Here is a 54,545-nt window from a genome sequence, read left to right as displayed (position 1 = left end):
AACGCCCCGATCAACCGCTTGAGCTCCACCACCTGCGCCGACAACGCCCGGCTGGCGTCCTCGGTCTGGCAGGCGCCCTCGGTGGTGTCCTGTGCCGCGCGGTTGATCGCCACGATGTTCTGGTCGATGTCGTGGGCCACGGAGGTCTGCTGCTCGACGGCGGCGGCGATCTGCTGGTTTTGCTCGACGATACCGCCCACCGCGCCGAGGATATTGCCCAGGGCCTGTTGCACCTGGCGTGCCTCGTCCACGGTGCCGGCGGCCATCTGGTGGCTGCTGCCCATCACCCGCACCGCCGCGCCCACGCCATCCTGCAGGCGCTGGATCATCTGCGCGATCTCTTCGGTGGAGTCCTGTGTACGCCTGGCCAGGGTCCGCACTTCGTCGGCGACCACCGCGAAGCCCCTGCCCTGCTCGCCGGCCCGGGCTGCCTCGATGGCGGCGTTGAGGGCCAGCAGGTTGGTCTGCTCGGCGATGCTGCGGATCACTTCCAGCACCCGACCGATGGCCTGGCTGTCGCCCGCCAGCTGGTTCACAGCCGCCACGCTCTGGTCGATCTCGCCGGCCAGGCGGGCAATGCTACCCTGCTGGCTTGCCACCAGGTCGCGGCCCGAAGCGCTCTCGTGGTTGACCCGCTGCGCGCCTTCGGCGGCCAGGGCGGCGCTGCGGGCGACCTCCTGCGCGGTGGCGCTCATCTGGTTCATGGCCGTGGCCACCTGCTCGATCTGCTCGCGCTGGCCGCTGACCGCCTGGTTGCTGCGGCTCGACACCGACAGCACCTGCCCGGCCTGTTCCTCGACCGTGGTCACGGTCTTGCCGACCTGCTCGATCAGCCCGCGAATGCGCCGTACCGTCTCGTTGAAGCCACGCCCCAGCTCGCCCAGTTCGTCCTGGCTGTTGGCCTTGAAGCTGATGGTCATGTCGCCGGCGGCGACCTTGTCCATGGCGTTGCCCAGGTTGCCCAGGGTTTCCCGGGTGGAGACGTAAAAGCCGCCGTAGAGGTAGAGGATTAGCACGAACACCATGGCCAGGGCCGCGACCAACGCGGTCGTACGCAGGTGGTGCTCGCCCAGGCGCTCTTCCAGCTGGCCATGCAGGTGGGCGAGGACAGCGTCGTTGAAGCGGTAGGTCTGCGCCATCAGGTCGCTGGTCTGCTGGTAGAAGCCGCTCCAGGGCGCATCCAGGGTCTCGGCCACGACCACCTGGTCCTCGAACAGGGTCGCGGCCTGCTTGACCGTGGCCTGGCTGGCCTGGGCATCGCTGGCCAGCGCGGCCTTGAGCCCGGCATCGCTGGCCAGAACGTCGTCGAGACGGATGGCATAGTCGGCGGACAGCCGCTCCAGGCGCTGCAGCAGGTCTTCGAAGCGCGCGCTGCCCGAGGAATCCATGAAGCCGCGACCGAGGGCCACCGCGCCCATCGCCCGGCCTTCGCCCAGGGCCTGGGTGACCTGCGCCGTGGCGTTGCCGATCAGTTCGCTCAGTTGGCGCACCGAAGCCTGGCTGTCCTGGTTCAAGCCCGACTGGCTGGCGACCAGCTTGCCCAGCACCTGAGCCTGGGCCAGCAGCTTGTCGAACAGTGCCGCCTTGTTCTGCAGCGAGCTTTCGTCACGGGCGCGGGCAAAGGCCTCGGCCAGCTCGGCACGCTTGGCTTCGAGCGCCGGATCGCTGCCCTTGAGACCCTCGAGGCGGGCCTGGACCTTGTCCTGCAGGGCACCGATACGGCTTTCCACATCGCCGGCCTGGCCCGATTGGCCCAGCACGGCGTTGATTTGCAGCAGATTGCCCAGCGACTCCAGGTCGCCACGCAAGGCCAGGCTCTCGGACAGCGGCGCCAGCCCCTGGAGTTCACCACGGGTGGCCTGTAGCTGGTTGTAGGCATCGCGGACCAGGTAAAAGCTGGTGACCAGCATGGGCAGGAAGAACAGGACGCTGATCAGGCTGAACTTCATGCCGAAGCTAAGCCGGTTCATCAGTGCGATGGCCGGATAGAGCAGACGCTTCACAGGTCACCTCCTTGAATTCTTGTTGTTCTGCGGGGTAGCACAAAGCCATCTAGGGCCAGTGGCTTTGTATAGCGCAGATTGGAATCAAGGTTTGTAACTTATGGTTAAGCAACCAACGCGTTGATAAGCGGCTCAGACCAGCACGGTCCACAGGGCGAAGCAGGCATACCACAACACGGCGCAGCGCAGCAGCAGCTCCCACAGGCTGTCCAGGCGTTCCAGGCCACGCTGGCGGTCTTCTTCCTCGGGAATGTCGTCGGCCACCCGACCGACCTTGGCCACCAGGTGCCCGGCGCTGACGTGCCAGTCGAGCAGCTCGTGCAACATCACCCGGGTCACCGCGACGAAATTGCCGACCAGGGCGAAACTCACCGTCATCACCCGCACCGGCAGCCAGTCCATGGCATGGCGCAATTGCCCGGCCAGGGTCTGCAGCGCCGGCTGGCGGCTATGGTCCATGGTCAGCGCCAGCAGGCGGTAGGCCAACGCCGCGCTCGGGCCCAGCAGGAAGTACCAGAAGATCACCGCGAAGAAGCTCTGGTAGGCCTGCCACAGCAAGTGGCCTTGGACCTGCTTGATCAGGCGTTGGGGATCGTCGGCGGCCAGCCCCAGGTCGCGTTCGGCCACGTGCAGCGCGGCCTGGTCGTCACCGCGGCGCCAGGCGTCGCGAAACGGCCCGAGCGCCGCCTTCACATCGCCGCGACCCAGGCTGTAGACCAGCACCAGCAGGTGCACCGGCAACGCCAGCAGGCCGTAGGCCACAGGTTCCAGCACATGCAGCAGCAGCACGAGCAGCGCCACCGGCGCCAGGACCAGGATGCCCAGCGTCCACCAGGGATGGACCTTGCCGCTGCGCTCCAGGCGCACCAGTTCGCCCAGGTAGAAGCCGTCGCGTTGCAACCGCTGGCGCAGGGCCGAGAACTTCTCGACCCACAGCGCCAGCACCAACACCAGAAAACTCATGCCTTGTCCTCGTTGCATTGCAGCGCGGCCCGGTAGCGCGGCCAGTCGAAGGCCGGCCCCGGATCGGTCTTGCGCTGCGGGGCGATATCGCTGTGGCCACAGATGCGCTGGGCGTCGATCACCGGCCAGGCCGCACGGATCTCGCGGGTCAGCCGCTCCAGGGTGGCGTACTGGGCATCGGTATAGGGCAGTTCATCGGTGCCCTCCAGCTCGATGCCGATGGAAAAATCGTTGCAGCCCTCGCGCTCGCCGAAGCGCGACACGCCGGCATGCCAAGCACGGTCGAGCAACGAGACGAACTGGGTCACCGCGCCATCGCGCTCGACGAACAGGTGCGCCGAGACAGTCAGGTGGTTGATGGTGGCGAAATAAGGGTGCTCGTTCGGGTCAAGGCAGTTCTGGAAGAACTGCTGGACTTTGCCGGTACCGAAGCAGGCGGGTGGCAGGCTGATGTTGTGGATGACCAGCAGCGCGATGGCCTCACCCTCGGGGCGGGCGTTGAAGTTCGGCGAGGGGCAGTGGCTGACGCCGGTGAACCAGCCGGTCGCACGGTCCAATTGCATGGTGCAGATCCTGAAATGACGCCCGAGACAGGTACCCAGTATGCCGTGACCAACCGGCGCTTGCATGTAAATGATTGTGTAGGGAAAGTCAGCGTTACTGCGCCTGCTGCCCGCGCAACTGCTCCAGCACCGCCTCCAGCGCCCGCTCGAACAGCAGGCCGCCGTCCAGCAAGCGCACCTCGCCACGACGCAAGGCCAGGGCCAGGCCCATGCGATTCCATTCACGCACTTTCATGCCGGTGCGGTTGGTGAAGACCAGGCGATCATTGCTGTCGATGCGCGCCACCAGCTTACAACGCAGCGGCTCGTCGTCGTCCATCACTTCGACCCAGGTACCGACCTGCAAGCGTTGCACCTGGCGCAATGCCGGCTCTTGATCGTCGAAAGGCAGGCCAGGGGCAAGGGCGGACTCGTCGCTGACCGCCAGCACGATATCGTCCTCAATCCACACCTCGTCTAGCGCGGCATCCGGCTCCTGCGTGCCACCGCAGGCACGCAGGTGCAGTTTCTCCAGTTGCAGGAAGAAATCACGGGTGGCGGCGGAGTCCAGCGCTATCCCCGCCAGGCCGTCGCGCAGGGCCTTGAGCAGGCCCGGCACCTGCTCCAGCAGGCGCTGCGGTTCACGGTACGGGGCAATACTGACCAGCAGGTCGTCCACCGTCGCCAAGGCGTCGGCCCAGGCCGCCGAGCCCTCGCCCTGCTTCAGCCAGGCCAGCAGCAGCACCTGGCTCCAGGACTGCACCAGCATCTGCACCACCACCTGCGGCAGCACCCGGCCGTGCAGGCGGTCGTTCAACTCCCGCTGCACCCGCTGGCGGGCCTGCAGGGTGCGGGCACGGCCCTCCTCGGCGTCACGGGTGCGCTGCTCGAGCAGTTCGTTGCGTCGGCGCTCGTCCTGGCTGAAGGCCAGAAACTCATCGAGCAGCTCGTTGAACACCGCGCAGTCGTCGGAGAAATCATTGAGCAGGCGCTGGACAATACGCTCGACCCGCAGGTGCAGGCTGTCGCGCAGTCCCTCGGCATCGCTTTCCCAGCCGATGGCCACGGCGGCTATCTCGTTGAGCAGGCGGCGCGCCGGGTGGCCGGCACGGCTGAACATGCCCTTGTCGATCAGCGCGACCTTGAGCACCGGGATATGCAGGCGGGCGATCAGCGCCCGGAGGCTGGCCGGCAGGTTGTCGTCGCCCTGGATGTAGGCGAACAGCAGGTCGACCAGGTTGATCGTGTCCTCGTCGTCGGTGGCTATGCGTCGCCGCGTGCCGCTGCGCACGCTGACCCGCAGCAGCAGCTGCTCGAGTTGCTGACCGAGGTTGAAGTCATCCGGCTCGCCGGGGGCCGGCACATAGTGCTGCAGGTGGGTGAGCAGGCGCAGCAGGTCGCCGGTACTGGTCGGCTGCGCGGATCCGGCCGCCTGCAGCCGCGGCGCGACACGCCCACGCACCGGCGCCAGCAACGCCTGCACCGAGGCGAAGAACGCCTGGCCGGCCGAGTCGGACAAGCCGCCCTGCGCCGGGCTGGTCGGGACGCGCCGGGCGATGCTGCGGCGGTCCTCGGCGCGGCGCCGCGGGGCGGGCATCAGCTCCGGCAGCACGCCGGCGCTGGCGAGCAACTGGCTCGCCTCGCCGTAGAGCAGGTCGAGGTCGCGCAGCACGTAGCGCTCGAACAGTTTGAGCAGCACCATCTTGACGCTGGCACCGACTCCCAGGTTGCGCCCGGCATCCAGGAAGTAGCCACACAGGTTGCCGGGCCCCAGGGGATTGCTTGCGCTGGCCACCGGCAGCTCCAGCAGCGTGGTGAAGCGCAGATTCAGTTGCTCAAGCAGAAAGCCGTCGCGCGAGAGCACCCGGTCGACCATGGCCTGCACGGCCACCGAGCGCTCCAGTGACGGCTTGTCCTGCGTCTGCGCCCTGACCAGGGACTCGAGCCCGTCGCCCTGGCCGATGCGGGCGAAGGCCTCGTAGAACGTGTCGAGGAAGCCCCGCTCGATGCTCTTGCGCTTGAGGCGCAAGTCGCGCATGGCTTCGAAATACAGGTTCTGGTCGAGGCGGCCGCTGGCCTTGTCGGCCATTTCAAACAGGGTGTCATCGGCATTGTCGAACAACGCCTGCAAGCCCTGGCGCAATTGCAGGGCGGCCTTGTCGCGCACCTGCAGGAGCAGCACGGGAAGGCATGGCGAGGGCGCGCGCGCACCCCGGTCGATGGCGGCCGCCAGGGGCACCACCTTGCCTTCATCATGCATCCCGAACTCCTTGCTGGATGTTGCGTTGTTCGACTGAAAGGGGATCGTCAAAGCTATGACGCCAAATACTGGTCGCCATTATCGGTGAAAACACCGACAGCTGCCAGCACCCCATTCGTGCGCCTCAACTGACAGTGCGTTCGCAGGAATGCTCAAACCGCCTGACCAAAGGTCATCTGCCCGGCAGCTGTACACGCCGCCCCCCTGCCCTATAATCGCGGCACCTAGCTTGTGGAGCCGACCATGCCGAACCTACGCCTCGCCGACCTGACCGCCGAAATCGAAGCCAACGTGCGCCGCGCGCTGCTCGAGGACATCGGCAGCGGCGACATCACCGCCCAGCTGATCCCGGCCGAGCGCCTGGCCAAGGCGACCATCATCACCCGCGAGGACTGCGTGATCGCCGGCACCGCCTGGGTCGATACGGTGTTCCGCCAGCTCGACCCACGGGTGGCGGTGCACTGGCAGCTGGCCGACGGCGAGCGGGCCACGGCCAACCAGGTGCTGTTCCACCTCGAAGGCCCGGCGCGCTCGCTGCTCAGCGGCGAGCGCACGGCGCTGAACTTCCTGCAGATGCTTTCGGGCGTGGCCACCCGCGCGCGCTTCCTGGCCGACCTGGTGGAAGGCACCCAGGTGCGCCTGCTCGACACCCGCAAGACCCTGCCCGGCCTGCGCCTGGCGCAGAAGTACGCGGTCACCTGCGGCGGCTGCCACAACCACCGCATCGGCCTGTACGACGCCTTCCTGATCAAGGAAAACCATATCGCCGCCAGCGGTGGCGTGGCCGAAGCCGTGGCTGCGGCGCATCGCATCGCCCCGGGCAAACCGGTGGAAATCGAGGTGGAAAGCCTGGACGAACTGCGTCAGGCGCTGGCGGCGGGGGCCGATATCGTCATGCTCGACGAACTGACCCTGGATGAGATGCGCGAAGCGGTAAGCATCACCGCCGGCAAGGCCAAGCTGGAGGCCAGCGGCGGCGTCAACGAGACCACCCTGCGGGTGATTGCCGAGACGGGGGTGGACTACATCTCGATCGGCGCGATGACCAAGGACGTGAAGGCGGTGGACCTGTCGATGCGCCTGAGCCTGTGAGCTGAAACGCGAGTACAAAAAAACCGGCCAGATGGCCGGTTTTTTTATCGCGGGCCTGGCCCGCAAAGGCTGGATCAGTGCGCGGCGTTGGCCAGGCCGTCCAGGTAACGCTCGACGTCCAGGGCCGCCATGCAGCCGGCACCGGCCGAGGTGATGGCCTGGCGGTAGACGTGGTCGGCCACGTCGCCAGCGGCGAACACGCCCTCGACATTGGTGGCGGTGGCGTTGCCTTCACGGCCACCGTGGACCACCAGGTAGCCGTCCTTCAGGGTCAGCTGGCCTTCGAACAGCGAGGTGTTCGGGGTGTGGCCGATGGCGATGAACACGCCGTCGACCTTGATTTCGTCGAAGCTGCCGTCGTTGTTCTTCAGGCGCGCACCGGTCACGCCCATGTTGTCACCCAGCACTTCATCCAGGGTGGCATTGAGCTTGAGCTCGATCTTGCCTTCGGCGACACGGGCGTGCAGCTTGTCGATCAGGATCTTCTCAGCGCGGAAGGTGTCGCGGCGGTGCACCAGGGTCACCTTGCTGGCGATGTTGGCCAGGTAAAGAGCTTCTTCCACGGCGGTGTTGCCGCCACCGACCACGGCGACCGGCTTGTTGCGGTAGAAGAAACCGTCGCAGGTGGCGCAGGCCGACACACCCTTGCCCATGAAGGTTTCTTCCGACGGCAGGCCGAGGTAGCGGGCGCTGGCGCCGGTGGCGACGATCAGCGCGTCGCAGGTGTAGGTGCCGCTGTCACCGCGCAGGGTAAACGGCTTGTTGGCCAGGTCGACGGCGTTGATGTGATCGAAGACGATCTCGGTCTCGAAGCGCTCGGCGTGCTCCTGCATGCGTTGCATCAGGGCCGGGCCGGTCAGGCCGTGGGGGTCGCCCGGCCAGTTGTCGACTTCGGTGGTGGTGGTCAGCTGGCCGCCGGCCTGCATGCCGGTGATCAGCAGCGGCTTGAGGTTGGCACGGGCGGCGTACACCGCGGCGCTGTAACCGGCAGGGCCGGAACCGAGAATGATGACGCGCGAATGACGTACTTCAGACATGTCGAACTCCTGTCGAGCGGGCCGCACGGGGCATCTAGGTGCCGGTTGCGCCAGCTGGAATTAAAAGGGACCCACGCAGCACTTGGGGAAGGCTACAACGCGTTGGTCCAAAACCGAAAAAGTTGAGCGCACTGTAGCGAGGCCGCAGAGATTAAGGAAATATCCTTCGACAATCCACCTTATAGACAGTCTCTATCCGGCAGCCATTGTCCCAGTGCTTTGTTACACACCGTTTCCCAGAGGCGCGGTGCCTTTCGTCCGCGCGCCAAACTCGGTAAGGTCAGCGCGTTTTCCTCAAGCGGAGCATTCCGATGCAAGCCCCCGTCCTGTCCGGCCCCCAGTACCTGCGCGAAGGCCTGAAACTGGTCCTGAGCCCGAGCCTGCGCCTGTTCGTGCTGCTGCCCCTGGCGGTCAACCTGCTGCTGTTCGGCGGCCTGATCTATTTCGCCGGCCATCAGTTCAGCCTGTGGGTCGATGCGCTGATGCCCACCCTGCCCGACTGGCTGGGCTTTCTCACCTACATCCTGTGGCCGCTGTTCGTTGCCCTGGTGCTGTTGATGGTGTTCTTCACCTTCACCCTGCTGGCCAACGTCATCGCCGCGCCGTTCAACGGCTTCCTGGCGGAAAAGGTCGAGGTGGTGGTGCGCGGCCAGGACAACTTCCCGCCCTTCAGCTGGGCCGAGCTGGTGGCCATGGTGCCACGCACCCTCAGCCGTGAGATGCGCAAGCTGGGCTACTTCCTGCCTCGGGCCATCGGCCTGTTCATCCTCTCGTTCATCCCGGTGGTGAACGTGATCGCCGCGCCACTGTGGCTGGTGTTCGGGATCTGGATGATGGCGATCCAGTACATCGACTACCCGGCGGACAACAACAAGATGAGCTGGCAGGACATGCTCGCCTGGCTGCGGCAGAAGCGCTGGCAATCGATGGGGTTTGGCGGGATCACTTATCTTGCGCTGATGATTCCGGGGGTCAACGTGCTGATGATGCCGGCGGCGGTGGCCGGAGCGACGCTGTTCTGGGTGCGTGAGCGTACCTGAATGAAGCCATCGCGGGACAAGCCCGCTCCCACGCGCAATGCGTGGGAGCGGGCTTGTCCCGCGATGGCTTAAGTCCGGTCAGTGGCTCAACTGGCTGGAAAACTGCCCCACCGCATCCACCACCTTCTTCGCCCCTTCCTGGATCTCGACGATCACCCCGCCGGTATCGGCGGCCAGGGCCAGGCCCTGCTCGGCCTGGCGCTTGCTGGTGTCGATGATGTCCACCGCGGCCTGGGCCAGCTGTTCGTTCTGCTGCACCACCTTGGCGATCTCCTCGGTGGCGCTGCTGGTGCGCGAGGCCAACTGACGCACTTCATCAGCGACCACGGCGAAGCCGCGCCCCTGCTCGCCGGCGCGGGCGGCTTCGATGGCGGCGTTGAGCGCCAGCAGGTTGGTCTGACCGGCGATGTCGCTGATGGTCTTGATGATCGCGCCGATCACCTTTGACTGCTTGTCCAACGCCTGGATGCCATCGGCGGCGTTTTGCATCGAACCTTCCAGGCCGCGCATCACCTCGACGGTCTGGGTCACCACGTCGGTGGCCTTGCGTGCGCTGTCGTCGGTCTCCAGCGAGGTGGTGTAGGCAATGTCGGCGGCCTGGGCCACGGCCAGTTCCTGGTTGACCTGGTCGGTGATCACGGTGGCGAACTTGACCACTTTGTAGAGCACGTCGTGGGCGTCGATGATCGGGTTGTACGTAGCCTCCAACCAGACCACCCGGCCATGGGAATCAATACGCTTGAAGCGCTCGGCGACGAACTCGCCGCGGCGCAGGCGGTTCCAGAACTCCTGGTAGCCAGGCGAGTTGGCTTCTTCCGGCTCGCAGAACATACGGTGCGGCTTGCCGCGCACCTGCTCCAGGCTGTAGCCCATGGTCTGCAGGAAGCGGTCGTTGGCAGTCAGTACCTGGCCTTCGAGGTTGAACTCGATTACCGCGGTGGAGCGCATCAGCGCCTTGATCAGGCTCTCGTGCTCGCGGGAGGTCTCGATGGTGCGGGTCAGGTCGCTGGAGTGCAGGGAGAAGTACTTGATGCGCCCTTCGCTGTTCTTGACCGGCTGCAGGATCGAACGCAGCCACGCCTCGTCACCGTTGCCGCGCAGCAGACGGAAGGCACCGTTGAGGTGCTCGCCACGGGTGATGGCCTGCTTCATGCGCTGGTAGAAATCGAGCTTCTTCACATGCGCGGGCACGATCTCCTCGATGTTGCGCCCGATCAGTTGCTCGGCGCGATAGCCCATCTCGGCCTCAAAGTTGCCGTTGACCGACTCGATGCGCCCCTGGGGATCGAGCTGGAGCACCAGCATTTCGCTGTCGAGGCTGTTCTTGACCTGCTCGATGGACATCAGCTCTTCGCGCAGTTGCTGGATTTCTTTCTTCAATTTGCTGTTGAACATGGCCGCTCTCCCGGAGCGAATTCATAGAGTCGAATGCCTCTGCATCGGCTGCGTGGCGAGGGTTCTTGAGTGCCTTGCAAGGAAATATTCAAACGGATGCAAGTGCCGGAAATCAGGCGTCACGTACCCGTCACAAAGGCGTCACATGCCCGAAACGGGGGCGGCCCAGACTTTTTCCCATGAGCACACCGTCCCTGCGTATTACCCTGGTCAGCGAAACCTTCCCACCCGAGATCAATGGCGTGGCCAACACCCTTGGACGCCTCAGCGAAGGGCTGCGCCAGCGCGGCCACCAGGTGGAACTGATCCGCCCGCGCCAGGCCACCGACAACGGGGCCGGCAACGACGAGACCCTGCTGTTGTGCCGAGGTTGGCCATTGCCGGGCTACCCAGGCCTGCAATGGGGCGAGGTGTCGATGCACAAGCTGTGGCGTCGCTGGCGCAGGCAGCGCCCGGATGTGCTGTACATCGCCACCGAAGGCCCGCTGGGCCTGAGCGCCCTGCGCGCCGCCCGACGCCTGGGCGTGGCGGTGGTCAGCGGCTTTCACACCAACTTCCCGCAATATTCGGGGCAGTATGGCCTGGGCCTGCTGTCGCGGATGCTCACCCACTACCTGCGCTGGTTCCATCGGCGCACCGCCATCACCCTGGTGCCCAGCGTCAGCCAGCGCCTGGAGCTGGAGCGCCGCGGCTTCGAACGGCTCGGTCTGATGGCCCGCGGGGTCGATGCCAGCCTGTTCACACCGGCACGCCGCAGCCAGGCCCTGCGCGAGCAGTGGGGGCTGGGTGTGGACGATATTGCCGTGCTACACGTCGGGCGCCTGGCCGCGGAGAAGAACCTGGCCCTGCTGCGTCCTTGCATGGAGGCCCTGGGCAAGGCCTATCCGCAGCGGCGCCTGCGCCTGGTGATCGTCGGTGATGGCCCGCTGCGTGGACAACTCGAACAGCAACTGCCCGATGCCGTGTTCTGTGGCGCGCAGCGCGGCGAGGTACTGGCCGAGCACTACGCCAGCGGCGACCTTTTCCTGTTCCCAAGCCTGACCGAAACCTTCGGCAACGTCGTGCTCGAAGCGCTCGCCTCGGGGCTGGCCGTGGTCGCCTACGACGAAGCCGCCGCCGCCCAGCATATCCGCCACGGCCACAGTGGCGCCTTGGCCATGCCGGGGGACCAGGCAGCGTTCATCGACGCCGCCTGCTGGTTGCTGGAGGAAGGCGAAACCCTGCGCCGGGTGCGCTTGAACGCCCGCCAGCACGCCAGCCGCCAGGGCTGGCCGGCGATCGTCGAGCAGTTCGAGGGCTACCTGTACGGCGCCTGCCGCCAGCCGCAGGCCGCCCGCGAACAGACCCCGCCACTGGTGATCAAGCCAGGGTCGTCAGCGCCTCACGGCTGAACGGCAGCACATCGTCTTCACGCCCTTCCCGCACTTTGCGCGCCCATTCGGCATCCACCAGCAAAGCGCGTCCCACGGCCACCAGGTCGAACTCCTGGTTGTGCAAGCGGCGCAGCAACCCTTCGAGGCTGGCGGGCTTGGCCACCTTGTCGGTGGCGACCATGAACTGCAGGAACTCGCCATCCAGGCCGACACTGCCCACGGTGATGGTCGGCTTGCCGGTGAGCTGGCGGGTCCAGCCGGCGAGGTTCAGTTCGCTGCCCTCGAACTCCGGCTCCCAGAAGCGCCGGGTGGAGCAGTGGAAGATATCCACGCCCGCCTCGGACAGGGGCTTGAGGAACGCCGCCAGGGCCTCGGGGGTATCCACCAGGCGCGCGCTGTAGTCCTGCTGCTTCCATTGCGAGAAACGCAGGATGATCGGGAAGTCCGGGCCGACGGCCGCGCGCACGGCCTGGATCAGTTCGATGGCGAAGCGCGAGCGCCCGGCCAGGTCACCGCCATATTCGTCATCGCGACGGTTGCTGGCTTCCCAGAAGAACTGGTCGATCAGGTAGCCGTGGGCGCCGTGGATCTCCACGCCGTCCATGCCGATGGCCTGGGCATCGCGCGCCGCCTGGGCGAAGGCGGCGATCACCTCGCGGATATCCTCCCGGCTCATGCCGTGGACCTGCACCTGGCCGTCCTTTTCCTTGCCGCTCGGGCCATAGCCCGGGACCGCGGCGTCCGGCTCGGTGCCCAGGCGCCGCACACTGCCCACATGCCACAGCTGCGGCACGATGCGCCCGCCCTCGGCGTGCACGGCCTCGACCACGCGCTTCCAGCCGGCCAGGGCATCCTCACCGTGAAAACGGGGTACGTTGGGGTAGCCGTTGGCGGCCTTGTGCGCGACCGTGGTGCCCTCGGTGATGATCAGGCCGACACCGGCGGCGGCGCGGCGGCGGTAGTACTCGATCACGCCGTCGTGGGGCACGCCGCCGGGGCAGAAGGTACGGGTCATCGGCGCCATGACCACGCGGGTCGGCAGGTCGAGGGAGCCGAGGGTGAAGGGCTGGAACAGAGGGTTGCTGGACATGCGGCGCTCCCGAGGGATGAAATGGATGCGCCCGAGCTTAGGGGCCGCCAAGTGCGTGTCACAGCATCATTGATTGCAGTGATCGGCAGGTATCGCTGTGGGCGGACCGATTTGCAACAGGAAATTTATTTTGCAAAAGGGCTTGAATTCGTCCGTCGGTTGCCTGACTTTAGAGTCAAGAGGCGCAGAAAACCCAACGCCCTCAGTGGCCTAGGCACGCCTCTCGCGAGCAAGCTGAATAAGGATTGAATCATGCAAATCCAGGTCAACAGCAGCAACCACATCGAAGGCAACATCCGTCTCGACCAATGGGTCCGCAGTACCCTGCAAAGCAGCCTCGAACGTTACGAGGACGACCTCACCCGCATTGAAGTCCACCTGCGTGACGAAAACGGCGCCAAGCCCGGTCCCCACGACAAACGCTGCCAGATGGAGGCTCGCCCGAAAGGCCACCAGCCGATCTCCGTGACCCACACCGCCACTTCGCTGGAACATGCCGTCGATGGCGCCGCCAGCAAGCTGAACCACGCGCTGGAACACTTCTACGGCAAACTGCGCAGCAAGCGCGGCGCCCTGGAACTGAGCGATCCAGACGCCTGACCGACAAGGGTTCAGACAAGCACGCCCGGCCTTGCGCCGGGCGTTTTCATTGTTGGCCGATCAGCGGGCCTGAACCAACCCCGGCCGCCTCCGGTCAACCCCTGCAGTCATTCACTGCAGACCCCGACCATGAACAACCCTTTCGATCAGATCAGCGCCGCCTTCGCCCCCGAGTACCGGGTCAACCTGAGCATCGAGCGCCTGGACGGCAGCATCATGCTGACCCTGTCCGACGACAGCGGCGTGGTCGCCAGGCGCCTGATCAGCCAGGCCCAGCGCAACGACCCAGTGCGCCTGCAACGGGTCATCGACAGCATCCGCCTGGGCCTGGCCATCGAGCTGGGGCAGAACCCACTGGAAGTGCTGGCGGCCCTGACCCGCACCTGGCACGGCGAGCAGCGCTTTCCTGCCGCCGGCAGTGCCAACTAAGCGCTACTTGCCCTCGTCCACTTCCTTGCCGCTGGCATCCAGCGCCTTGGTCGACGGGTAACGGTACGAGGCGTAGCGCACCACCAGGATGGCGAATGCCAGCAGCAGGATGCCCCCGCACACGTACAGCAGCCCGACATCCGGCGCCTTGTGGTGCGAGACATCGCCGATCAGCAGGCGGGTCAATGCAGTGATCGCCACATAGAGCAGGAAGCGGATCGGCATGTGGTTGGTCTTGAAGTAGATCCCCACCATCGCCCCCAGCTCCAGGTAGATGAACAGCAGCAGGATGTCATCGACGCTGACCCCGCCCTTGCCCAGCATGTCCATGAAGGTCGCCACCGCCGCATAGGCGGTGATCGCGCCGATGCCGAACAGCGCCAGGTAGTGGAAGGCTTCCACGCACAGGTTGCCCAGCGAGTCGGCGGAGCCGTGCAGGCCTTTGCGCAGTCTTTCTGCCCATTTGATGTTCACGATGTTCGATTCCTAGATACGGCTGAAGGTCTTGTGCCATGCAGTTAAAGGGCCACGGCCCCTGTCTTGGAAGGCGGCCGATTGCCGCAGGGCACCTGTGGGCTACGCTGATTTTCAGTTTGCCGGGCCATCATTGCGGTTGCAGGATGATGGTCGAGCGATGTACTGTATAAAAATACAGTTATCCGCAATCCAACCAGCAAAAAGGCACAGAGGTGATGAATGGCCGTCGAAGTGGTGTACCGCAGCAGCCGCGACCCGGAGCGCTTGTTCATGGATAAGGCCGAAGCAGACCGTCACGACAAGATGCTCGAACTGGCCGAGCGCCTGGCCGAGGTGCTGCAAAAGGCCGTGCCGTCGCTGAGCGAACAGCAGGTAGAGGAAGCCGGTATCTACATGGCCAAGAACCGCGACGTGTTCGCCCGGGCGTTCAAGAGCCAGCCGGATGCGCTGGCGGAGCTGCTCGAAGGTGGCGAGGCCGAATGACCGCATCGCGGGGCAAGCCCCGCGCCCAGGCCCTCAGCCATACAGCAAGCGCTCCGCCAACATTTGCGCCACCCGCGCCGGCGACCGTTTCTCTGCCTGGGCATGGGCGAACACCTCGGTCAGCCGCGTGGGAATTCGCGCCAGGTGCGCGGTGATGCTACCCACGGTTTCCCCCCGGTGGGTCAACGCCACATAGATCAACCCGCCCGCATTGATCACGTAGTCCGGCGCGTACAGGATCCCCCGGCTCTCCAACTGGTCGGCCACCTGCAACGTGGTCAGCTGGTTGTTCGCCGACCCCGCCACCGCCGCACAGCGCAGTTGCATCACGCTCTGCCCGTTGAGCACCGGCCCCACGCCACAGGGGGCGAAGATGTCGCACGGGGTGCTGATCAAGGCCTCATGGGCCACCGGATGGGCACTGAACTGCTCCACCGCCAGGCGCACTTTGCCCGGGTCCAGGTCGCTGACCAGCAACTCGGCGCCCGCCGCATGCAGTTGCTCGGCCAGGGCGTAGCCCACATTGCCCAGGCCCTGTACCGCCACCCGCAGCCCCTCCAGGTTGTCGCTGCCCAGCCGGGCCATGGAGGTGGCGCGAATGCCGGCGAACACACCCATGGCCGCATGGGGCGACGGGTCGCCCGAGGCCGTGGTGCTGGTCACGTAGGGAGTGGACTGGGCAATACAGTCCATGTCGAGGGTCGAGGTGCCGCTGTCCACCGCCGTGATGAAACGCCCCTGGAGGCTGTCGACGAAGCGGCCGAAGGCCTCGAACAGCGCCGCGCGGTTTTCCACGTGCGGATTACGCACGATCACCGCCTTGCCACCGCCCATCGGCAGCCCGGCCAGGGCCGCCTTGTAGCTCATGCCCTGGGCCAGGCGGATGGCGTCGGCCATGGCGCTCTCGTCGTCGGCATAGGGCAGGTAGCGGCAGCCGCCCATGGCCGGCCCCAGTTGTTCGCTGTGAATCACCACCACGGCCTTCAGGCCCGTGGGCGGGTCGATGAACAGGTGCAGTGACTGGGCGCGGGTGCTTTGCATGAGCTCGAACATAGACGGGCTCCCCAAAGAGGTGCTCCTACCAGTATAAACAGGTCGAGGCCGGACACCGCACGGACGGACCACTGGACGAAAAGCCGCGCCAGGGCTACAAGTTAAGCGTGATGGAGAGGTCCCATGAACCCACGCCAAGCCTGCCTGGCCTGCCTGGAACGCGAGCCGGTCGCCCTGCTGGAAGCTGCCCTGTGGATTGCCGCCGAGCATGACGCCAGTGTCGAGCCCGCAGCCGGCCTGGCCCGACTGCACGAACTGCAACGCGACGTCAGCACCAGCCTGCCGATGCTGCCGCTCAACGAGCTGGCCCAGCCCTTGCTACGCCAGCTCAACGCCCTGGGCTTCCAGCAGGACGAATACCACCCGTTGCGACCGCAGGCGGCCCTGATGGACAAGGTGCTGCAGCGCCGCCGCGGCCAGCCGTTGCTGTTGGCCATCCTCGCCCTGGAACTGGCCCGCCGCCTGTCGATCCCGCTGGAGGGCGTCAACTTCCCCGGCCATTTCCTGCTGCGCGTACCCGGCGCCGATCACCTGCTCGACCCCTGTGGTGGCCGGCGCCTCTACCCCAACGACTGCCGCGAACTGCTCGCCCGCCAGTACGGCCCGCAGTTGCCGCTGACCGCCGAGCACCTGCGCGGCGCTTCGCCGAGGCAGATGCTCCAGCGCCTGTCGCGTAACCTGCGCCAGCTGCATACCAGCAACGACAACAACCTGGCCGCCCTGATCGATGCCGAACGGGTCATGCAACTGGGCCCGGTGCAGGTCAGCGATTACCTGGCCCGCGCCACGCTGTACCAGCACCTGGACTGCCCCCAGGCCGAACGCTTCGACCTGGAGCACGCCCTGTTGCTCACTGACGACCCGCTGCAACGCCTGAAACTCAGCGAGCGCCTCGGCCAGCTGCCCAGCGCCAAGCGCTCAATCCATTAAGACCTCGCCCGCGACCTTCGGCTCACGCGGCCGCGGCGCCCGCACCCGGCTGATCAACAACGCTCCCAGCACGGCCGGGACGGCACAGAAGAAGAAGATCTGCTCCACTGGCATGTGCAACGTCAGCAGCAGGCTGCCCAGCAGCGGCCCGAGGATCGAGCCGAAGCGCCCGACGCCCAGGGCCCAGCCGGTGCCGGTGGCGCGCACCTGGGCCGGGTAGAAGTTGCTGACGAAGGCATTGAGCGTCAGCTGGCCACCGATGATGCAGAAGCCGGCGGCGAACACACTGGGCACCAGCCAGCGCGGGTCATCATGGTTCAGGCCGACCAGCACGCTGAACAGCGCTGCCCCCAGCAGCACGGCGGCCAGCAGATAGGCCTTGTTGGCCATGCGGTCGGCGCACCAGGCCAGGCATACGGCACCGAAGGTGCCGGCGAACAGGAACAGCGAGGTGACCAGGTTGGCCTGGTTCAGCGCCAGCCCGCTTTCCTGCAGCAGCGACGGCAGCCAGCTGATCATGAAGTACAGCAGGATCAGGCTGACGAAGAAGGTGCTCCACAGCAGCAGGGTCGGGCGGGCGAAACCGTCGCGGAACAGCGCCACCATGGTGAGCTTGCTGTCCGCCGGCTCGTCGCTGGCGATCCGCGCCACTGGTATCTGCCAACCGGGCAACAACCGGGCAGTCACCCGCTGCAACCGCGCATAGGGCGGGGCGTCGCGCAGCAGGCGCGGCAGCGACTCGGGCAGGAACAGCATCAGAAACGGAAACAGCAGCAAGGGCGCCACGCCGCCGGCGAGGAACACTGCCTGCCAACCGTGATGATCGATGAAGCCCGCGGCGACGAAGCCGCCCGCCGCGCCGCCCAGGGAGAATCCGCAGGCCGCCAGGGTGACCATCAGGGTACGCAGCCGAGGCGGCGCATAGTCGGCCATCAGCGCCATGGCGCTGGGCATGGCGCCGCCCATGCCGATGCCGCAGAGAAAGCGCGCCAGCATCAGGCTGTCGAGGGAAGAGGCGAACACCATCAGCACCGTCAGGCTGGCGTACAGCAGCACGCAGCACAGCAGCACCCGGCGCACGCCGAAGCGGTCGGCCAGTGGCGTCACCGCCAGCGAGCCGACCGTCAGGCCCAGCAGGTTGGCGCTGAACACCGGCCCGAAGGCGGCCTTCTCCAGCCCCCAGTCCTGGGCCAGCGCGGGGATCACATAGCCCAGCACCTGGGCGTCATAACCATCGGTGACCAACAGCAGGATCAACAGCAGCAGCAGGCGCCACTGGTAGGGTGACACCGGGCGCGCGTCGAGCGCCGCGCGAAAGCTGGCTATCTGGTTGTGCATCGCAAGGTCCCTGTCTTTTGTTGTTATGAGTGCAGGTGCGGGCGGTGGCGATCAGTCGGGCGTGTCGGGCTGCCTCGCCGGGTGGGCCTGGTGGAAGGCCGGGTGCTGCTCGGCCAGGGCGGCCACCCGGCGAATGCGCGGGTAGCCGCCGAGGTCGATGTTGAAGCGCTCGGCCGCGTACAGCTGCGGGATCAGGTAGACGTCGGCCACGCCCGGCGTCGCCCCGAAGCAGAAGCCGTCATCGCCGATCAGTTGCTCCACCGCCGCCAGCCCCTGGCTGATCCAGTGGCCGATCCACTGGTTGACCTGGGCCTCGTCGTGCCCCAACTGACGCAGTTGGTTGAGCACGCTGACGTTGTGCAACGGATGGACATCGCAGCCGATGATCGCCGCCACGCCGCGCACCCTGGCCCGGGCTTCGGGCGCACGGGGCAACAGTGGCGTTTCGGGGAAGGCTTCCTCCAGGTACTCGATGATCGCCGGCGACTGCACCAGCAGCTCGCCGCTCTCCAGGCGCAGGGCCGGCACCCGGCCCTGGGGGTTGAGCGCCAGGTAGTCCGCGCCGCGCTGTTCGCCCTTGAGCAGGTTCACAGGCAGGGCCTGGTAGTCCAGGCCCTTGAGCGCCAGGGCGATGCGCACCCGATACGACGAGGTGGAGCGGTAGTAGGTGAACAGTTCCATCGCCCTGCCCCCTCAGTTGGCCGCGACGATGGTGCCGCGGCACTCGCCGAAGCCGATGCTGGCCACGCCCTCGCGCACGCAACGGGCGCGCAGGATGATCTCGTCGCCGTCCTCGAGGAACTTGCGCACCTCGCCGCTGGCCAGTTCCACCGGGTGCTTGCCGCCCTCGGTGATCTCCAGCAGGCTGCCGAACGACCCCGGCGCGGCGCCCGACAGGGTACCCGAACCGAACAGGTCGCCCGGTTGCAGCTGGCAGCCGTTGACGCTGTGGTGGGCAACCATCTGCGCCACGGTCCAGTACATGCTGCGGGTGCTGCTCAGGGTCAGGCGATGCGCCGGCAGGTTCTGCTCGCGCATGCGCTCGGTCAGCAGCAGCACTTCCAGCTCGATGTCGAAGGCGCCGGCAGCCTGGTCGCGCTTGTCCAGCAGGTACGACAGCGGCTGCGGGTCACCCTCCGGACGGGCCGGCTGGGCGCAGCGGAATGGCTCCAGTGCCTCGGCGGTTACCACCCACGGCGACACCGTGGTGATGAAGCTCTTGGACAGGAACGGGCCCAGCGGCTGGTATTCCCAGGCCTGGATGTCCCGCGCCGACCAGTCGTTGAGCAGGCAGAAGCCGGCCACGTGCTCGGCGGCATCGCCCACCGGGATCGGCTGGCCCATGTCGTTGCCCTGGCCGATCCAGATGCCCAGCTCCAGCTCGTAGTCCAGGCGCGCGCAAGGGCCGAAACTCGGCTCGGTCTGGCCCGCCGGCAGGGTCTGGCCCTTGGGGCGGCGCACATCGGCACCGGAGGCACGGATGGTCGAGGCGCGGCCGTGGTAGCCGATCGGCACATGCTTGTAGTTGGGCAGCAGCGGGTTGTCCGGGCGGAACAGCTTGCCGACGTTCTTGGCATGCTCGATGCCGACGTAGAAGTCGGTGTAGTCACCGATCTTCGCCGGCAGGTGCAGTTGGCATTCGCTGGCCGGGTACAGCGCTGCCTTCAGCGCAGCCTGGTGCTCGCTGCCCTCGTCCAGCAGTGCCAGCAGGCGCTCGCGCAGGGCCACGCGGGCCGTACGGCCCAGGGCGAAGAAGGCGTTCAGCGCGCCGCCGACGGTGGCCTCGACGGCGGCCTTGGCCGCGCCGTCGAACAGGCCAGCGGCCAGCACGGCCTCGAGGTCGAGGATCGCGTCGCCGATGGCCACGCCGCAACGTGGCGCCTGCCCTGGGCGGCTGAAGATGCCCAGGGGCAGGTTCTGCAGCGGGAAGTCGCGGTGCCCGTTGGCGTGCTCGACCCAGCTGCGGGCAATGGCGGTGTGGTTCATCGGTTATCTCCGGTTCGGGTTGAAGGTGCTCGGCAAGGTGGCCCAGCAACTATCGTAGTCGGCCTGCAATTGCGGACTTTCGAGGGCCTGGCGGCTCGGACGCAGCACCTGGCTGGTCTCGAACATGAAGGCCATGGTGTTGTCGATCTTGTGCGGCGCCAGGTCCACCGAGATGGCCTTGTCGCAGGTCTCGGCGTCCGGGCCGTGGGCGCTCATCACCCCGTGCAGCGAGGCGCCGCCGGGCAGGAAGCCTTCGGCCTTGGCGTCGTAGGCGCCCTGGATCAGGCCCATGAACTCGTTCATCAGGTTGCGGTGGAACCATGGTGGACGGAAGGTATTCTCGGCCACCATCCAGCGCGGCGGGAAAATCACGAAGTCCATGTTGGCCATGCCGTGCACGCTGGTGGGCGAGGTCAGCACGGTGAATATCGACGGGTCGGGATGGTCGAAACTGACCGTGCCGATGGTGTTGAAGCGGCGCAGGTCGTACTTGTACGGCACGTTGCTGCCGTGCCAGGCGACCACGTCCAGCGGCGAATGCTGCAGCTCGCAGGCCCAGTGTTCACCGAGGAACTTCTGCACCAGCTGTACCGGGCCGTTGTTCTCTTCGTAATGGGCGACCGGGGTAAGGAAGTCACGCGGGTTGGCCAGGCCGTTGCTGCCGATCGGGCCGAGGTCCGGGATGCGCAGCGGCGCGCCGTGGTTCTCGGCGATATAGCCACGGGCCTGGGCGTCGAGCAGTTCGACCCGGAACTTCATGCCCCGCGGGATCACCGCGATCTCCAGCGGCCCGACTTCGAGCACGCCCAGCTCGGTGGCGATGCGCAGGCGACCTTGTTCCGGCACCAGCAGCAGCTCGCCGTCGGCATTGAAGAACACCCGCTCCATGGAACGGTTGGCGCGGTAGATGTAGACGCTCACCCCGGCCGGCTTTTCCGATGCCGAGTTGGCCACCATCGGCAGCCAGCCATCGATGAAGTCGGTCGGCTCGGACGGGATCGGCTGGGGGCTCCAGCGCAGGCGATTGGGGTTGATGGCACCCAGCGCGCCGGTCAGCGGCTGGCGCTCCAGGCGCTCGAAACGCGGGTGCAGCGCCGACGGGCGGATGCGGTACAGCCAGGTACGGCGCAGTTCGCTGCGGGTCATGGTGAAGGCGGTGCCCGACAGCAGCTCGGCGTACAGCCCGTAGGGGGCTTTCTGCGGCGAGTTCTGCCCGACCGGCAGGGCGCCGGGCAAGGCTTCGCTGGCGAATTCGTTGCCGAAGCCGCTCAGGTACTCGAGTTCAGGGGAAGTGTCGCGGGTCATCGGTGCCTCCGGGCTGCTGGGAGCCGTTGCGGGCAGCTGGCTGCGGGCCCGATCCTGAAACCGGCACCAGGGGCGGCAGCGCGTCTGCATTGCTTTTATCGTAATCAGATTACGAATAACGTAATTTGCCCGCGCGCAGGCGTCAAGCTATAAAGGCGCCACCCCAAGAATTCCGCATAGAAGTCCCCCATGGCCAAAGCCAGCAGCAGCGCCGACAACGGCAAACAGAAGGTCCGCTCGGCGGAAGTCGGCACCGACATCCTCAAGGCCCTGGCCGAACTCTCCCCCTCCACCTCGTTGTCGCGCCTGGCCGAGCACGTGGACATGCCGGCGAGCAAGGTGCACCGCTACCTGCAGGCGCTGATCGCCAGCGGCTTCGCCGAACAGGACCCGGCCACCAACCACTATGGGCTCGGGCGCGAGGCGTTGCGGGTGGGCATGGCGGCACTGGGCAGCATCGATGTGCTGAAGGTGGCGGCGCTGCCGCTGTCGCAGCTGCGCGACGAGCTCAACGAAAGCTGCTTCATCGCCGTGTGGGGCAACCAAGGCGCGACCGTGGTGAGCATCGAGCCGGCGGTGCGGGCGGTGACGGTGGTGACCCAGATCGGCTCGGTGCTGCCATTGCTGAGTTCGTCCACCGGGCTGGTGTTCGCGGCGCATCTGCCCGAGCGGGAGACCGTGGAGCTGCGCGACCAGGAACTGGCCACGCTGGGCCAGAAGGCGAGCGACTATGCGCCCCTGCTGGAGCAGATCCGCCAGCGCGGCCTGCACCATGTGCACGGGTTGCTGATGCCGGGGGTGGATGCGCTGTCCGCGCCGGTGTTCAACGCCATGGGTCAGGTCGCCGCGGTGATGACCGTGGTCGGGCCGACCTCGATCTTCCATGCCGACGAGCACGGCCCGGCCGCCCGGCGCCTGCTAGCCGCCACCCAGGCCACCAGCTGGCGGATGGGATACGGCGCGGATCAGTGAAAGGGCTTACAAAGCATTACGGATTTTCACTACGCAGGCTGGCTATAGTCCGCCTGGCACTTTTACCCGAAACGTAAAGGTGAATGTCATAAGCCGCTATTTTTCCCACGGGATCAAGCGCTTATTCTGATCTCACTGGCCGGCACGAAGGGCTCTCCCCCCTGCCTTTCGGGCCCGCCCAGGTTCACCGACGTTGATTTTGAAGCTCCTTGATCTAACGTCTCGATTGGCCGCTGCGATTGCAGCGGCCTTTTTTATTTGTGCAGGATTCGCAAGACCGGCGAAAGGGCCGCAGCGCGGCCCCGGCATTGTTCAACCCAACGGATACTTCTGCAGGTTCGCCATCATCTGCTGCAACGCCTGCAGGCTGTCCTGCGGATGCCCGGCGCCCTCGAAGTCGCCAATGCGCGCCCAGTTGTCCGCCACCTGCTCGGGCGTGAACCCTTCGCGCGGGTCGAACCCCACGCCCTGGCTGCGCTCCCAGCGCAACTTGCCGACCCAGCCCCCGCCCACCTCGAACAGCTCGCCGCTGTCCTGGCACTGTTCGCTCCCCAGGTACACCACCAGCGGGCTGATCAACTCGGGCTGCAGCCGCTCGAACACCTGCGGCGGGATCAGCCCCTCGGTCATGCGCGTGCCGCCGGTCGGGGCGATGGCGTTGACCAGGATGCCGTGCTTGCGACCTTCGATGGCCAGGGTGCGGGTCAGCCCATAGAGGCCGAGCTTGGCCATGCCGTAGTTGGCCTGGCCGAAATTGCCATAGATGCCCGAGGTGGACGAGGTGAAGATCACCCGCCCCCAGTTCTGCGCCCGCAGGTGCGGCCAGGCAGCGTGTGTGACCTTGTAGGCGCCCTCGACGTGCACGCGGTAGACCAGCTCCCAGTCGCTGTCTTCCATCTTGTGGAAGGTCTTGTCGCGCAGGATGCCGGCGTTATTGACCAGCACATCGACCCGGCCGTAGGTGTCCAGGGCCTGCTCGACAATGCGCGCGCCATCGGTGACCGAGTCATGGTTGGCGATCGCCGAACCGCCCGCGGCGCGGATCTCCTCCACCACGCGGTCGGCCGCCGAGGCGTTGGCGCCTTCACCGTGGGTCGACCCGCCCAGGTCGTTGACCACCACGTGCGCGCCGCGCGCGGCGAACAGCAACGCATGGGCCCGGCCCAGGCCGCCACCGGCCCCCGTGACGATCACCACTCGATCCTGCAGACGTACTGGTTCGCTCATGCTCAAGGCTCCTGGCAATGAAGGGATGCAACGCAGTCTCCGCCAGCCGCCGGGGACGGGCAATCAAACGCACCGTGGCGAATGCCGCCCGATAACGCCCGGCGATGATCACCCGGTCAGGACCAGGCGACCTTCAGCGGCACATAGCTCATCGGTTGTTCACGAAAGGCCAGGTAGTGGCGCAGCACCTGCACCGGCGCCTCGGTATGCGGGTAATGGCCAATGCCCTGCAGCACCACGGTGTCCGGCTCCGGCACCAGTTCGCGGTAGCGTTCGACCATGTGCGCGCCGGACAACGGATCGACCGCGCCATTGATGAAGCGCAGCGGCACGCCCGGGCGTTGCAGCGCCGCGACCCAGCGTTCGCGCTGGGCCTTGCGCTCGGGCAGGAAGCTGATGAGCCGGTGCAGGATGCGCGGGCCGCGATTGGAGGCGATCAGGCTCCAGTAGTCGTCCAGGGCGCTTTCGCTGGGGTGGGTGCAGGGGCCGTAGACCTGGGTGACGTTGCGCACCAGGTCGTCGCGCCCGAACGAGCGCCCGACCAGCCAGCCCAGGCGGCTGAGCAGCAGCTTCTGCACCAGCAGCACGCGGCAGCTCTCGGGGAACAGCCCGCTGTTGAGGAACACGCAACTGGCCACCTTGAGCCGCTGCTCATGGTGCCTGGCCAGCAGTTCCTGGGCGACGCTGCCACCGTAGTCATGAGCCAGCAGGTGCACCGGCTGGTCGATGTGCAGGTGCGCCAGCAACGCCTGCTGCAGATCGGCCTGCTCGAGCAGGCTGTAGTCGTGGTCCGCGGGCTTGGCCGAATCGCCGAAGCCGAGCATGTCGCAAGCCACCACGCGAAAACGCTGGGCCAGGGGTGCCCACAGGTAGTGCCAATCCCAGCTGGCCGTGGGGAAACCGTGAAGCAAAAGCAGGGGCTCTCCTTGCCCTGCCGTCCAGTAGCGGATGCTCTGGCCCCGGAAAGTGAAACCCTGGCTCCGGGTGCGCCAGACGCACAATGGAATCTCGGCCAGTGGCATCACGGTCGTCCCGGTGGATAAGTGTCGGAAGAGGGCAAGGCTGCGTTCATTGCATGTCACCTCGGCACATACATGTGCTCTCTATGTCGAGGCTCAGTCTAGAAGCCTATACGAAGGTGATAAGTCGCCTTGGCAGCCAGCCTGATGACCGTGCGAGTCAGTGGCACGAACGGTCAGACCAACTTCATCAGAAGCGGCGCCGCCAGCAGGTTGAGCAGCCCGGTCAGGACCATGACCAGGCCGGCCACCGAGCCCTCCTCGCGGCCGACCTCCTGGGCCCGGCTGACGCCCGCGCCATGGGCGCCGACGCCGAACAGCGCGCCCCGCGCCAACGGCGTGCGCAGTGGCAACCAGCGCAGCAGGATGCCGCCGAACATCGCCCCGAGCACGCCGGTGAACATCACGAACACCGCCGTCAGTTCCGGCACGCCGCCCAGGTCCTGGGCCACCGGCATGGCGAACGGCGTGGTGATCGAGCGCGGCAGCAGCGACAGGCTGACCGCCTCGTCCAGCGCCAGCAAATGCGCCAGCGCCCAGGAACTGCCGATCGAGGCCACGCTGCCGGCCAGCATGCCCACCAGCAGCGCCGGCCAATGCCGTGCCAGCAATGCCCGTTGCTGCCAGATCGGCACCGCGAAGGCGACGGTGACCGGGCCCAGCACGCCCATCAGCCAGTGGGTGTTACGGGCGTACTCGGCGTAGGCGGTGTGCAACGGAACGGCCACCGCCAGCAGCAGCGCCGGCACCAGGATCAGCGGCGACAGCAGATAGCGCCCGCTGCGCCGGTACAGCCAGCGGCTGCCCAGGTAGGCGCCCAGGGTCAGCGCCAACCAGAACAGCGGCATGGGTTCAAGGCTCATGGCGCAGCCTCCAGCGGCACACCAGTTCCACGGTCAGCGCGGTGACCACCATCACCAGCAGCGTGCTCAGCGCGATCACCAGCAGGATGCGCCAGCCTTCGCTGCGCAGCAGACTGCCGTAGTCCAGCAGGCTCATCAACGCCGGAATGAAGAACAGCAGCATCTCGGCCATCAGCCAGCCGGCGCCCAGTTGCAGGGTGGCCGGCTTGAGCACGCCGCAGGCGAACAGCACCAGCAGCAGCGCCAGGCCCATCACCCCGGCGGGGATCGGCCAGGCCAGCCAGGCGGCCAGCTGGCCACCGATCAGGAACAGGGCCAGCAGCACCGCCAGCTCGGCGAAGAGGCGCAGGGTTTTCTTCAGCAATGCAAGATTCATGGGCGGGGGTTCCTCGACAACGTGCCCATTGTAAAAGTCGCGCCCCCAGGCCAGAAGCGAATTGTTAGACTGACAGCCATTCCAGAATGGAATCGAGTGATCATGGAATTCAAACAACTGCGCAGTTTCATCGAGGTCGTCCACAGGGGCGGTTTCACCCAAGCGGCGATCACCCTGCACATCAGCCAGTCGGCGGTGAGCAAGCAGGTCGCCCAGCTGGAACAGGATATCGGCCAGCCGCTGCTGGAGCGCCAGGGTTCACAGTTACTGCTGACCGCCGCCGGGCGCATTGTCCTCGAGCGGGGCGAGGCGCTGTTGCGCCAGTGCCAGGAGCTGCAGAGCGAACTGGACGACCTCAGCCAGATGGCCCGCGGCGAGCTGCGCCTGGGCCTGCCGCTGCTGGGCAGCGACGCGCTGTTCGCCGGGTTGTTCGCCGAGTACCGGCGGCGGCATCCGAACATCTCGATCCAACTGCTCGAAGGCGGCAGCCGCATGGTCGAGCAGGCGGTGAGAAGTGGCGAGCTGGAACTGGGCGGCAGCCTGACGCCGAGCGATCCGGCGTTCGACTACCAACCCTTTTGCAACGAGCCGCTGGAGGCCCTGCTGCCCGCGAGCCACCCACTGGCCGGGCAAGCCGACGTCGCCCTGGCGCAACTGGCCGACACGCCGTTCCTGCTGTACCAGCGCAGCTTCGTGTTGAACGATCGGTTGCTCAGTGCCTGCCAGCAGGAGGGATTCACGCCCAGGGAAGGCGGACGCAGCGGCCAGGCGGACTTTCTCGCCGCGCTGGTGGCGGCCGGCCAAGGCGTGGTGCTGCTGCCGGCGATCGTCGCGCGGGCGCTGGAGCGGCCCGGGGTGGTGCGTTTGCCGTTACGGGCGCCGGAACATCTGCGCTGGGACATCGCCTTCATCTGGCGGCGCGGGGCTTATCTGTCGCGGGCGGCGCAGGCGTGGCTGGCGTTGTTGCGTGAACGCGACGAAGCATGACGCGAACGTGTAGGAGCGGCAAGGCCGCTCCTGCACGGGCGATTTAACCTTTGAGTGCTGCCACAAACTCCGCCAGCCATGGCTCGGCATCGGTCTCCGGCGTCACCGTCTCGCTGGCATCGAGCCGCAACATCGGCAGCACCTCGTTCACCCCCAGTTCGGCGAACAGCTCGCGCATCTGCTCGCCGCCGCCGCAGTAGGTGTCGCCATAGCTGGAGTCGCCCAGGCCGATCACCGCCCCGGGCAACCCGCGCCAGGCCGCCGGCGGTACGTCACGCATGGTGCTGTACAGCGGCATCAGGCTGTCGGGCAGTTCGCCCATGCCCGTGGTCGAGGTCACTGCCAACAACGCGTCCGGGGCAAAGCCCTCGATGTCCTGCAGGGTGGCGCGGGCGGCATGCCAGGCTTCAAGGCCGGCGGCCTTGAGCAGCGACTCGGCGTGACGGGCGACTTCTTCGGCGGTGCCGTATACCGAACCGGAAATAATGGCGACTTTCATCGGGTGAGGATTCCGAAACTGAGTGAAAACGTAGGATACTAGCACTCGACAGTGGCAAAAGGCCGCCTATGCCTAAAGTCACACACTTCAGGATTATCCGACGAATGACCGGAACGAAGCGTATTGGCTACTGTCGACAGCCGTGAAGAAATTGCCCTTACCGATCGCCCCTTCGAGTTCGACCATGCAAGCAGACGCCCTACTCTCCCAGGACGAACTGGATTTCATCCAGGACATGCAGCATTCGCCCCAACTGAACCTGGCCGACCCCATGTCGAGCCTGCTGGTCAATGGCGACCGTCGTCTGAAGGACCTGCTCACCCGCCTGGTGGCCAACGAGCAGGTCACCCTGCAGGCCAGCTTCAACAACCAGCAGCTGAGCTTCCCCCTGCAACTGGTCGAGGACGAATTCCACGCCCTGCACCTGCAACTGGGCTCGCCGGACATCTACGAAGACGGCCCCATGCTGCGGCCCTGGCGCCTGTCGCTGGAGCGGCCGAGCGCCTTGCTCGACGACCGCGGCCAGGCCAGCGACCTGTGGGTGCGGGATATCTCGTTCAAGGGCGTGCTGCTGGAGGTCCGTGGCCGGCGCGAGGCGCCGTCCCACTTCAAGCTGCGCTTCGCCGCCGCGGATATACCGCCGATCGGCCTGCACGGCGTGCTGCGTCGGCGCATCGGCCCGCGCCTGGCCGCCTATGACCTGTCGCACAGCCCGGCCGAAGAAATCGAACGTCTGCGCGAGTACATCCTGCAGGCCCACCGCCAAGCCCACCCCGAGCTGCACGCCCAGGCCCCCGCCGCCTGCTGACGACCGTCCAGCCGCTGAAACTGACCGGTCATGACGGATTGCGCATAATCTGCGCCCGATTCTTGCAAGCACGCCTGCGCCGCCCACCACCCCGGGCCGCATGCCAAGGGGCCGGCTACCCGCCAGCCCCGTCGCCAGGAGATACACGATGTCTACCCCACCCGTCACCCTGATGGTGTCGCGCCGCGCCGCCTGTGGTCGCTACCAGGACCTGCTGGCCTGGCTGCACGAAGGCGAGCAACTGGCCACCGACTTCCCCGGTTACCTGGGCTCAGGCATCCTCGCGCCGCCGGCCGAGGGCGATGAATTCCAGATCATCTTCCGCTTCACCGACGAGCAGACCCTGCACGCCTGGGAGCATTCCGCCTCGCGCCGGACCTGGCTTGAGCGCGGCGACGGTCTGTTCGAACGCCCCAAAGAGAGGCGCGTAAGCGGCATCGACGACTGGTTCGGCACCAATACGGTGCAGAAACCGCCGCGCTGGAAACAGGCCACGGCCATCTGGCTGGCGTTCTTCCCGGTCTCGCTGCTGTTCAACCTGCTGTTCGGCCACTGGCTGGCAGCGCTGGAACTGCTGCCCCGCGTGCTGCTCAGCACCCTGGCCCTGACCCCCTTGATGGTGTACCTGTTCATCCCACTGTCCACCCGCCTGCTGGCCGGCTGGCTGAACGCCGCGCCGCCTGCCCCGAGCGACCGCGCCCAGGGGCTGCGCAGCCGCTGAGGCACGGGCTCGCAAGGCCGCGCAGTTCGGGTATGCTGGGGCATCACGCACGGACAGACGAACAGACCGCCCGCACATGAACAGCCCAATCCTCATCACCGGCGCCAGCCAGCGCGTCGGGCTGGCCCTGGCCCTGGAGCTGGCCCAGGCCGGCCATACGGTGGTCAGCGCCAGCCGCAGCCTGCATCCCCAGGCAGCCCACCCGAACATCCGGCAGTTCCAGGCCGACCTGACCCGCAGCGAAGACCGCCAGGCCCTGATCGACCACCTGCACGGCCACTACGACGGCCTGCGCGGGATCATCCACAACGCCTCGCTGTGGCTCGACGATGGCCTGGACAACCTCGACACCATGTTCCGCCTGCACGTCGAGGCGCCCTACCACCTCAACCTGGCCCTCGGCGAGTGGCTGAACAAGGTGGACAAGGCCGACATCATCCATATCTGCGACGAGACCTCATCGCGCGGCAGCAAGAGCCATATCGGCTACGCCGCGACCAAGGCCGCGCTGCAGAACATGGTGCTGTCGTTTGCCGAAAAGTACGCGCCCAAGGTGCGCGTCAACGGTATCCTGCCGGGCCTGTTGATCCTCAAGGAAGGCGGCGACGAGCAGTACCGCCAGCAGACCCTGAAAAAGGCCCTGCTCGAATTCGAACCCGGCGCCCGCCCGCTGATCGACGCCGTGCTGTTCCTGCTCGAAAGCCAGTACAGCACCGGCAGCCAGGTGGTCATCAACGGTGGCCGCCATCTGAAGAACCGCATGACCTGAAGAGACACCGCCCATGACCCCGCAACAACAGCTCGAACTCGAAGCCGCCGCGTTCCGGCGCCTGGTCGACCATCTGCAGAAACGCACCGACGTGCAGAACATCGACCTGATGAACCTCTCCGGCTTCTGCCGCAACTGCCTGTCGAAATGGCTCAAGGCCGCCGCCGACGATCGCCAGATCGAGCTGAGCCTGGACGATGCCCGCGAGCAGGTGTACGGCATGCCCTACGCCGAGTGGAAAGCCCAATACCAGAAAGAAGCCAGCGCCGAGCAACAGGCGGCGTTCGAACAAGGAAAACCCCGTGACTGACCTGAACACCCTGCGCAGCAGCCTCGCCAGCGGCGAGCACGTTTTCGCCGATACCCTGGCGTTCATCGCCGCGAACTACAGCTACCAGCCCCAGGCCTTCGACAACGGCGATGTGCACAACCCCGCCGGGCAGAACGAAGGTTCGTGCAAGACCCTGGGCCTGGCGCTGCTGGAAGGGCTGAGCGACCAGGAAGCGCTGCTGGCCTTCGGCGAGCACTACCGCAGCGTGGTGGCCACCCCCGAGGGCAGCGACCATGGCAACATCCGTGCGCTGATCAAGCATGGTTTGGCCGGCGTGAAGTTCACCGCACAGCCGCTCGCACGCCTGGCCTGACTTCGCCTCTCGCCCATCGCGGGGCAAGTCGCGGCGGTGCGCCGATGCGACGTGCCCCGCGACGAGGCCCTCAACTGATAACGCTACCCGGCACCTGGCCCTCTAACTGCCCTTCTCGCAGCCACCCCAGGGCAATCGGCCACAAACTTTCACGAAACCGATCGTGAAAAAACGCGAAATGCCCGATCTCCTCCACCGAGATATCCACAGGCGCCACCCGCAGGTGCCGACGCTCGGCCTGGCGCAGGTACCCCAACAACCGTTCGGTGGCCGCCACCGTGCCGAACGGATCGTCGGTCAGGCTGATGGCCAGGGTCGCCGCCCGCACCTGTTCGAACGGCAGCGCCTCGAGCAGGCGCCCACTGGGCCGGTGCTCGTAGCGCGGCGTGCGGGTACTCCAGTCACGCACCACCCCGGCCGGGGTGTCCTCCAGCCAGCCCAGGCGCTTGCCGGGGAAATAGCCGAATACCCGGGTCAGCAAAGGCATGACCACATGCCACTTGCCGAACAGTTGCCAGCGCTGGTCCGCCGCATAGTCGCGCCAATAGGCGAACTGCGCGCCCACCAGCACCGCTCGGCGCACCTGCGCGGCCGAAGGTGCCAGCCCCAGCGCCCAGCCGCCGAAGCTGTGGCCGACCACATGCACCGGTTGCCCGGGCTGTTCGGCTGCGGCCAGTTGCAACATTGCCTCGAAATCCAGGCGCCCCCAGTCGCTCCACGACGCCTTGAAACCGCGCAACGAAGCCGGGCGTGATTCGCCGATACCTCGGTAGTCATAGGTGAGCACATCGAAGCCCTGGGCGAACAGGTAATCGGCGAATCGCGAGTAATAACGGCAGCGCACCGAGGTGGCGGCATTGATGATCACCAGCGGGCGCTGGGCGTCGGTCTGGGCGTGACGCCAACGAAAACCGCCGAGGCTGTAGCCGTCGGCGGCGAGCTGGCGAAATGCACTGGCGGGTTGGGTGAGGCTGCTCATGGCGCGCTCCCTGCGTTGTCCGCCAACGCTAGCAAACATACCCCCGTTATAGCTAGGTGGTGGGCAGCGCGCCGGCCACACCCGGTTTGCGCAGCACCGCCAGGCGCGAGCCGTCGTAGCGGGTCTCGCGGAACAGCTTCCAGCGCCCGAACAGCCCGTACACGTGCATCACCCGTCCCTGCTCGTGGTAGCCCATGCGCAGGTGCAGCTTCATGGCCGGCACGTTGTGGGTCTCCACCACGTCCACCACCTTGTGGCAGCCCTTTTCACGCATGGTGTTCCACAGCTCGACCTGGGCCGTCACCGACAGCTCGCTGCCAAAGTAGGGCCGGGTCATCTCGCCGCCGAACTCGAAGAACTCGCCCGGTTTCACCGGGAAGGTGCAACCGTAGTAGTGCTTGTCGTGATAGTCGACCACGCTGGCCCAGATGAAGGCCACGGCATCGCCCTGCTCGTCCAGGTACATGTGCCCGGTGTGCCCTTCGGCGGCCAGTTCACGCATGGTCTCGACGCGGTCGCCGAAATTCGTGGCGAAGGCGTCGGCGTTGGCGGTGGTGATCTGCATCAGGGTGACCGGTGTGTGGGCCTTGAGGTTGTAGGGAGGCACCGGACTGATCAGGTCGCGTTCCATCCACAACAATTCCCAGTGGAAGAACACGTAACGTTCGAACAAGGTCTTGAAGGTGCGCTTGAGGCCCTTCTGGCGAATGCGTTCTTGTAGTTTTTGCAGTGCGCCCATTGCTCCCTCCTCGGCCCCCGCGGAATTGCCAGGCCAATAGCTGGGGTATAGATCAGGCAGAGGGTGCCCATGGCAAAGGGCCATTGGAGGATTTGTTTCAGAATATTAACAAGTCGTCGGCGGGAACCGCGCAGCCGTCATCAACGGCTGCGCGGTCAAGGACTTGCTTACAGCTCGATGCAGTCGAACCGTACGTCGGTGGCCACGTCTTCGTCGTAGTTGACGTCAGCGCGCTCGAAGCCGAACAGGTTGAGGAACTGCTTCTTGTAGCCGGCGTAGTCGGTCAGTTCGAACAGGTTCTCGGTGGTTACCTTCGGCCACATGGCACGGCAGGCGTCCTGCACGTCATCACGCAGTTCCCAGTCGTCCAGACGCAGGCGGCCTTCGTCGTCCAGTGCAGCCGGCGCACCGTCCGCACGGTACATGCGGTCACGGAACATGCGGTCCAGCTGGTTTTGGGTACCTTCGTGGATACCCTTCTCCTGCATGATCTTGAAGACCATCGACAGGTACAACGGCATCACCGGGATCGCCGAGCTGGCCTGGGTAACGACCGACTTGAGCACCGCAACGTTGGCACTGCCACCGACTTTCTTGCCCAGGCGCTGGGCGGTTTCGTCCAGGTCCTGCTTGGCCTTGCCCAGGGCGCCGTCCCAGTAGATCGGCCAGGTGATGTCGGAGCCGATGTAGCTGAAGGCCACGGTGCGAGCCTGTGGCGCCAGCACGCCTGCAGCGTTCAGGGCGTCGATCCACAGCTCCCAGTCCTGGCCGCCCATGACGGTGACGGTGTCAGCGATTTCCTGCTCGGTGGCCGGCTCGATGCTGGCCTCGATGATGGTGTCCTTGTTGGTGTCGATGGCGGTCGACTTGTACGGCTGGCCGATCGGCTTGAGCGCCGAGCGGACCACTTCACCGGTCTGCGGCAGCTTGCGCACTGGCGAGGCCAGCGAGTAGATCACCAGGTCGACCTGGCCGCCCATTTCGTTCTTGATCAGCTCGATGACCTTGGCGCGGGCTTCGTCGGAGAAAGCGTCACCGTTGATCGACTTGCTGTACAGGCCTTCGGCCTTGGCGAACTTGTCGAAGGCGGCGGCGTTGTACCAGCCGGCGGTACCGGCCTTGGTCTCGGTGCCCGGCTTTTCGAAGAACACGCCCAGGGTATCGGCCTTGAAGCCGAACGCCGCGGTGATGCGCGCGGCCAGGCCGTAGCCGCTGGAGGCGCCGATCACCAGGACTTTCTTCGGACCATCCTCGCGCACGCCCAGCTTGCGGGTGGCTTCGATCTGGTCACGGACGTTGAGCTCGCAGCCCTTGGGGTGAGTCGTGGTGCAGATGAAACCGCGAACCTTGGGATGAATGATGGCCAATGTCTGTACCTCGTCAGGTTTAGGCTGGGGCAGCGCCCGGATTCGGGGCGCTGCCGTTTGATCTAGAGGGTGAGACTACCCTCGCGGGATATCCGACACATATTACGGGGTGATTCGCATTGCTGCATTGTCCGCACGCTCCCATTTGCCGGCAAAGCCAGCGCCTACAGGTACGGCGTTGATCTTGAGGCTGGCGCGGTCCTGTGGGAGCGGCCTTGTGTCGCGAAAGGGCTGCGCAGCAGCCCCAGGGTTCCAGTGTTGACGCGAAGATCGCCGGGGCCGCTGTGCGGCCCTTTCGCGACACAAGGCCGCTCCCACAGGTTCCGTTCCATCAGGACAACACAGGCGACAGGGCCTCTCGCAACCACGCCAGGAACTGCCGCGCCAGCGGATCCTCCTGGCTCTCCCAATGCACCAGGCAGCTCCACACCGGCCCGCGTACGCGCTGTGCCGACAAGGGCCGCAAACGTCCCTCATCGACCATCCGCTGCGCCAGCAGTTGACTGACCAGGGCAATCCCCAGCCCCTCGCCCGCCGCCTCCAGCAGCAACCCCGGGTCTGAGAAGTTCAGCCCCTTGCCCTGCTGCCCCACCTCCTCGCCGCCTTCCAGCTGCCAGTGACTCCAGTCCATCTCGCGCTCGCCGTGCAAGGTCGTGCGCCCGGTCTCGGGCAACGTCGGGTGACAAGCCGGATACAACCTGTCCTGGTGCAGCACGGTGAAGCTGCATTCAGCCTGCGGCCCGATATCGTCGCGAATCGCCAGGTCGATGGTCTCGTTGGCCATGTCCGGGACCTCGAAGCTGGTAAACAGCCACAGGTCGACATCCGGGTGACGCTGGTGGAAATCCGCCAGGCGCGGCAACAGCCAATGCCGGGCGAAGGCCGGGGTGGTGTTGACCACCAACTGGTTGGGCTTGCGGTATTGGTCGAGGCGACGGATGCCCACCGCCAGTTGCTGCAACAGGGCTTGGGTGGTGCTGAGCAGGTCATGCCCGGCGTCGGTCAGGCTGACGCTCCGCCCGCTGCGGTGGAACAACGGTTGCTCCAGATAGCTTTCCAGGCTGCGGATCTGCTGGCTGATCGCCGACTGGGTAAGGTTCAGGGCCTCGGCGGCCTTGTGGAAGCTGCCCAGACGGGCGGCGGCTTCGAAGCCACGCAGGGCGTTGAGCGGGGGCCAATGCTTGAGCATGCTGATAAGCCTGACTGATCAGAAATACGCTAAATCTATCGTTTGTCGCTCCGGTTTCCCAGCCATAACATGGGCAGCAACACCCGCGACGGCGGGCTTCGTTGATAAAAATCCCTAATAGATCGGAGTTCACTATGACCCTGTCCCGCGACAGCGGCTGGCGCATGCCTGCCGAATGGGCCCGCCACGCCGCCACCTGGATGATCTGGCCACACAACAAGCCACTGTGGGAGGCGGGCTGGGGCGTGACCCTGGCCGACGTGCAGCGCGACTATGCCCGCGTGGCCGCCGCCATCGCGCGCTTCGAGCCGGTGAAGATGGTGGTCGATCCCTCGGCCATGGCCATTGCCCGCGAACTGTGCGGCCCCGGCATCGAGCTGGTCGAACTGGCCGTGGACGACAGCTGGTGCCGCGACAGCGGCCCGACCTTCCTCATCCACCCGCAGCAGGGCGTGGCCGGCCTGAGCTGGCGCTTCAACGCCTGGGGCGACAAGTCCGAGCACGGCAAGGACCGCAGCCTGGCCCGACGCATCCTCGATCATCTCGGCCTCGAAGGCCTGAGCACTCCGCTGTGCAACGAAGGCGGCGCCATCCATGTCGACGGCGAAGGCACGCTGATCACCACCGAGTCGGTGCTGCTCAACCCCAACCGCAACCCGGGCCTGAGCAAGGCTGACTTCGAGGACTGCTTCGCCCGCCTGCTGGGCATCCGCAAGACCATCTGGCTGCCGGGTGACCCGCAGTACGTCACCGGCGACATGACCGACGGCCATGTCGATGGCGTGTGCGCCTTCGCCCGCCCCGGCGTACTGCTGGTGGACGCCACCCACGACCAGGGCTCGGTGTACGCCGAGGTGGCCCGCGAGAACCGCCGCGCCCTGGAGTTGGCCACCGATGCCCAAGGCCGCTCGTTCGAGCTGCTCGACCTGTACGAGGCCACGGCGGCCGTGGATACCGAGGCCGAGGTGTTCTGCGCTTCGTACACCAACTTCTACCTGGCCAACGGCGCGGTGATCATGCCGGCCTACGGCATTGACGCCGACCAGGCCGCCGCCCGGCAGCTGGCCCTGGCCTTCCCCGGCCGCGAGGTCGTGCCGGTGCGCATCGACCATATCGCCCACGGCGGCGGCGGCATCCACTGCATCACCCAGCAGCAGCCGGCCTGGCAGGGAGCGCGCCCATGAGCACCGTGCGCATCGCCACCACGCAGATGGCCTGCAGCTGGGACCTGGCCGCCAACCTCGACCGTGCCGAACAGCTGGTGCGCCGGGCCGCCGCCCAGGGTGCCCAGGTGATCCTGCTGCAGGAGCTGTTCGCCACCCCGTATTTCTGCATCGAGCAGTGCCACAGCCACCAGGCCCTGGCCCAGGACTACCACGACAGCCCGCTGCTCAAGCGCTTCGCCGCACTGGCCAAGGAGCTGGGCGTGGTGCTGCCGCTGAGCTGGTACGAGCGCGCCGGCAACGCCTTCTTCAACTCGCTGACCGTGGCCGACGCCGACGGCCGCCTGCTGGGGGTGTACCGCAAGACCCACATCCCCAACGCCATCGGCTACCAGGAAAAGGAATACTTCAGCCCCGGCGACACCGGTTTCAAGGTCTGGGACACCGCCTTCGGCCGCCTGGGCATCGGTATCTGCTGGGACCAGTGGTTCCCCGAGACCGCCCGCTGCCTGGCGCTGATGGGCGCCGAGGTGCTGCTGTTCCCCACCGCCATCGGCTCGGAGCCGGGCGCCGCCGAGCTGGACTCGCGTGACCATTGGCAGATGGCCATGCGCGGCCACGCCGCCGCCAACCTGCTGCCGGTGGTGGCCGCCAACCGCGTCGGTCACGAGGTGGCGCGCAGCGACGACAACCTGTCGATGCGCTTCTACGGCTCGTCGTTCATCTGCGACCACAAGGGCGCGATGCTGCAAGAGGCCGACCGCGACAGCAGCGGCGTCTGGCTGCACGACCTGGACCTGGAACGCATGCGCGAAGACCGCCTGAGCTGGGGCATCTACCGCGACCGCCGCCCCAGCATGTACGCGCCGTTGCTCAGCCTGGACGGCCGCACCCCACAGACCGCGAGGGCCTGAACCATGCCAAGCCGTCCATCGAAACTGCTCGCCATCGCCGCCCTGGTGGCCTGCGCCGGCGTCGCCCAGGCCGAGCAGGATGCCCTGCGCCTGTACAACTGGGCCGATTATTTTGCCGAGGACACCCTCAAGCGCTTCACCGCCGAAACCGGCATCCCGGTGATCTACGACGTCATGGACGGCAGCGAAGTGCTCGAGGCCAAGCTGATGTCCGGTCGCAGCGGCTACGACCTGGTGTTCCCCGGCGACACCGTGGCCGAGCGACTGATGCGCGCCGGCAGCCTGCAGGCGCTTGATCGCAAGCAACTGACCGCGCTCGACGATATCGAGCCCGGCCTGCGCCAGCTGCACGACCGCTACCCCAAGGCCAGCCAGGCCACCGTGCCCTACACCTGGGGCACCATCGGCCTGACCATGGATGCGGCGAAGATCCGCGAGCGCATGCCCGACGCCCCGCTGGACAGCCTCGACCTGCTGTTCAAGCCGGAGCTGGCGGCCAAGTTCGCCGACTGCGGCATCTCGATGATCGACTCGCCCGACGAAGTGCTGGCCGTGGTCCTCCACTACCTCGGTCGCGAGCCGCGCAGCGCCAAACGCGAAGACCTGGCCGCCGCGAGCGAACTGCTCAAGGGCATTCGCCCCTATGTGCGCAAGCTGCAGTCGCAGCCGGTCACCGAGCTGGTCAACGGCAACACCTGCCTGTCGCTGGGCTACAGCGGCGACGTGATCCAGGCCCAGCGCACCGCCGAGGCCGCGGGCAAGACCATCGACTTCCAGTACCGCGTGCCCCGCGAAGGCACCACGGTGTGGATGGACACCATGGCCATCCCTGCCGACGCCAAGCACCCGGAATACGCCTATCGTTTCATCAACTTCGTCATGCGCCCGGAGAACATGGCTGCGATCAGCAACTTCACCGGCTACCCCACCGCCAGCGCCAAGGCCCGCCCCCTGGTGGATGCGCGCCTGCGTGACAACCCGGACATCTACCTCAGCGATGCCACCTACACCCGGCTGATTCCGGGCAAGGACATCCCCCAGGCCGACATGCGTGCGCGCATGCGCGTCTGGACCCGCTTCAAGACTGCACAGGACTGACCCCATGCCAACTCGCCGCACCTTCCTCCAACAGATGAGCGTCGTCGCCGGCCTCGGCGCCGCCGCCAGTTTCGGCCTGCCCTTCGGCGGCACCCGCGCCCGCGCCGCCGAGTCGGGCCGCTGGTTCATGCCCGACGAGGGTGAAAAGCACCAGCGCGCCTACATCGCCTTCGGCGCCCAGGACGCCATCTGGGAAGATTTCACCGAAGACGTCCAGGCCGCGCTAGGGCGCATCGCCCGGGCCATCGCCGCGTTCCAGCCGGTGACGGTGTTCTGCCGCGCCAGCGAGCGCGACATCGCCGAGGAGGAATGCGGCAGCCACAACATCACCTATGTCGAGACTGAGCTGGACGACATCTGGATGCGCGACATCGGCGCCAACTTCGTGGTTGACGACGACGGCGTGCTGGGCGCGGTGGACTTCAACTTCAACGGCTGGGGCGGCAAGCAGCAGCACCGCTACGACGCCAAGCTGGCGGCCCGCGTCGCCAGGCTGGCTGGCGCCCAGTACCAGCAGAGCGAACTGGTGGGCGAAGGCGGCGGTATCGAGGTGGACGGCCATGGCACCGGGATCATGACCGAGAGCAGCTGGATCAACAGCAACCGCAACCCCGGCTGGAGCAAGGCCCAGGTCGAGGCCGAACTGAAGGAGCGGCTGGGACTGCGCAAGATCATCTGGCTGCCGGGCATCAAGGGCAAGGACATCACCGATGCCCATGTGGACTTCTACGCGCGCTTCGCGGCGCCCGGCGTGTTAGTGGCGAACCTGGACAACGATCCAGACTCGTACGATCACAAAGTGACCCTCGAGCACCTGGAAATCCTGCGCAATGCCACCGATGCCGATGGCCGCAAGCTGGAGATCCACACGATGTCACCGCCACTGAAGCCACGGCGCAGCAAGTTCAGCGAGGACAACCCGGACTTCGCGGCGGGGTACATCAACTACTTCGTCATCAATGGCGCGGTGATCGCGCCGCAGTTTGGTGATCGCAGTGCCGACGAGAAGGCGCGGGCGTTGTTGGTGAAGCTGTATCCGGGGCGCAAGGTGGTGCAACTGGATATCGATGCGATCGCGGCGGGTGGCGGCGGGATTCACTGCGTGACCAACCAGTGCCCGGCGGTGTAGAGACGATCATCGCGGGGCAAGCCCGCTCCCACGCCAGACCTGCATGTTCAAAACTGGCGTGGGAGCGGGCTTGCCCCGCGATGGGCTACACTTCACGGATCCTCGGACCTGCGCCGCCCCGTCACCATCGACCAGGGCAGGTTCTCACGCAGCCGCACACTCTCCACCAGCGCCGCCAGCAGGTGCACGCAAACCAGCGCCAGCAGGCCATCGGCCAACCAGCTGTGCAGCGTTTCCAGCCACTCGGCGCCCCACAACGCATCCACCTCCAGCATCATCCAGCCGGTCAGGCCCAGGCTGGCGATGCCCGTCATCATCAGCACCATCACCAGCGCGCCGATCGGCGTGTGACCCATGCGGTGGTAAGGCTCGCCACGCCACAACGCGCGTCCATGGGTTCGTAACCTTTCCAGGGTCGGCCAGAAATCCGCCCAACGTGCACTGCGGGGCCCGACGAAACCCCATGCGCAGCGCACGGCCAGGCAGCCGCACGCGTAGTAACCCAGCCATTGGTGCCAGTCGTCACCGGCCTCGTTGAAGACGTAGTTGGCGAGGAACACCGCGGCGAACGACCAGTGGCACACCCGCAGCAGCGGGTCCCACAGCCGCACGCCGGCGGTCATTTATGGATCTCGGTCTTGACCGCGTTGCCGCTGACCGGATCGTGATAGATCTCGACCTTGCGGCCATCCTTGTCGAAGCCGTAGATCTCGTAGCAGTTGCCCTTGGTCACCTTGAACTTGTTGATCTTGTAGCCCTCGTCCTTGAGCTTGGCTTGGAACTGCTCGGCGTCCTGCCAGGTACCCTTGTCAGCCGTGGTGCATTTGGGCTCGGCGGCGAAAGCGGCGGCGCTACCCAGCAACAGGGTGATCGCGATAAGTGAACGGCGCATTGGGAAACTCCTGCTTGTTGATGGAAGCCTCATTCTGCCCAGCGAAGCTGAAGCCAAGCTTAGTTTCATCCGAACGGCGGTACAGAATTGCATGCGCCATTCATTTGAATTTCGGATCAATGGCAAAGAAAAACAAACTTCTCAAATAAGCCTCGGGCGGGGATGCTGTCAGGATCACGCCCGCATCCCGGAGAACAACAATGAACGAAGTCGTCATCGTCGCCGCCACCCGCACTGCCATCGGCAGTTTCCAGGGGGCCCTGGCCAATGTATCCGCCGTGGAGCTGGGCGCCGCCGTGATCCGCCAGTTGCTGGCCCAGACCCAGCTCGACCCGGCCCAGGTCGACGAAGTGATCCTCGGCCAGGTGCTTACCGCCGGCGCCGGCCAGAACCCCGCCCGCCAGGCCGCCGTCAAGGCCGGCCTGCCCTACGAAGTGCCGGCCCTGACCCTGAACAAGGTCTGCGGCTCGGGCCTGAAAGCCCTGCACCTGGCCGCCCAGGCCATCCGCTGCGGCGACGCCGAGGTGGTGATCGCCGGTGGCCAGGAGAGCATGAGCCTGGCGCCCTACGTGATGCCCTCGGCGCGCACCGGGCAACGAATGGGCCACGGCCAACTGGTCGACAGCATGATCACCGACGGCCTGTGGGACGCCTTCAACGACTACCACATGGGCATCACCGCCGAGAACCTGGTGGACAAGTACGCCCTCACCCGTGAACAACAGGACGCCTTCGCCGCCGAGTCGCAGCGCAAGGCCGTGGCCGCCATCGAGGCCGGGCGCTTCAAGGACGAAATCACCCCGATCCACATCCCGCAGAAGAAAGGCGAGCCGCTGGTGTTCGACACCGACGAACAGCCACGCCCCGGCACCACTGCAGAGTCCCTGGGCAAGCTGCGCGCCGCGTTCAAGAAAGATGGCAGCGTCACTGCCGGCAATGCCTCCAGCCTCAACGACGGTGCCGCCGCCGTGCTGTTGATGAGCGCCAGCAAGGCCAAGGCCCTGGGCCTGCCGGTACTGGCGAAGATCGCCGCCTACGCCAGCGCCGGCGTAGACCCTGCGATCATGGGCATCGGCCCGGTATCGGCGACCCAACGCTGCCTGGACAAGGCCGGCTGGCAGTTGGCCGACCTGGACCTGATCGAAGCCAACGAAGCCTTCGCCGCCCAGGCACTGGCCGTGGGCAAGCAGCTGGAGTGGGATGCCTCCAAGGTCAACGTCAATGGCGGCGCGATCGCCCTGGGTCACCCGATCGGTGCGTCCGGCTGCCGGGTGCTGGTGACCTTGCTGCACGAGATGATCAAGCGCGATGCCAACAAAGGCCTGGCAACCCTGTGCATCGGTGGCGGCCAAGGCGTGGCACTGGCCATCGAGCGCTGATCACACCCAGCAGCCCGCTCCCACACGGCGATATTCAAACCTGTGGGAGCGGGTTATCCGCGAAGCGTTCGACGCGGATCACACCAACTCGCCGAAGCATTAGTTGCAATTGACTTGAAAACACATCCGAATACGCTTCAAACAGAAACACACTCAATTACATACATTAAAACGAAAAAAACAATAACTTCACGATAAGCCAGCCACTACTTAATTCGATTGGCTCCATATCCCCCACCACTTTCCTACTGCGTAAAAAAAGACACTTTGACACCTTAAAACTCCCCTCTAGCCTGAGTCAGGCGCCCTATGAACTGCTTAGGTTCCAGCGCACTCGACCCTATTAATAAATCTGCTAAAGGGATTTGACATGAACGCTCCAGGAGCCGCCCCATCCGAGAAAGAAGTTGCACATGCCTGGCTGGAAGGAAAGGCCCGGGTGAAGTCGACCACGGCACACGGCAATATCTTCGCCCACGACTACAACCACCCTCACCAGCTCACCTCGACAGGCCGCGCCATGCGCACCGGCGCTGATGCCATCAACCCGTTCTTCAGCCCGGCAGCCGGCGCGGCGACCGACAGCTACGCCAACGACGCCAACAAGAACGTCAGCCCGGGCAAAGCGCCGGTCAGCATCTACGAAGGCCTGCAGACCGCCATCGACATCGCCCGCCGGCGCTCGGAATACAACCCACTTGACCAGCCTACCGATCAGAGGCCCAAGGCCAAGGGCGACCGCGAACACTTCATCGCCTTCACCCAGCAGATCGCCGAGATTCCCTTCCTGTCGCTGCTCGCCGCCCAGGTGACGCAGATCCAGCAGAAAAGCCATGACGCCAATGCGCTGATCGATTCGTTCGTCAAAGGCTTCATCGGCCTGGCGGCCAAAGATGTCGAGCAAATCAAGAAATCCCTGAGCAGCCTGGTGAATGCGGCGCTGTCCTATTCCGAGCAGACCGAGCGCCAGTCCAACTTCAACCAGAATATCCTGCAGACGGGGATCGCCGGCTCGGTGAACTTCATGCTGTATGCCAGCGAATTCACCATCAAGGCCACCAGCAAGAAAGGCACCATCACCTTCCAGTCGTCCTATACCCTGTCCCAGGCGGTTTACCAGCTGTCGGTGGAAAGCTGGGAAAACGTCAGGGATGTGTTCGCCAAACAGCAGAAAACCGATACCCAGCAATGGCTCGGTGACACCACCACGCCAGTGAAACCAGGCTCGTCACTGCGGGCAATCTGCCTGGTCAGTTGAGGCCGCGCGCCAAGCCCGGCAGTTTCCCTGCCGGGCTTTTCAACCAAGCGAGCGCAACTTCGGCCAGCGCTGCAACCAGCCCTTCTCCCGCGCCCGAGCGGCCATCACCTCGGCCTTGCCCGGCGTGGACCGCAGCCGCAGGCCGAACAGATCGTCCAGCCCCAGCGGCGCCAGCACCTCGCACTGGTCATCGGCCGTGCGCCGCACCGCCACTGCCGTGGCGACCTCCGCCCAGTAGCACATGGCATCGCCGGTCGAGGCATAAGGCGCCTGGCCATGACGCAGGTGCATGCGCGCCTGGTTCTTCACCGACCACAACACCTCCGGCGCCTGGGCCTGCAACCGCGCCTCCAGCCGCAGGTCCTCGGCCGGATCGCTGCGCGCCGGATCGAACCACAGCACATCCACATCCCCTTGCAGCGCGGTCATGGCCCGTCCATGCAGATGGTCCCACACGGCATTGCGCACGAAACCCGCACCGATCCAGGCATCCGGCACGCCAAGATCGCGCACCAGCGCCAGCAGGGGCCAGCGCACAGGGTCATTGCAGATCAGGGTCTGGATCTGCCGTTCGAAACTCACCTTAAAAACGCTCGTCACGCAGCGCGGGCAAGGTGATGTCGCGCACGTAGCTGGCCGCCGACAGGCTCAGCAGCATCCGGCACACCTGGACCACGTCGTGCAGCGGGATCAGCGTCCCCTCGCCGCGCTGTTCGGCTTCGGCCAGCGGCACCTCCAGTCCATCCTCGGTATTCAGGTAGCCGAGGTTCAGGCAGCTCACGCCAAGCCCCTGCTCGCGGAAGCCTTCACGCAAGGTTTCGGCAATGCCGCGCAGGCCGAACTTGCTGGCGCCGAAGGTGACTTCTGGCCGACCGCTACCTGGCAGGCCCGATGTGGAGCCGGTGAGGATGATTCGTGGCCGTGCGCTCTTGAGCAGCACCGGCAGCAAGCGCTTGATCAACAACAGCGGCGCGGTGAGGTTGGTGGCAACCATGCGCTCGATCTGCCCCTCGTCATCGTCGAGGAAGCTGTAGTCCTCCTCGAAGGCCCGCTGTTCCCAGATCCCGACGTTGTACACCAGCACATCCAGCCCGCCCTCAGCCACCGCCTCATGGATGACCGCCGCGGCCTGGCGAGGCTGGCCGAGGTCGGCCTCGATCCAGCGCACCGCGCTCGGCAACGACGCCGGCCGGGTGCGCGACACGCCGATCAACGTATCACCCGCGTTACCCAGGCCCTCGACCAGTGCCTTACCCAATCCCTTGCTCGCACCCACCACTAGAATTCGCATCGCATCACTCCCTATGGATTGCGCCAGATAGTACCCTGCCCCACCTAGTAATTCAGTCGGAAAAGCCAGGCCATCCGTGGACAGAGATCAACTCGAACGCAACCAGATCCCCCTGTACTTCATCGCCGTGGTGATTGCCTGCGCCGTCGGCCTGCTTGCACCCGGCGTTGCCCAGGCACTGGAGATGCTGGTGACACCGGCCATCGCCGTGCTGATGTACGCGATGTTCCTGCAGATCCCCTTCCTCGACCTGCGCGCGGGCCTGGGCAACCGGCGTTTCATGGGCGCGCTGCTGCTGGCCAATTTCGTGCTGGTGCCGCTGCTGGTGTGGGCCGGGACGCGCGGCCTGGTCGAGCACCCCGGCGTGCTGGTCGGCGCCCTGCTGGTGCTGCTGACGCCCTGCATCGACTACGTGGTGGTGTTCACCCATATCGGCAAGGGCGACTCGCGCCTGACCCTCGCCGCCACGCCGGTGCTGCTGCTGGTGCAGCTGGCGTTGTTGCCGCTGTACCTGGCGCTGATGCTCGGTGGCGCGGCTGATGTCGAGATTTCCGTGGCGCCGTTCATCGAAGCCTTCGTGCTGCTGATCGTGCTGCCGCTGTTGCTGGCGATCGTCACCAGTGCCGGCGCGCGGCGCTCGGCGCTGGTCGCCAAATGGAACGACACCTGGGCCTGGCTGCCGGTGCCGGCCATGGCGCTGGTGCTGATTACAGTGATCGGCTCGCAGATCGGCGTGGTGGCCAGCCAGCTGGACAACCTGCTGCCGGTTGTGCCGGTGTATCTCGGTTTTGCCCTGCTGGCGCCGCTGCTTGGCTGGTTCGCGGCGCGGCTGTTCACGTTGTCCACAGGGGAAGCACGGGCCGTGACCTTCAGCGCCGCCACGCGTAATTCGCTGGTGGTGCTGCCGTTGGCGTTGGCGCTGCCGGAGTCGATCCGGGCATTAGCGGCGGCGGCGGTGATTACCCAGACGTTGGTGGAGCTGGTGAGCGAGCTGGTCTATGTGCGGGCCGTGCCGGCGTTGGTTCGGCGGTAGGCATGACACGGGACTGCGCTAGCCTCAAGGTCAACGTCGTACCTGTGGGAGCGGCCTTGTGTAGCGAAAGGGCTGCGAAGCGGCCCCGGCGATAGCAGCCATGCACAGGCATCAGCCCAACTGCAGCCTCCATTGCCCGTAATAGCTCAAGCACACACGGGCCAAGGGCGGCACATCAATGCGATGAAACGACTCGAAAGGCGCGCCCAACGCATGCAGCATCGCGGCGCGGATGACAAAGGGATGGGTGATCGCGACCCACTCGCCCGGCGTCAGCGCTGTATCCATCCAGGTCGCGACACGCTCGCACAGCATGGCGATGGATTCACCGCCGTGAGGGGTAGCCTGGGGATCGCAAAGCCAGACCCGCAGGGTGGCTTCGTCCAGTTGCTTGAGCGGGATGCCTTTCCAGTTGCCGAGGTCGCAGTCGCGCAGGCCTTCGTCGACAGTCGCGTTCAGGCCCTCGGCAGTCTGGCGGCTACGTAGTTCAGGTGCCATGAGATAGCGGGCGGTTGCAGGCAGGTCTGTCAAAAGCGACGGTGGATCGCGCAGCGCCTCGTCGTCCATGGCGAAACGCCCCACCCGTTGCGCCTCGGTGCGGGCGTGGCAGATCAGGGTGAGGTGGGTAGGCTTCATGGCGAGGCTTTGGCAGGAATGTCCGGGCACTCTAGCCGAAATATGGAAAACCTGTACCAGCCCCGCGATAGGGCCGGTACTGCCAACGCGTCATCAAGCTGAGGCACGCAGCTCCCGGGCTGCCGCCACCATGTTCACCAACGCCGCCTCGGTCTCCGGCCAACCGCGCGTCTTCAACCCGCAATCCGGATTGACCCACAACCGCTTGGCCGGAATCCGCTGGGCGGCCTTGCGCAGCAGCTTGACCATTTCCTCCTTGGACGGCACCCGTGGCGAGTGGATGTCGTACACACCAGGGCCGATCTCGTTCGGGTAGTCGAAGCGCTCGAACGCCTCCAGCAATTCCATGTCCGAACGCGAGGTCTCGATGGTGATCACATCGGCATCCATCGCCGCGATCGACTCGATCACGTCGTTGAACTCGCTGTAGCACATGTGGGTGTGGATCTGTGTTTCGTCACGCACGCCCGAGGCGCACAGGCGGAACGCCTCGGTGGCCCACTCCAGGTAACGCGGCCAGGCACTGCGACGCAGCGGCAGGCCTTCGCGGAAGGCGGCCTCGTCGATCTGCACGATCTTGATACCCGCCGCCTCCAGGTCCACCACCTCGTCGCGGATCGCCAGCGCCAGCTGGCGCGCCTGGACCTCACGGCTCACGTCCTCGCGCGGGAATGACCACGTCAGCATGGTCACCGGGCCCGTCAGCATGCCCTTCATCACCTTGCGGGTCAGGCCTTGGGCGTACTTGATCCAGTCCACGGTCATGGCCTTCGGGCGGCTCAGGTCACCGAAGATCACCGCAGGCTTCACGCAGCGCGAACCGTAGCTCTGCACCCAGCCGAAGCGGGTGAACACATAACCGTTAAGTTGCTCGGCGAAGTACTCGACCATGTCGTTGCGCTCGGCCTCGCCGTGCACCAGCACATCCAGCCCCAGGTTTTCCTGGATCTGCACCGCGTGGCGGATTTCGCTGTGCATGGCCTCGACGTAATCGGCCTCGGTCAGCTTGCCCTGCTTGAACGACTGACGCGCCAGACGGATCGCCGAAGTTTGCGGGAACGAACCTATGGTGGTGGTCGGAAACGCCGGCAGGTCCAGCCCGGCACGCTGCTTGGCGATCCGCTGCTCGAAAGCCGAGGCTCGCTGGCTGTCGGCTGGCTTGATCGCGGCGACACGGGCCTGCACCGCTGGCTTGTGAATCCGTGGCGAGGTGGCGCGGCGGTGTTGCACGGCGCGGCTCTGCGCCAGCGCCTCGACAACCTCGGCAGCCTCGGGCTGGTTGAGCGCCTTGGCCAGCAGCGCCACTTCCTGGCACTTCTGCACGGCGAAGGCCAGCCAGCTCTTCAGTTCGTCATCGAGCTGGTCTTCACGCTCCAGGTCCACCGGGCTGTGCAGCAGCGAGCACGACGGCGCCACCCACAGGCGATCGCCCAGGCGTTCATGGGCATGGCGCAGCACGTCCAGTGCCTTTTCCAGGTCGCAGCGCCAGACGTTGCGGCCGTTGACCACGCCCAGCGACAGCACCTTGTAGGCCGGCAGGCGGTCGAGGATGGTCGGGTACTGGTCCGGGGCACGCACCAGGTCGATGTGCAGGCCATCGACCGGCAGATTGGCGGCCAGGCCCAGGTTGTCTTCCAGGCCGCCGAAGTAGGTGGCGATCAGCTTTTTCAAAGGGGCGCGCTGGAGGATGTTGTAGACGCGCTCGTAGGCGTTCTTCCAATCATGCGGCAGGTCGAGGGCGAGGATCGGCTCGTCGATCTGCACCCACTCCACGCCCTGCACGGCCAGGCGGTTGAGGATATGGTCGTACAGCGGCAACAGGCGGTCGAGCAGCTCCAGCTTGTCGAAGTCAGCGCCCTTGGTCTTGCCCAGCCACAGGTAGGTCAGCGGGCCGATCAGCACCGGCTTGACCGCATGGCCCAGGGCCTTGGCCTCCTCGACCTCTTCGAACAGTTGCTCCCAGCTCAGGGTGAACTGTTGGTCGGCGGTGAATTCGGGGACCAGGTAGTGGTAGTTGGTGTCGAACCACTTGGTCATTTCCTGGGCGTGGGCGCCGCCGCAGCAGCTATCGCTGCCCTTTGTTCCTACGGCACCACGAGCCATGGCGAACAGGGTCTGCAGGGTCGGCTTGGCACCGTCCTTGGCACGGAAGCGCTCGGGGATCACACCGAAGGTCAGCGAATGGGTCAGCACCTGGTCGTACCAGGCGAAGTCGCCCACCGGCAGCAGCTCGATGCCGGCAGCCTTCTGCACCTGCCAGTGCGCGGCGCGCAGGCCACGGCCCACGGCACGCAGGCCGGCTTCGTCCAGCTCGCCCTTCCAGAAGGCTTCCTGGGCTTTCTTCAGCTCGCGGTCGCGGCCGATGCGCGGGAACCCCAGGTTGTGTGCCAGTGCCATGTTGTCGTCCCTCGAACCTTAAAATGAATGAGGGCATTTTGGGCGCGGGGCTAAGGTGAGACAAACTCATTAAATTTGAGATGAACTCAAGAATTGTTCATGATGCCTTACAGAAATGATGATCCCTGTGGGAGCGGCCTTGTGTCGCGAAATGGCCGCAAAGCGGCCACGGCGATCTGTGCATGAATGCTGAAATCCTGGGGCCGCTGCGCAGCCCTTTCCGACCGGTCCGACGCCTCGGCAAGGCCGTTCCCACAGGGATCTAGGCCACCTGACAGAGCGTTGTGAATGTCTCAACCAGCACAGTACCCCGCGCAATCAGACATGCCCCACCCGCCAATCTGCCGCACACTGCCACCCTGCCCCAACCCGGTAGCCCGTACCCCATGAGCCTGCTGAAAACGACCCTGGACGCCAACGCCTTCGCCTGCATCCTGGAATTCGTCCCCAAGCCCGGCGCCGAGCGTTTCGCCACCCTCGAAACCCTCATGGCCCGCACCCGGCTGTGTGGTTGGCCGATGACCGTAGCCATCGGCGACCGCGTCAGCAGCGCCCTGGACATGTCGCCGCTGGAGGCCTTCAGCAGCCTCGCGAACCCCGTTCCCGCCCTGCTGCACTTCTCCGGCAAGGACCGCGAACGCCGCGACCTGCTGGCCCAGTTGCAACGCATGGACGCCGCCGGCCTCGACCAGCTCCTGCTGCTCACCGGCGACCGCCTGCCCGGCCACACCCCCGGCGAACGCCCGGTGCGCTACCTGGAATCGGTCGCCGCCCTGCAGATCGTCCGCCAGGCCCGGCCACACTGGCTGCTGGCCGCCGCGCTCAACCCGTTCAAGTACCAGGAAGCCGAAGGCGGCGCGCAGTACTGCAAGGCCGAAAAGAAACTCGCCGCCGGCGCCGACCTGTTCATCCTGCAGCTCGGTTTCGACATCGACAAACACCAGGAAGCCTTCGACTGGATGCAACGCCAGCCCCGGCCCAAGCCGCTGATGGCCTGCATCATGGCGCTGACCGAAGGCCGCGCGGGGATGCTCGATCACGTTGCCGGTGTGACTGTCACGCCGTCGATGCGCGCGCTGCTGGCCGCCGAAACGGCGGTGTCCAAGGCCTACGCCAGGGAACGCGCCAACCATCGCCTGGCCTTGCAGGTGATCGGCCTGAAGTTGTTGGGCTATTCCGGCGTGCACCTGTCGGGTATCCACGAGGTGGCGCAGTTCGAGGCACTTGAGCAGGCCATCGGCGCGCTGCAACCGCAGTTCACTTCACTGCAGGACTGGACCCCGGCCTGGGAAGCGGCCTGGCAGGAAGCAAACCTAGCGCCGGTCACCTTCCATCCACCGGGGCACGCCTGGCGCCTCGGGCAACGGCAGATCACCGCGTCCAACAAGGAAAAGGCCCGCTATCACCTGCTCTCGGCGATGCACCATCAGTTGTTCAGCCGCACCACGGCCTTGAGCAAGGGCTTCGGCTGGGCCGTGACCCGGTCGCTGTGGGCCAACCCCATGGCGGCGCAGTGGCTGCATCGGCTGGAGCGACGTATCAAACGCCCGCTGGTGGGGTGCGATACCTGCGGCAGTTGCCGGCTGGAGGACACCCTCTACATCTGCCCCGAGACCTGCCCCAAAGGCCTGGCGAACGGGCCATGCGGCGGCACGAGCCTGGACCGTTGCGAGTTTGGCGACCGGGAGTGCGTGCACAGTGCCAAGTATCGGCTGGCAGTGAGCGTGGGCCGGACCGAGGTGTTGCGCGAGCGGTTGATTCCTTGCGTGCAGGTGGAGAACCGGCATCGCAGTTCGTGGCCGGTGTGGTTCGAGCCTGCGCCACTTAACATTGCCGAGCCCACACCGATGAGCGACGACGACCTGCTTGCCAAAACACGGGAGCGCCTGGCTGCGCCACAACGAGTGAAGGTCTCACTGGACGACCTGTAGCCAGGCACGAGCGGATCAGCCTGCGTGCTGAGCCAGTGAAACCTCCACTCCCTGCCACTCCCCAGCCTGACCGGAAACAATCAACAGCCGATTCCCGGCAGCTGAAGCAGCCACGACACACCGCCCCTGCTCGTCCCAGAACGCGCTGCGCCCAGCCGCCGCCCAGCCACCCGTGGTGCCGCCATGATTGGCCATGAGCACCGCCATGGCATGCCGCTGCGCATAACCCTGCAGCAATGCGCTATCCGCCGGATACCCACCCTCCCCGATCAGCACACCTGTCGCATACACCTGCGCGCCGCGCTGCGCCGCCTGGGCGGCATGCTGCGGATGGCTGAAATCGGCGCACACCGACAAGGCCACGGACAGCCCGGAAACGGACAACAACTCACCGCCGCTCCCCGCACTGAAGAACGCGTCCTCGCCGGTATGCAGGTGCTGCTTGGTATAGGCCGCAATCGAGCCATCCGGGTGGAGGATGCAGGCCGCAATTCGCGGCTTGTCCTGGCCCGGTACCGTGAGCGGCATCCCGACCACCGTGGTCATGCCCGCTTCCTGGGCAAGCTGGCGCAGTGGCGCCAGCAGCGGCGTGTCCAGGTCCTGCGCCAGGCCACTGGCCAACGCGGGGGCATAGCCCGTGAGCGACAGTTCGGGGAAGAGCAACAGGTCTACGCCATGCTCATGGGCCTGGCGCATGAACGCCAGGTGCAAGGCCAGGTTGGCGGGGAGGTCGCCATCACCAATGGCGCATTGGGCGGCGGCAAAAACGGCTGGTGGCATGGGCGTCTCCTGACAAGGTAAGTGGACTCTGCTCGGCTACCACCCAGAAGACAACTGTTACATCGACGATAGGATCAACGTGGGAGCGGGCTTGCCCCGCGATGGCTCTCCCACTGGCCCCACAGCGTGGCTCCAGCCCTTGTGCGGAAAGGCTATGATGCTCTCCTGCACGCAATCAGCCTGACAGGGCGGCCCCATCATGAATCTGAGTGTTCTCTACGCGCTGGTTGCAGCCGCACTGTTTGGCGCAAGCACACCGCTCGCCAAACTGTTGGGTGTCAATACCCCGCCCATCCTGCTGGCCGGGCTGCTCTACCTGGGCAGCGGCGTCGGCCTGACCCTCGTCCGTCTGGTGCGCGATCGCGGTTGGCAGCGGCCCGGGCTGCCTGCCGGAGAATGGCCCTGGTTGCTAGGTGCGATCTTCTTTGGCGGCGTGCTTGCGCCTGTGGCGCTGATGTTCGGGCTCACTCGCACAGCGGGGGCCACTGCATCGTTGATGCTCAATCTCGAGTCGGTTCTTACGGCAGTGCTGGCGTGGGTGGTGTTCAAGGAAAACGCCGACCGCCGGATAGTGATCGGCATGGTCGCCATCGTCCTGGGCGGCGTCGTGCTGTCATGGCCGCAGGAGACCACGACCGCCCATGACTGGATCGGCCCGCTGGCGGTGGCATTCGCCTGCCTTTGCTGGGCGATCGACAACAACCTGACCCGCAAAGTCTCCGCCTCGGACGCGCTGTTCATCGCCGGCAGCAAAGGCCTGGCGGCGGGCGTGGTCAATGGCGGCCTGGCCTTGGCCATCGGCTCGCAACTGCCGGCCCTGGGCACGCTGGGGGCGATCCTGCTGGTTGGGTTTCTTGGGTATGGCGTCAGCCTGGTGCTGTTCGTCCTGGCCCTTCGCGGGTTGGGGAGTGCGCGTACCGGGGCGTACTTTTCCACAGCGCCGTTCCTGGGCGCGGCGGTCGCGATCCTGATGCTGGGTGAGTCGGTGTCCATGACGTTCCTGCTCGCTGCGACGTTGATGGCCTTGGGTGTGTGGATTCACTTGATGGAGAACCATGTTCACGAACACCAGCATGAGCCCCTCGATCATAACCACCGGCATACGCACGACGAGCACCATCAGCATGAGCATGACTTCGAGTGGGACGGCACCGCGCCGCACAGCCACCCGCATGTGCATGCGCCGATTCGACATAGCCATGCGCATTTTCCGGATGTTCATCATCGGCATAGGCACTGACCGGGCAGAAAATACAGGACTGGCATTGCTCACCCGCCCCGGCTCGAACCCTGCGTTTCACCCAAGGTATACTCCCGCCCCGTCGCGCCCAGAGTGGCGCGTAGCCTTCATGTGCAGGATGCCCTATGTCAGTTCAGCAACACGTTGCCGCCGCCGATACCACCTTCACTGCCGCGCTCGAGCCGCTCAACCATGCCCTTGAGCAGGTACGGCAGGCTGAAATCCAGCTGCTGCAGCGCAGACGCCAGGTCACCCTGGTATTCATGTGCATCCAGGCAGCCTACTGCGGCTACCTGATGCTCAAGTGGATCTGGCAGGGCCATTACATCGGTGGGCCAATCTATGCCGTGTTGATCTGGTGCCTGTTGTGGCTGCTGTACTACCCGGTGTCGGTGCTGTGGTACCCGCGCCAGCGCGCACTGGACAAGGCCTATCGCACGCTCGATGCGGCACGGATGGAAGAAGGCAAGGCGTTCCTGGCCAGCAAGGCCTTGGGGGCGTATCGCTGGGTCTACCGCGGCGGGCGCATGCTGGCGGTGTTCCCCGACAGCCACATGCTGTATGTGCTGGCCCCGGAGGTCGGCGAGCGCCATGCGCTGATGGACGCGCCACGCGTGGTCAAGCAAGTGCGCGTGGACGAACAGGCCGTCACCCGCAGCACCACCCAGACCACCACCAAGCACGGCTGGCGCAACGTCTACGCGTTCAACAATCAGTTCGGCATGATCGGCGGCGGCAAGTCCCGCTCCACCTCGACCACCACCCACGACACCGTGCGCACCTTCACCCTGCACGTGCAATTGCAGAGCGCCGGCCAGCATCCCTATTGGATTCAACTGCCCTTCGCCGATGACTGGCAGGAAGCTCGCAACTGGCAATTGCTGATCGAGCAGGCAACCGCCCGCTAACGGCCTTGCATCGCCCACCTGTAGAAGCGGCCTTGTGTCGCGAAAGGGCCGCAAAGCGGCCCCGGCGATCCGAGGTTGTGAACCCGCTTTGTGACCCGTAATCACCCAAGCTCACAGCCCAGATGATCACCTGGTAGATACACCAGCAACCCGCGCCCCCAACGTCCGCAAAAGGAACCCCGTCATGCTTCGGCCCTTGATGCCAGCCCTGCTCCTGCTGCTTGCCGGCTGCGCCACCAAGCCGCCCGCCAACCCCGACAACCTCTGCGAGATCTTCCGCGAGAAGCCGAAATGGCACGAGGCGGTGCTGAAGATGCAGGCGCGCTGGGGTGCGCCGGTGCAGGTGCCGATGGCGATGATGTACCAGGAGTCCTCGTTCAAGCACGACGCCCTGCCGCCGCGCTACTACTTCCTGGGTTTCATCCCTTGGGGCCGGGTCAGCACTGCCTACGGGTACGCCCAGGCCAAGGACGAGACCTGGGCCGACTACAAGCGCGATGCCGGCGGCTGGGGCGCCGCCCGCGACGACTTCGCCGACGCGATCGACTTCATGGGCTGGTACATGCAGAAGAGCCAGCAGGTCAACGGCGTGTCCAAGTGGGACGCCTATGGCCAGTACCTGAATTACCACGAAGGCTGGGGCGGCTACCGCAACCGCAGCTACGACGCCAAGCCGTGGCTGAAGAACGTCTCGCAGAAGGTCCAGGCGCGGGCTTCGGTGTTCGGGGCGCAGTATCGGAGTTGCGAGCAGGAGCTCGCGCGGGGTGGGTGGTTCTGGTAGGGCCTGACGCAGGTGTGCTTTGAGAATGTTGGCCTGCTCAGTTAACGCGTCATCGCCACTAACGAGGCTGCTATGCAGACCACACCGCCGCTCCAACAGGACTGCGCAAAATCTAAAGCTAACGCCGTACCTGTAGGAGCGGCCTTGCGTCGCGAAAGGGCCGCAAAGCGGCCCCAATACTCCGCAGCATCAATCCCCAGAAACACCCTCCTCCTTCATCGCCTCCAGCTTGCCAAACTGCTCACTGGCCAACCGGCTGATGATCCGGATCGCCTGGTGAATCCCCGCCGTGTTGCGAAAGCTCAGCTGCGGGTTGTGCTCGCACTCCAGCACCTCGTCATGCTGCACCAGCGCCTCGCCGAGCAGTTCGAGGGTCCAGACGTAGCTCTGGAGGGTAGAGAGGCGTTCATGGTCAGGCATGGGGCACCTCCCGGTTGGCGCGGGTGGCGAGGGAGTGGCTGTCGATCGGGTAGAAGGTTGGGGATGGGGTGGCCGCGGGGGTTGGGCGGCGGAGAGCGGATGCGAGGATCCTGTACAGACGTGTGATGGTCATGCATGAGACTCCAAGTTAGGTTGGAACCACCACACACTGTCGCCAAACAATGGGTGGCAGCTGTACGCAGGTTGGCGAACCGGGAACTTGGAACCCGGCAGACCCGAAGGTCTCCCGCGCACAGCCACCATGGCACGAGGCTGCGGACGCAAAAAAAGCGCCTGCAATCGTGTGGGGCGCTGCTGCGCCAAGTTTATCCGGATCGCCAAACCCGGTCGCGGAATTTGCCGCGACTGGAGGGGAATTTATTCCTTGGGGGCTTCTAGTGCAAGGTTCTTGGGGCTAGGAAATGGCGATGGGAAACGTAGGAAATGGATTGCGCGAAGGGGCTGGGTGGCAACAGTACGTGGGTTGGCCGACCGGGACGAAAGGGACCGGCACACCTGAGGTGTCCCACGTGCTGCTGCCATGGTGAAAACGCACTCGATATAGATAGCGTTCTGGGTGGTGAGGGTGGCAGCTGTACGCAGATTGGCGAACCGAGGAAAAGATAACCCGGCAGACCAGATGAATCGCCCCTGGTTTCCTAGACACTCTCCAAGCTCAGAAAATAGCGTTTCTCATACTCTACTGGCGACAGCTGCATAGCACTGCTGTGTCGACGTTT

54 protein-coding genes and 3 pseudogenes (1 of these 57 running past the window's edge) are annotated in these 54,545 nt (G+C 65.7%); 25 read left to right on the top strand and 32 right to left on the bottom strand.

Annotation, left to right across the window (positions count from 1 at the left end):
- The 5 genes and pseudogenes from AC25M7_RS08780 to AC25M7_RS08760 form a co-directional block, all read right to left on the bottom strand.
- A protein-coding gene (locus AC25M7_RS08780) for a methyl-accepting chemotaxis protein (RefSeq protein ID WP_486970999.1) crosses the window boundary here: on the bottom strand, window positions 1–695 show its 5' portion. It extends 10 nt beyond the left edge of the window; 695 of the gene's 705 nt are visible here — the first part of the coding sequence; its start codon is at window positions 693–695; the stop codon falls past the left edge of the window.
- Between the two features lie 153 nt (window positions 696–848).
- Window positions 849–1,025: pseudogene (locus AC25M7_RS08775) on the bottom strand (HAMP domain-containing protein); the annotation flags it as partial.
- 1,110 nt (window positions 1,026–2,135) lie between these two features.
- The gene (gene ampE, locus AC25M7_RS08770) at window positions 2,136–2,966 is read right to left on the bottom strand and encodes a regulatory signaling modulator protein AmpE (RefSeq protein ID WP_062363992.1); all 831 of its coding nucleotides are present in this window, start codon (window positions 2,964–2,966) and stop codon (window positions 2,136–2,138) included.
- The gene (gene ampD, locus AC25M7_RS08765) at window positions 2,963–3,529 is read right to left on the bottom strand and encodes a 1,6-anhydro-N-acetylmuramyl-L-alanine amidase AmpD (RefSeq protein WP_028689826.1); all 567 of its coding nucleotides are present in this window, start codon (window positions 3,527–3,529) and stop codon (window positions 2,963–2,965) included. The genes ampE and ampD overlap by 4 nt, the downstream gene beginning before the upstream one ends.
- A 94-nt stretch (window positions 3,530–3,623) precedes the next feature.
- The gene (locus AC25M7_RS08760; protein WP_069016132.1) at window positions 3,624–5,768 is read right to left on the bottom strand and encodes a DUF1631 domain-containing protein; all 2,145 of its coding nucleotides are present in this window, start codon (window positions 5,766–5,768) and stop codon (window positions 3,624–3,626) included.
- 243 nt (window positions 5,769–6,011) lie between these two features.
- On the opposite strand from AC25M7_RS08760, the gene nadC reads away from it, so the two are divergent.
- Window positions 6,012–6,860: a carboxylating nicotinate-nucleotide diphosphorylase gene (gene nadC / locus AC25M7_RS08755; protein ID WP_486970945.1), complete on the top strand. Its 849-nt coding sequence runs from the start codon at window positions 6,012–6,014 to the stop codon at window positions 6,858–6,860.
- 74 nt (window positions 6,861–6,934) lie between these two features.
- Here the strand turns inward: nadC and trxB are convergent, their stop codons facing one another.
- Window positions 6,935–7,897, bottom strand: coding sequence for a thioredoxin-disulfide reductase (trxB, locus tag AC25M7_RS08750; RefSeq protein WP_028689829.1), 963 nt, complete (start codon window positions 7,895–7,897; stop codon window positions 6,935–6,937).
- Between the two features lie 311 nt (window positions 7,898–8,208).
- On the opposite strand from trxB, the gene cysZ reads away from it, so the two are divergent.
- Window positions 8,209–8,937: a sulfate transporter CysZ gene (gene cysZ, locus AC25M7_RS08745; protein ID WP_028689830.1), complete on the top strand. Its 729-nt coding sequence runs from the start codon at window positions 8,209–8,211 to the stop codon at window positions 8,935–8,937.
- Between the two features lie 78 nt (window positions 8,938–9,015).
- On the opposite strand, the pseudogene AC25M7_RS08740 reads toward cysZ, so the two are convergent.
- Both AC25M7_RS08740 and AC25M7_RS08735 read right to left on the bottom strand, forming a co-directional pair.
- A pseudogene (locus tag AC25M7_RS08740) lies at window positions 9,016–9,432 on the bottom strand (methyl-accepting chemotaxis protein); the annotation flags it as partial.
- Window positions 9,433–9,609: 177 nt separating this feature from the next.
- Window positions 9,610–10,242, bottom strand: a pseudogene (locus AC25M7_RS08735) (PAS domain-containing protein); the annotation flags it as partial.
- A gap of 269 nt (window positions 10,243–10,511) precedes the next feature.
- Between AC25M7_RS08735 and AC25M7_RS08730 the strand changes: the two are divergent.
- Window positions 10,512–11,723, top strand: coding sequence for a glycosyltransferase family 4 protein (locus tag AC25M7_RS08730; RefSeq protein ID WP_213883030.1), 1,212 nt, complete (start codon window positions 10,512–10,514; stop codon window positions 11,721–11,723).
- On the opposite strand, the gene AC25M7_RS08725 is transcribed toward AC25M7_RS08730, so the two are convergent.
- Window positions 11,692–12,795 carry an NADH:flavin oxidoreductase gene (locus AC25M7_RS08725; RefSeq protein WP_028689833.1) on the bottom strand — a complete coding sequence of 368 codons (1,104 nt, stop codon included), beginning with the start codon at window positions 12,793–12,795 and terminating at the stop codon, window positions 11,692–11,694. The two genes, AC25M7_RS08730 and AC25M7_RS08725, sit on opposite strands and share 32 nt — an antisense overlap.
- A 252-nt stretch (window positions 12,796–13,047) precedes the next feature.
- Between AC25M7_RS08725 and AC25M7_RS08720 the strand changes: the two genes are divergently transcribed.
- Window positions 13,048–13,395: an HPF/RaiA family ribosome-associated protein gene (locus AC25M7_RS08720; protein ID WP_023630676.1), complete on the top strand. Its 348-nt coding sequence runs from the start codon at window positions 13,048–13,050 to the stop codon at window positions 13,393–13,395.
- A gap of 129 nt (window positions 13,396–13,524) precedes the next feature.
- Window positions 13,525–13,824, top strand: coding sequence for a DUF3509 domain-containing protein (locus AC25M7_RS08715; protein WP_051555641.1), 300 nt, complete (start codon window positions 13,525–13,527; stop codon window positions 13,822–13,824).
- 3 nt (window positions 13,825–13,827) lie between these two features.
- Here AC25M7_RS08715 and AC25M7_RS08710 read toward each other — a convergent pair whose 3' ends face one another.
- On the bottom strand, window positions 13,828–14,298 hold the full coding sequence (locus AC25M7_RS08710; protein ID WP_028689834.1) for a phosphate-starvation-inducible protein PsiE: 471 nt from the start codon (window positions 14,296–14,298) through the stop codon (window positions 13,828–13,830).
- Window positions 14,299–14,520: 222 nt separating this feature from the next.
- Between AC25M7_RS08710 and AC25M7_RS08705 the strand changes: the two genes are divergently transcribed.
- The gene (locus tag AC25M7_RS08705) at window positions 14,521–14,784 is read left to right on the top strand and encodes a YebG family protein (protein ID WP_069016135.1); all 264 of its coding nucleotides are present in this window, start codon (window positions 14,521–14,523) and stop codon (window positions 14,782–14,784) included.
- Window positions 14,785–14,817: 33 nt separating this feature from the next.
- On the opposite strand, the gene AC25M7_RS08700 is transcribed toward AC25M7_RS08705, so the two are convergent.
- On the bottom strand, window positions 14,818–15,837 hold the full coding sequence (locus tag AC25M7_RS08700) for a Leu/Phe/Val dehydrogenase (protein ID WP_028689836.1): 1,020 nt from the start codon (window positions 15,835–15,837) through the stop codon (window positions 14,818–14,820).
- 123 nt (window positions 15,838–15,960) lie between these two features.
- On the opposite strand from AC25M7_RS08700, the gene AC25M7_RS08695 reads away from it, so the two are divergent.
- Entirely contained in the window at window positions 15,961–16,767 is an 807-nt protein-coding gene (locus AC25M7_RS08695) for a SirB1 family protein (protein WP_062363983.1), read from the top strand.
- On the opposite strand, the gene AC25M7_RS08690 is transcribed toward AC25M7_RS08695, so the two are convergent.
- Genes AC25M7_RS08690 through hmgA form a run of 4 tightly spaced genes read right to left on the bottom strand, consistent with a single transcriptional unit; the run spans window position 16,756 to window position 21,396 of the window.
- Window positions 16,756–18,105, bottom strand: coding sequence for an MFS transporter (locus AC25M7_RS08690; protein WP_069016136.1), 1,350 nt, complete (start codon window positions 18,103–18,105; stop codon window positions 16,756–16,758). The two genes, AC25M7_RS08695 and AC25M7_RS08690, sit on opposite strands and share 12 nt — an antisense overlap.
- A 51-nt stretch (window positions 18,106–18,156) precedes the next feature.
- On the bottom strand, window positions 18,157–18,786 hold the full coding sequence (gene maiA, locus AC25M7_RS08685; RefSeq protein ID WP_028689838.1) for a maleylacetoacetate isomerase: 630 nt from the start codon (window positions 18,784–18,786) through the stop codon (window positions 18,157–18,159).
- A gap of 12 nt (window positions 18,787–18,798) precedes the next feature.
- On the bottom strand, window positions 18,799–20,091 hold the full coding sequence (gene fahA, locus AC25M7_RS08680; RefSeq protein WP_028689839.1) for a fumarylacetoacetase: 1,293 nt from the start codon (window positions 20,089–20,091) through the stop codon (window positions 18,799–18,801).
- A 3-nt stretch (window positions 20,092–20,094) separates the two neighbouring features.
- Window positions 20,095–21,396: a homogentisate 1,2-dioxygenase gene (gene hmgA, locus AC25M7_RS08675; RefSeq protein ID WP_280063860.1), complete on the bottom strand. Its 1,302-nt coding sequence runs from the start codon at window positions 21,394–21,396 to the stop codon at window positions 20,095–20,097.
- A 189-nt stretch (window positions 21,397–21,585) separates the two neighbouring features.
- On the opposite strand from hmgA, the gene AC25M7_RS08670 reads away from it, so the two are divergent.
- Complete coding sequence (locus tag AC25M7_RS08670) at window positions 21,586–22,368, top strand: IclR family transcriptional regulator (protein ID WP_028689841.1); 783 nt, start codon at window positions 21,586–21,588, stop codon at window positions 22,366–22,368.
- Between the two features lie 312 nt (window positions 22,369–22,680).
- Here the strand turns inward: AC25M7_RS08670 and AC25M7_RS08665 are convergent, their stop codons facing one another.
- The 4 genes from AC25M7_RS08665 to AC25M7_RS08650 all read right to left on the bottom strand — a co-directional run bounded on the left by AC25M7_RS08665 (window position 22,681) and on the right by AC25M7_RS08650 (window position 25,853).
- Window positions 22,681–23,595 carry an SDR family oxidoreductase gene (locus tag AC25M7_RS08665; protein WP_062363975.1) on the bottom strand — a complete coding sequence of 305 codons (915 nt, stop codon included), beginning with the start codon at window positions 23,593–23,595 and terminating at the stop codon, window positions 22,681–22,683.
- 116 nt (window positions 23,596–23,711) lie between these two features.
- Window positions 23,712–24,617, bottom strand: coding sequence for an alpha/beta fold hydrolase (locus AC25M7_RS08660; protein ID WP_062363974.1), 906 nt, complete (start codon window positions 24,615–24,617; stop codon window positions 23,712–23,714).
- Window positions 24,618–24,790: 173 nt separating this feature from the next.
- Complete coding sequence (locus AC25M7_RS08655) at window positions 24,791–25,477, bottom strand: LrgB family protein (protein WP_186594236.1); 687 nt, start codon at window positions 25,475–25,477, stop codon at window positions 24,791–24,793.
- Window positions 25,467–25,853, bottom strand: coding sequence for a CidA/LrgA family protein (locus AC25M7_RS08650; RefSeq protein WP_069016139.1), 387 nt, complete (start codon window positions 25,851–25,853; stop codon window positions 25,467–25,469). Before AC25M7_RS08650 ends, AC25M7_RS08655 begins: the two co-directional genes overlap by 11 nt.
- A 102-nt stretch (window positions 25,854–25,955) precedes the next feature.
- Between AC25M7_RS08650 and AC25M7_RS08645 the strand changes: the two genes are divergently transcribed.
- Complete coding sequence (locus AC25M7_RS08645; protein WP_069016140.1) at window positions 25,956–26,840, top strand: LysR family transcriptional regulator; 885 nt, start codon at window positions 25,956–25,958, stop codon at window positions 26,838–26,840.
- 43 nt (window positions 26,841–26,883) lie between these two features.
- On the opposite strand, the gene AC25M7_RS08640 is transcribed toward AC25M7_RS08645, so the two are convergent.
- The gene (locus AC25M7_RS08640) at window positions 26,884–27,339 is read right to left on the bottom strand and encodes a flavodoxin (protein ID WP_486970944.1); all 456 of its coding nucleotides are present in this window, start codon (window positions 27,337–27,339) and stop codon (window positions 26,884–26,886) included.
- A 184-nt stretch (window positions 27,340–27,523) separates the two neighbouring features.
- On the opposite strand from AC25M7_RS08640, the gene AC25M7_RS08635 reads away from it, so the two are divergent.
- The 5 genes from AC25M7_RS08635 to AC25M7_RS08615 all read left to right on the top strand — a co-directional run bounded on the left by AC25M7_RS08635 (window position 27,524) and on the right by AC25M7_RS08615 (window position 30,281).
- A complete protein-coding gene (locus tag AC25M7_RS08635; protein WP_028689848.1) occupies window positions 27,524–28,147 on the top strand; it encodes a hypothetical protein in 624 nt (207 codons plus the stop codon).
- 148 nt (window positions 28,148–28,295) lie between these two features.
- Window positions 28,296–28,868, top strand: coding sequence for a putative antibiotic biosynthesis monooxygenase (locus tag AC25M7_RS08630; protein WP_069016142.1), 573 nt, complete (start codon window positions 28,296–28,298; stop codon window positions 28,866–28,868).
- A gap of 76 nt (window positions 28,869–28,944) precedes the next feature.
- Window positions 28,945–29,637, top strand: a complete 693-nt coding sequence (gene folM / locus AC25M7_RS08625) for a dihydromonapterin reductase (RefSeq protein WP_028689850.1) — start codon at window positions 28,945–28,947, stop codon at window positions 29,635–29,637.
- A gap of 13 nt (window positions 29,638–29,650) precedes the next feature.
- Window positions 29,651–29,947: a DUF1244 domain-containing protein gene (locus AC25M7_RS08620; RefSeq protein WP_028689851.1), complete on the top strand. Its 297-nt coding sequence runs from the start codon at window positions 29,651–29,653 to the stop codon at window positions 29,945–29,947.
- Entirely contained in the window at window positions 29,940–30,281 is a 342-nt protein-coding gene (locus AC25M7_RS08615) for a HopJ type III effector protein (protein ID WP_062363970.1), read from the top strand. The genes AC25M7_RS08620 and AC25M7_RS08615 overlap by 8 nt, the downstream gene beginning before the upstream one ends.
- Window positions 30,282–30,351: 70 nt before the next feature.
- On the opposite strand, the gene AC25M7_RS08610 is transcribed toward AC25M7_RS08615, so the two are convergent.
- From AC25M7_RS08610 to AC25M7_RS08595, 4 genes are all read right to left on the bottom strand, one after another.
- Complete coding sequence (locus AC25M7_RS08610) at window positions 30,352–31,260, bottom strand: alpha/beta hydrolase family protein (RefSeq protein WP_028689853.1); 909 nt, start codon at window positions 31,258–31,260, stop codon at window positions 30,352–30,354.
- A 52-nt stretch (window positions 31,261–31,312) separates the two neighbouring features.
- Window positions 31,313–31,999: a GNAT family N-acetyltransferase gene (locus AC25M7_RS08605; RefSeq protein ID WP_069016145.1), complete on the bottom strand. Its 687-nt coding sequence runs from the start codon at window positions 31,997–31,999 to the stop codon at window positions 31,313–31,315.
- A gap of 167 nt (window positions 32,000–32,166) precedes the next feature.
- Window positions 32,167–33,366 carry an enoyl-ACP reductase FabV gene (fabV, locus tag AC25M7_RS08600; RefSeq protein WP_028689855.1) on the bottom strand — a complete coding sequence of 400 codons (1,200 nt, stop codon included), beginning with the start codon at window positions 33,364–33,366 and terminating at the stop codon, window positions 32,167–32,169.
- 331 nt (window positions 33,367–33,697) lie between these two features.
- Window positions 33,698–34,555 (bottom strand): LysR substrate-binding domain-containing protein, encoded by an 858-nt coding sequence (locus AC25M7_RS08595; protein WP_028689856.1) that lies wholly within the window; start codon window positions 34,553–34,555, stop codon window positions 33,698–33,700.
- 134 nt (window positions 34,556–34,689) lie between these two features.
- On the opposite strand from AC25M7_RS08595, the gene AC25M7_RS08590 reads away from it, so the two are divergent.
- From AC25M7_RS08590 to AC25M7_RS08575, 4 genes are read left to right on the top strand one after another with little or no spacing between them, the layout of a single operon-like run.
- The gene (locus AC25M7_RS08590; RefSeq protein ID WP_028689857.1) at window positions 34,690–35,739 is read left to right on the top strand and encodes an agmatine deiminase family protein; all 1,050 of its coding nucleotides are present in this window, start codon (window positions 34,690–34,692) and stop codon (window positions 35,737–35,739) included.
- A complete protein-coding gene (gene aguB / locus AC25M7_RS08585) occupies window positions 35,736–36,632 on the top strand; it encodes an N-carbamoylputrescine amidase (protein ID WP_349738789.1) in 897 nt (298 codons plus the stop codon). The genes AC25M7_RS08590 and aguB overlap by 4 nt, the downstream gene beginning before the upstream one ends.
- 3 nt (window positions 36,633–36,635) lie before the next feature.
- Window positions 36,636–37,730 carry an extracellular solute-binding protein gene (locus AC25M7_RS08580; RefSeq protein WP_207851375.1) on the top strand — a complete coding sequence of 365 codons (1,095 nt, stop codon included), beginning with the start codon at window positions 36,636–36,638 and terminating at the stop codon, window positions 37,728–37,730.
- Window positions 37,731–37,734: 4 nt separating this feature from the next.
- Window positions 37,735–38,859, top strand: a complete 1,125-nt coding sequence (locus AC25M7_RS08575) for an agmatine deiminase family protein (protein ID WP_486970943.1) — start codon at window positions 37,735–37,737, stop codon at window positions 38,857–38,859.
- 92 nt (window positions 38,860–38,951) lie between these two features.
- Here the strand turns inward: AC25M7_RS08575 and AC25M7_RS08570 are convergent, their stop codons facing one another.
- Window positions 38,952–39,482, bottom strand: a complete 531-nt coding sequence (locus AC25M7_RS08570) for a cytochrome b/b6 domain-containing protein (RefSeq protein WP_028689861.1) — start codon at window positions 39,480–39,482, stop codon at window positions 38,952–38,954.
- A complete protein-coding gene (locus AC25M7_RS08565; protein WP_028689862.1) occupies window positions 39,479–39,751 on the bottom strand; it encodes a PepSY domain-containing protein in 273 nt (90 codons plus the stop codon). Before AC25M7_RS08565 ends, AC25M7_RS08570 begins: the two co-directional genes overlap by 4 nt.
- A gap of 200 nt (window positions 39,752–39,951) precedes the next feature.
- Between AC25M7_RS08565 and AC25M7_RS08560 the strand changes: the two genes are divergently transcribed.
- Window positions 39,952–41,130 (top strand): acetyl-CoA C-acetyltransferase, encoded by a 1,179-nt coding sequence (locus AC25M7_RS08560; RefSeq protein WP_028689863.1) that lies wholly within the window; start codon window positions 39,952–39,954, stop codon window positions 41,128–41,130.
- A 370-nt stretch (window positions 41,131–41,500) separates the two neighbouring features.
- Window positions 41,501–42,388: a hypothetical protein gene (locus tag AC25M7_RS08555; RefSeq protein ID WP_139121020.1), complete on the top strand. Its 888-nt coding sequence runs from the start codon at window positions 41,501–41,503 to the stop codon at window positions 42,386–42,388.
- Window positions 42,389–42,427: 39 nt separating this feature from the next.
- Here the strand turns inward: AC25M7_RS08555 and AC25M7_RS08550 are convergent, their stop codons facing one another.
- Window positions 42,428–42,970 (bottom strand): nucleotidyltransferase family protein, encoded by a 543-nt coding sequence (locus AC25M7_RS08550; protein WP_486970942.1) that lies wholly within the window; start codon window positions 42,968–42,970, stop codon window positions 42,428–42,430.
- A gap of 1 nt (window position 42,971) precedes the next feature.
- On the bottom strand, window positions 42,972–43,679 hold the full coding sequence (locus AC25M7_RS08545) for an SDR family oxidoreductase (protein ID WP_062363960.1): 708 nt from the start codon (window positions 43,677–43,679) through the stop codon (window positions 42,972–42,974).
- 76 nt (window positions 43,680–43,755) lie between these two features.
- On the opposite strand from AC25M7_RS08545, the gene AC25M7_RS08540 reads away from it, so the two are divergent.
- Window positions 43,756–44,712 (top strand): arsenic resistance protein, encoded by a 957-nt coding sequence (locus AC25M7_RS08540; RefSeq protein ID WP_486970941.1) that lies wholly within the window; start codon window positions 43,756–43,758, stop codon window positions 44,710–44,712.
- A 111-nt stretch (window positions 44,713–44,823) separates the two neighbouring features.
- Here the strand turns inward: AC25M7_RS08540 and AC25M7_RS08535 are convergent, their stop codons facing one another.
- On the bottom strand, window positions 44,824–45,348 hold the full coding sequence (locus AC25M7_RS08535) for a histidine phosphatase family protein (protein WP_062363956.1): 525 nt from the start codon (window positions 45,346–45,348) through the stop codon (window positions 44,824–44,826).
- 93 nt (window positions 45,349–45,441) lie between these two features.
- A complete protein-coding gene (gene metE, locus AC25M7_RS08530; RefSeq protein ID WP_486970940.1) occupies window positions 45,442–47,745 on the bottom strand; it encodes a 5-methyltetrahydropteroyltriglutamate--homocysteine S-methyltransferase in 2,304 nt (767 codons plus the stop codon).
- Window positions 47,746–48,131: 386 nt separating this feature from the next.
- Here metE and AC25M7_RS08525 point away from each other — a divergent pair, with 386 nt between their 5' ends.
- Window positions 48,132–49,676, top strand: coding sequence for a methylenetetrahydrofolate reductase C-terminal domain-containing protein (locus AC25M7_RS08525; protein ID WP_486970939.1), 1,545 nt, complete (start codon window positions 48,132–48,134; stop codon window positions 49,674–49,676).
- A gap of 15 nt (window positions 49,677–49,691) precedes the next feature.
- Here the strand turns inward: AC25M7_RS08525 and AC25M7_RS08520 are convergent, their stop codons facing one another.
- Complete coding sequence (locus AC25M7_RS08520) at window positions 49,692–50,456, bottom strand: carbon-nitrogen hydrolase family protein (protein WP_028689869.1); 765 nt, start codon at window positions 50,454–50,456, stop codon at window positions 49,692–49,694.
- 199 nt (window positions 50,457–50,655) lie between these two features.
- Between AC25M7_RS08520 and AC25M7_RS08515 the strand changes: the two genes are divergently transcribed.
- From AC25M7_RS08515 to AC25M7_RS08505, 3 genes are all read left to right on the top strand, one after another.
- Window positions 50,656–51,696: a DMT family transporter gene (locus AC25M7_RS08515; protein WP_486970938.1), complete on the top strand. Its 1,041-nt coding sequence runs from the start codon at window positions 50,656–50,658 to the stop codon at window positions 51,694–51,696.
- Window positions 51,697–51,821: 125 nt separating this feature from the next.
- Window positions 51,822–52,604 carry a hypothetical protein gene (locus tag AC25M7_RS08510; RefSeq protein WP_062363948.1) on the top strand — a complete coding sequence of 261 codons (783 nt, stop codon included), beginning with the start codon at window positions 51,822–51,824 and terminating at the stop codon, window positions 52,602–52,604.
- Between the two features lie 184 nt (window positions 52,605–52,788).
- Window positions 52,789–53,385, top strand: coding sequence for a transglycosylase SLT domain-containing protein (locus tag AC25M7_RS08505; RefSeq protein ID WP_486970937.1), 597 nt, complete (start codon window positions 52,789–52,791; stop codon window positions 53,383–53,385).
- A 189-nt stretch (window positions 53,386–53,574) separates the two neighbouring features.
- Here AC25M7_RS08505 and AC25M7_RS08500 read toward each other — a convergent pair whose 3' ends face one another.
- Window positions 53,575–53,805 carry a hypothetical protein gene (locus AC25M7_RS08500; protein ID WP_062363944.1) on the bottom strand — a complete coding sequence of 77 codons (231 nt, stop codon included), beginning with the start codon at window positions 53,803–53,805 and terminating at the stop codon, window positions 53,575–53,577.
- Between the last annotated feature and the right edge of the window lie 740 nt (window positions 53,806–54,545).

The sequence above is a fragment of the Pseudomonas sp. P106(2024) genome, assembly GCF_057480815.1.
This window is presented reverse-complemented; position numbering and strand designations above follow the sequence as displayed.

What these genes read in the sequence shown, in the direction of transcription:
- ampE (WP_062363992.1), bottom strand. Translation starts at nt 2,966, where the DNA reads ATGAGTTTTCTGGTGTTGGTGCTGGCGCTGTGGGTCGAGAAGTTCTCG.
- ampD (WP_028689826.1), bottom strand. Translation starts at nt 3,529, where the DNA reads ATGCAATTGGACCGTGCGACCGGCTGGTTCACCGGCGTCAGCCACTGC.
- AC25M7_RS08760 (WP_069016132.1), bottom strand. Translation starts at nt 5,768, where the DNA reads ATGCATGATGAAGGCAAGGTGGTGCCCCTGGCGGCCGCCATCGACCGG.
- nadC (WP_486970945.1), top strand. Translation starts at nt 6,012, where the DNA reads ATGCCGAACCTACGCCTCGCCGACCTGACCGCCGAAATCGAAGCCAAC.
- trxB (WP_028689829.1), bottom strand. Translation starts at nt 7,897, where the DNA reads ATGTCTGAAGTACGTCATTCGCGCGTCATCATTCTCGGTTCCGGCCCT.
- cysZ (WP_028689830.1), top strand. Translation starts at nt 8,209, where the DNA reads ATGCAAGCCCCCGTCCTGTCCGGCCCCCAGTACCTGCGCGAAGGCCTG.
- AC25M7_RS08730 (WP_213883030.1), top strand. Translation starts at nt 10,512, where the DNA reads ATGAGCACACCGTCCCTGCGTATTACCCTGGTCAGCGAAACCTTCCCA.
- AC25M7_RS08725 (WP_028689833.1), bottom strand. Translation starts at nt 12,795, where the DNA reads ATGTCCAGCAACCCTCTGTTCCAGCCCTTCACCCTCGGCTCCCTCGAC.
- AC25M7_RS08720 (WP_023630676.1), top strand. Translation starts at nt 13,048, where the DNA reads ATGCAAATCCAGGTCAACAGCAGCAACCACATCGAAGGCAACATCCGT.
- AC25M7_RS08715 (WP_051555641.1), top strand. Translation starts at nt 13,525, where the DNA reads ATGAACAACCCTTTCGATCAGATCAGCGCCGCCTTCGCCCCCGAGTAC.
- AC25M7_RS08705 (WP_069016135.1), top strand. Translation starts at nt 14,521, where the DNA reads ATGGCCGTCGAAGTGGTGTACCGCAGCAGCCGCGACCCGGAGCGCTTG.
- AC25M7_RS08700 (WP_028689836.1), bottom strand. Translation starts at nt 15,837, where the DNA reads ATGTTCGAGCTCATGCAAAGCACCCGCGCCCAGTCACTGCACCTGTTC.
- AC25M7_RS08695 (WP_062363983.1), top strand. Translation starts at nt 15,961, where the DNA reads ATGAACCCACGCCAAGCCTGCCTGGCCTGCCTGGAACGCGAGCCGGTC.
- AC25M7_RS08690 (WP_069016136.1), bottom strand. Translation starts at nt 18,105, where the DNA reads ATGCACAACCAGATAGCCAGCTTTCGCGCGGCGCTCGACGCGCGCCCG.
- maiA (WP_028689838.1), bottom strand. Translation starts at nt 18,786, where the DNA reads ATGGAACTGTTCACCTACTACCGCTCCACCTCGTCGTATCGGGTGCGC.
- fahA (WP_028689839.1), bottom strand. Translation starts at nt 20,091, where the DNA reads ATGAACCACACCGCCATTGCCCGCAGCTGGGTCGAGCACGCCAACGGG.
- hmgA (WP_280063860.1), bottom strand. Translation starts at nt 21,396, where the DNA reads ATGACCCGCGACACTTCCCCTGAACTCGAGTACCTGAGCGGCTTCGGC.
- AC25M7_RS08670 (WP_028689841.1), top strand. Translation starts at nt 21,586, where the DNA reads ATGGCCAAAGCCAGCAGCAGCGCCGACAACGGCAAACAGAAGGTCCGC.
- AC25M7_RS08665 (WP_062363975.1), bottom strand. Translation starts at nt 23,595, where the DNA reads ATGAGCGAACCAGTACGTCTGCAGGATCGAGTGGTGATCGTCACGGGG.
- AC25M7_RS08660 (WP_062363974.1), bottom strand. Translation starts at nt 24,617, where the DNA reads ATGCCACTGGCCGAGATTCCATTGTGCGTCTGGCGCACCCGGAGCCAG.
- AC25M7_RS08655 (WP_186594236.1), bottom strand. Translation starts at nt 25,477, where the DNA reads ATGAGCCTTGAACCCATGCCGCTGTTCTGGTTGGCGCTGACCCTGGGC.
- AC25M7_RS08650 (WP_069016139.1), bottom strand. Translation starts at nt 25,853, where the DNA reads ATGAATCTTGCATTGCTGAAGAAAACCCTGCGCCTCTTCGCCGAGCTG.
- AC25M7_RS08645 (WP_069016140.1), top strand. Translation starts at nt 25,956, where the DNA reads ATGGAATTCAAACAACTGCGCAGTTTCATCGAGGTCGTCCACAGGGGC.
- AC25M7_RS08640 (WP_486970944.1), bottom strand. Translation starts at nt 27,339, where the DNA reads ATGAAAGTCGCCATTATTTCCGGTTCGGTATACGGCACCGCCGAAGAA.
- AC25M7_RS08635 (WP_028689848.1), top strand. Translation starts at nt 27,524, where the DNA reads ATGCAAGCAGACGCCCTACTCTCCCAGGACGAACTGGATTTCATCCAG.
- AC25M7_RS08630 (WP_069016142.1), top strand. Translation starts at nt 28,296, where the DNA reads ATGTCTACCCCACCCGTCACCCTGATGGTGTCGCGCCGCGCCGCCTGT.
- folM (WP_028689850.1), top strand. Translation starts at nt 28,945, where the DNA reads ATGAACAGCCCAATCCTCATCACCGGCGCCAGCCAGCGCGTCGGGCTG.
- AC25M7_RS08620 (WP_028689851.1), top strand. Translation starts at nt 29,651, where the DNA reads ATGACCCCGCAACAACAGCTCGAACTCGAAGCCGCCGCGTTCCGGCGC.
- AC25M7_RS08610 (WP_028689853.1), bottom strand. Translation starts at nt 31,260, where the DNA reads ATGAGCAGCCTCACCCAACCCGCCAGTGCATTTCGCCAGCTCGCCGCC.
- AC25M7_RS08605 (WP_069016145.1), bottom strand. Translation starts at nt 31,999, where the DNA reads ATGGGCGCACTGCAAAAACTACAAGAACGCATTCGCCAGAAGGGCCTC.
- AC25M7_RS08595 (WP_028689856.1), bottom strand. Translation starts at nt 34,555, where the DNA reads ATGCTCAAGCATTGGCCCCCGCTCAACGCCCTGCGTGGCTTCGAAGCC.
- AC25M7_RS08590 (WP_028689857.1), top strand. Translation starts at nt 34,690, where the DNA reads ATGACCCTGTCCCGCGACAGCGGCTGGCGCATGCCTGCCGAATGGGCC.
- aguB (WP_349738789.1), top strand. Translation starts at nt 35,736, where the DNA reads ATGAGCACCGTGCGCATCGCCACCACGCAGATGGCCTGCAGCTGGGAC.
- AC25M7_RS08580 (WP_207851375.1), top strand. Translation starts at nt 36,636, where the DNA reads ATGCCAAGCCGTCCATCGAAACTGCTCGCCATCGCCGCCCTGGTGGCC.
- AC25M7_RS08575 (WP_486970943.1), top strand. Translation starts at nt 37,735, where the DNA reads ATGCCAACTCGCCGCACCTTCCTCCAACAGATGAGCGTCGTCGCCGGC.
- AC25M7_RS08570 (WP_028689861.1), bottom strand. Translation starts at nt 39,482, where the DNA reads ATGACCGCCGGCGTGCGGCTGTGGGACCCGCTGCTGCGGGTGTGCCAC.
- AC25M7_RS08565 (WP_028689862.1), bottom strand. Translation starts at nt 39,751, where the DNA reads ATGCGCCGTTCACTTATCGCGATCACCCTGTTGCTGGGTAGCGCCGCC.
- AC25M7_RS08560 (WP_028689863.1), top strand. Translation starts at nt 39,952, where the DNA reads ATGAACGAAGTCGTCATCGTCGCCGCCACCCGCACTGCCATCGGCAGT.
- AC25M7_RS08555 (WP_139121020.1), top strand. Translation starts at nt 41,501, where the DNA reads ATGAACGCTCCAGGAGCCGCCCCATCCGAGAAAGAAGTTGCACATGCC.
- AC25M7_RS08545 (WP_062363960.1), bottom strand. Translation starts at nt 43,679, where the DNA reads ATGCGAATTCTAGTGGTGGGTGCGAGCAAGGGATTGGGTAAGGCACTG.
- AC25M7_RS08535 (WP_062363956.1), bottom strand. Translation starts at nt 45,348, where the DNA reads ATGAAGCCTACCCACCTCACCCTGATCTGCCACGCCCGCACCGAGGCG.
- metE (WP_486970940.1), bottom strand. Translation starts at nt 47,745, where the DNA reads ATGGCACTGGCACACAACCTGGGGTTCCCGCGCATCGGCCGCGACCGC.
- AC25M7_RS08525 (WP_486970939.1), top strand. Translation starts at nt 48,132, where the DNA reads ATGAGCCTGCTGAAAACGACCCTGGACGCCAACGCCTTCGCCTGCATC.
- AC25M7_RS08520 (WP_028689869.1), bottom strand. Translation starts at nt 50,456, where the DNA reads ATGCCACCAGCCGTTTTTGCCGCCGCCCAATGCGCCATTGGTGATGGC.
- AC25M7_RS08515 (WP_486970938.1), top strand. Translation starts at nt 50,656, where the DNA reads ATGAATCTGAGTGTTCTCTACGCGCTGGTTGCAGCCGCACTGTTTGGC.
- AC25M7_RS08510 (WP_062363948.1), top strand. Translation starts at nt 51,822, where the DNA reads ATGTCAGTTCAGCAACACGTTGCCGCCGCCGATACCACCTTCACTGCC.
- AC25M7_RS08505 (WP_486970937.1), top strand. Translation starts at nt 52,789, where the DNA reads ATGCTTCGGCCCTTGATGCCAGCCCTGCTCCTGCTGCTTGCCGGCTGC.
- AC25M7_RS08500 (WP_062363944.1), bottom strand. Translation starts at nt 53,805, where the DNA reads ATGCCTGACCATGAACGCCTCTCTACCCTCCAGAGCTACGTCTGGACC.